At 45.5% G+C, this 57,671-nt stretch carries 51 protein-coding genes (1 of these 51 only partly in view); 24 read left to right on the top strand and 27 right to left on the bottom strand.

The window, feature by feature from the left end:
* Together D2V93_RS18805 and D2V93_RS03795 are read left to right on the top strand one after the other, a co-directional pair.
* Positions 1-388: the 3' portion of a ComF family protein gene (locus D2V93_RS18805; RefSeq protein WP_245978084.1), read on the top strand. Its footprint begins 59 nt before the window's first position; 388 of the gene's 447 nt are visible here — the last part of the coding sequence; its start codon lies beyond the left edge, outside the window; the stop codon is at positions 386-388.
* A 65-nt stretch (positions 389-453) separates the two neighbouring features.
* Entirely contained in the window at positions 454-2,073 is a 1,620-nt protein-coding gene (locus D2V93_RS03795; protein ID WP_119618458.1) for an Ig-like domain-containing domain, read from the top strand.
* Here the strand turns inward: D2V93_RS03795 and D2V93_RS03790 are convergent.
* The 3 genes from D2V93_RS03790 to katG form a co-directional block, all read right to left on the bottom strand.
* Positions 2,057-2,833 (bottom strand): amidohydrolase, encoded by a 777-nt coding sequence (locus D2V93_RS03790; protein ID WP_119618457.1) that lies wholly within the window; start codon positions 2,831-2,833, stop codon positions 2,057-2,059. The genes D2V93_RS03795 and D2V93_RS03790 overlap by 17 nt on opposite strands.
* Entirely contained in the window at positions 2,833-3,309 is a 477-nt protein-coding gene (locus D2V93_RS03785; protein ID WP_119618456.1) for an ankyrin repeat domain-containing protein, read from the bottom strand. The genes D2V93_RS03790 and D2V93_RS03785 overlap by 1 nt, the downstream gene beginning before the upstream one ends.
* A 102-nt stretch (positions 3,310-3,411) precedes the next feature.
* Positions 3,412-5,637, bottom strand: coding sequence for a catalase/peroxidase HPI (katG, locus tag D2V93_RS03780; protein ID WP_220473617.1), 2,226 nt, complete (start codon positions 5,635-5,637; stop codon positions 3,412-3,414).
* A 268-nt stretch (positions 5,638-5,905) separates the two neighbouring features.
* Between katG and D2V93_RS03775 the strand changes: the two genes are divergently transcribed.
* Both D2V93_RS03775 and D2V93_RS03770 read left to right on the top strand, forming a co-directional pair.
* Positions 5,906-6,511, top strand: a complete 606-nt coding sequence (locus D2V93_RS03775) for a DinB family protein (RefSeq protein WP_119618455.1) — start codon at positions 5,906-5,908, stop codon at positions 6,509-6,511.
* Positions 6,512-6,613: 102 nt separating this feature from the next.
* Positions 6,614-7,144 (top strand): lipid-binding SYLF domain-containing protein, encoded by a 531-nt coding sequence (locus D2V93_RS03770; protein WP_119618454.1) that lies wholly within the window; start codon positions 6,614-6,616, stop codon positions 7,142-7,144.
* 64 nt (positions 7,145-7,208) lie between these two features.
* On the opposite strand, the gene D2V93_RS03765 is transcribed toward D2V93_RS03770, so the two are convergent.
* Together D2V93_RS03765 and D2V93_RS03760 are read right to left on the bottom strand one after the other, a co-directional pair.
* Complete coding sequence (locus D2V93_RS03765; protein ID WP_119618453.1) at positions 7,209-8,570, bottom strand: DUF5689 domain-containing protein; 1,362 nt, start codon at positions 8,568-8,570, stop codon at positions 7,209-7,211.
* A 10-nt stretch (positions 8,571-8,580) separates the two neighbouring features.
* On the bottom strand, positions 8,581-11,316 hold the full coding sequence (locus tag D2V93_RS03760) for a peptidase associated domain and porin domain-containing protein (protein WP_119618452.1): 2,736 nt from the start codon (positions 11,314-11,316) through the stop codon (positions 8,581-8,583).
* A 97-nt stretch (positions 11,317-11,413) separates the two neighbouring features.
* Here D2V93_RS03760 and D2V93_RS03755 point away from each other — a divergent pair, with 97 nt between their 5' ends.
* The gene (locus D2V93_RS03755) at positions 11,414-12,454 is read left to right on the top strand and encodes an endonuclease/exonuclease/phosphatase family protein (RefSeq protein ID WP_119618451.1); all 1,041 of its coding nucleotides are present in this window, start codon (positions 11,414-11,416) and stop codon (positions 12,452-12,454) included.
* Positions 12,455-12,529: 75 nt separating this feature from the next.
* Here the strand turns inward: D2V93_RS03755 and D2V93_RS03750 are convergent, their stop codons facing one another.
* From D2V93_RS03750 to uvrC, 8 genes are all read right to left on the bottom strand, one after another.
* On the bottom strand, positions 12,530-12,967 hold the full coding sequence (locus D2V93_RS03750; protein WP_119618450.1) for a hypothetical protein: 438 nt from the start codon (positions 12,965-12,967) through the stop codon (positions 12,530-12,532).
* A 96-nt stretch (positions 12,968-13,063) separates the two neighbouring features.
* Entirely contained in the window at positions 13,064-15,745 is a 2,682-nt protein-coding gene (locus D2V93_RS03745; RefSeq protein WP_119618449.1) for a TonB-dependent receptor, read from the bottom strand.
* 172 nt (positions 15,746-15,917) lie between these two features.
* Positions 15,918-17,549 carry a glucose-6-phosphate isomerase gene (gene pgi, locus D2V93_RS03740; RefSeq protein ID WP_119618448.1) on the bottom strand — a complete coding sequence of 544 codons (1,632 nt, stop codon included), beginning with the start codon at positions 17,547-17,549 and terminating at the stop codon, positions 15,918-15,920.
* On the bottom strand, positions 17,549-18,826 hold the full coding sequence (locus tag D2V93_RS03735) for a M23 family metallopeptidase (RefSeq protein WP_119618447.1): 1,278 nt from the start codon (positions 18,824-18,826) through the stop codon (positions 17,549-17,551). Before D2V93_RS03735 ends, pgi begins: the two co-directional genes overlap by 1 nt.
* A 7-nt stretch (positions 18,827-18,833) precedes the next feature.
* Positions 18,834-19,811, bottom strand: coding sequence for a tryptophan 2,3-dioxygenase family protein (locus D2V93_RS03730; RefSeq protein ID WP_072876133.1), 978 nt, complete (start codon positions 19,809-19,811; stop codon positions 18,834-18,836).
* A gap of 13 nt (positions 19,812-19,824) precedes the next feature.
* Complete coding sequence (locus D2V93_RS03725) at positions 19,825-20,604, bottom strand: DUF3108 domain-containing protein (RefSeq protein ID WP_072876135.1); 780 nt, start codon at positions 20,602-20,604, stop codon at positions 19,825-19,827.
* 336 nt (positions 20,605-20,940) lie between these two features.
* Positions 20,941-23,184 (bottom strand): patatin-like phospholipase family protein, encoded by a 2,244-nt coding sequence (locus D2V93_RS03720; protein WP_119618446.1) that lies wholly within the window; start codon positions 23,182-23,184, stop codon positions 20,941-20,943.
* Positions 23,185-23,208: 24 nt separating this feature from the next.
* A complete protein-coding gene (gene uvrC, locus D2V93_RS03715) occupies positions 23,209-24,999 on the bottom strand; it encodes an excinuclease ABC subunit UvrC (RefSeq protein ID WP_119618445.1) in 1,791 nt (596 codons plus the stop codon).
* A gap of 472 nt (positions 25,000-25,471) precedes the next feature.
* On the opposite strand from uvrC, the gene D2V93_RS03705 reads away from it, so the two are divergent.
* Positions 25,472-26,035 carry a 5-formyltetrahydrofolate cyclo-ligase gene (locus D2V93_RS03705; RefSeq protein WP_119618443.1) on the top strand — a complete coding sequence of 188 codons (564 nt, stop codon included), beginning with the start codon at positions 25,472-25,474 and terminating at the stop codon, positions 26,033-26,035.
* Here the strand turns inward: D2V93_RS03705 and D2V93_RS03700 are convergent.
* The 4 genes from D2V93_RS03700 to ileS all read right to left on the bottom strand — a co-directional run bounded on the left by D2V93_RS03700 (position 26,023) and on the right by ileS (position 31,144).
* Complete coding sequence (locus tag D2V93_RS03700) at positions 26,023-26,673, bottom strand: lipoprotein signal peptidase (RefSeq protein ID WP_119618442.1); 651 nt, start codon at positions 26,671-26,673, stop codon at positions 26,023-26,025. The two genes, D2V93_RS03705 and D2V93_RS03700, sit on opposite strands and share 13 nt — an antisense overlap.
* Before the next feature lie 33 nt (positions 26,674-26,706).
* Positions 26,707-27,267 carry a hypothetical protein gene (locus D2V93_RS03695; RefSeq protein WP_245978083.1) on the bottom strand — a complete coding sequence of 187 codons (561 nt, stop codon included), beginning with the start codon at positions 27,265-27,267 and terminating at the stop codon, positions 26,707-26,709.
* Positions 27,268-27,355: 88 nt separating this feature from the next.
* The gene (locus tag D2V93_RS03690; RefSeq protein ID WP_072876149.1) at positions 27,356-27,739 is read right to left on the bottom strand and encodes a TraR/DksA family transcriptional regulator; all 384 of its coding nucleotides are present in this window, start codon (positions 27,737-27,739) and stop codon (positions 27,356-27,358) included.
* 3 nt (positions 27,740-27,742) lie between these two features.
* Positions 27,743-31,144 carry an isoleucine--tRNA ligase gene (gene ileS, locus D2V93_RS03685; protein ID WP_119618440.1) on the bottom strand — a complete coding sequence of 1,134 codons (3,402 nt, stop codon included), beginning with the start codon at positions 31,142-31,144 and terminating at the stop codon, positions 27,743-27,745.
* A 182-nt stretch (positions 31,145-31,326) separates the two neighbouring features.
* Here ileS and D2V93_RS03680 point away from each other — a divergent pair, with 182 nt between their 5' ends.
* Positions 31,327-31,608, top strand: coding sequence for a hypothetical protein (locus D2V93_RS03680; protein WP_072876151.1), 282 nt, complete (start codon positions 31,327-31,329; stop codon positions 31,606-31,608).
* 173 nt (positions 31,609-31,781) lie between these two features.
* Here D2V93_RS03680 and D2V93_RS03675 read toward each other — a convergent pair whose 3' ends face one another.
* The 4 genes from D2V93_RS03675 to D2V93_RS03660 form a co-directional block, all read right to left on the bottom strand.
* Positions 31,782-34,220, bottom strand: a complete 2,439-nt coding sequence (locus tag D2V93_RS03675; protein ID WP_245978082.1) for a TonB-dependent receptor — start codon at positions 34,218-34,220, stop codon at positions 31,782-31,784.
* Positions 34,204-34,923: a DNA repair protein RecO gene (recO, locus tag D2V93_RS03670; protein WP_119618438.1), complete on the bottom strand. Its 720-nt coding sequence runs from the start codon at positions 34,921-34,923 to the stop codon at positions 34,204-34,206. Before recO ends, D2V93_RS03675 begins: the two co-directional genes overlap by 17 nt.
* Positions 34,924-35,011: 88 nt before the next feature.
* Positions 35,012-36,355, bottom strand: coding sequence for an NADP-specific glutamate dehydrogenase (gene gdhA, locus D2V93_RS03665; protein WP_072876157.1), 1,344 nt, complete (start codon positions 36,353-36,355; stop codon positions 35,012-35,014).
* A 128-nt stretch (positions 36,356-36,483) separates the two neighbouring features.
* Entirely contained in the window at positions 36,484-37,632 is a 1,149-nt protein-coding gene (locus D2V93_RS03660) for a cystathionine gamma-synthase (RefSeq protein WP_119618437.1), read from the bottom strand.
* A gap of 85 nt (positions 37,633-37,717) precedes the next feature.
* Between D2V93_RS03660 and D2V93_RS03655 the strand changes: the two genes are divergently transcribed.
* Positions 37,718-38,461 carry a DUF3298 and DUF4163 domain-containing protein gene (locus D2V93_RS03655; protein WP_119618436.1) on the top strand — a complete coding sequence of 248 codons (744 nt, stop codon included), beginning with the start codon at positions 37,718-37,720 and terminating at the stop codon, positions 38,459-38,461.
* Here the strand turns inward: D2V93_RS03655 and D2V93_RS03650 are convergent.
* Positions 38,458-38,925, bottom strand: a complete 468-nt coding sequence (locus D2V93_RS03650; RefSeq protein WP_119618435.1) for a DinB family protein — start codon at positions 38,923-38,925, stop codon at positions 38,458-38,460. The two genes, D2V93_RS03655 and D2V93_RS03650, sit on opposite strands and share 4 nt — an antisense overlap.
* Positions 38,926-39,119: 194 nt before the next feature.
* On the opposite strand from D2V93_RS03650, the gene D2V93_RS03645 reads away from it, so the two are divergent.
* Together D2V93_RS03645 and D2V93_RS03640 are read left to right on the top strand one after the other, a co-directional pair.
* Entirely contained in the window at positions 39,120-39,473 is a 354-nt protein-coding gene (locus D2V93_RS03645; RefSeq protein WP_072876163.1) for an arsenate reductase family protein, read from the top strand.
* A complete protein-coding gene (locus D2V93_RS03640) occupies positions 39,470-40,372 on the top strand; it encodes a DMT family transporter (RefSeq protein WP_072876165.1) in 903 nt (300 codons plus the stop codon). The genes D2V93_RS03645 and D2V93_RS03640 overlap by 4 nt, the downstream gene beginning before the upstream one ends.
* On the opposite strand, the gene D2V93_RS03635 is transcribed toward D2V93_RS03640, so the two are convergent.
* The gene (locus D2V93_RS03635) at positions 40,369-40,848 is read right to left on the bottom strand and encodes an acyl-CoA thioesterase (RefSeq protein WP_072876167.1); all 480 of its coding nucleotides are present in this window, start codon (positions 40,846-40,848) and stop codon (positions 40,369-40,371) included. The genes D2V93_RS03640 and D2V93_RS03635 overlap by 4 nt on opposite strands.
* A gap of 117 nt (positions 40,849-40,965) precedes the next feature.
* Here D2V93_RS03635 and D2V93_RS03630 point away from each other — a divergent pair, with 117 nt between their 5' ends.
* From D2V93_RS03630 to D2V93_RS03570, 13 genes are all read left to right on the top strand, one after another.
* Positions 40,966-41,943, top strand: a complete 978-nt coding sequence (locus D2V93_RS03630; protein ID WP_119618434.1) for an NAD(P)H-dependent flavin oxidoreductase — start codon at positions 40,966-40,968, stop codon at positions 41,941-41,943.
* Positions 41,944-41,961: 18 nt separating this feature from the next.
* The gene (locus D2V93_RS03625) at positions 41,962-42,936 is read left to right on the top strand and encodes a YheT family hydrolase (RefSeq protein ID WP_119618433.1); all 975 of its coding nucleotides are present in this window, start codon (positions 41,962-41,964) and stop codon (positions 42,934-42,936) included.
* A gap of 105 nt (positions 42,937-43,041) precedes the next feature.
* Positions 43,042-43,521 carry a c-type cytochrome gene (locus D2V93_RS03620; RefSeq protein WP_072876173.1) on the top strand — a complete coding sequence of 160 codons (480 nt, stop codon included), beginning with the start codon at positions 43,042-43,044 and terminating at the stop codon, positions 43,519-43,521.
* 83 nt (positions 43,522-43,604) lie between these two features.
* On the top strand, positions 43,605-44,312 hold the full coding sequence (locus tag D2V93_RS03615; protein WP_119618432.1) for a membrane or secreted protein: 708 nt from the start codon (positions 43,605-43,607) through the stop codon (positions 44,310-44,312).
* Positions 44,313-44,396: 84 nt separating this feature from the next.
* Positions 44,397-44,819 (top strand): META domain-containing protein, encoded by a 423-nt coding sequence (locus tag D2V93_RS03610; RefSeq protein WP_072876177.1) that lies wholly within the window; start codon positions 44,397-44,399, stop codon positions 44,817-44,819.
* Positions 44,816-45,631 carry an META domain-containing protein gene (locus tag D2V93_RS03605; protein WP_119618431.1) on the top strand — a complete coding sequence of 272 codons (816 nt, stop codon included), beginning with the start codon at positions 44,816-44,818 and terminating at the stop codon, positions 45,629-45,631. Before D2V93_RS03610 ends, D2V93_RS03605 begins: the two co-directional genes overlap by 4 nt.
* Before the next feature lie 2 nt (positions 45,632-45,633).
* Complete coding sequence (locus D2V93_RS03600; protein ID WP_119618430.1) at positions 45,634-46,107, top strand: hypothetical protein; 474 nt, start codon at positions 45,634-45,636, stop codon at positions 46,105-46,107.
* Positions 46,108-46,296: 189 nt separating this feature from the next.
* Positions 46,297-47,010: a hypothetical protein gene (locus D2V93_RS03595; protein ID WP_119618429.1), complete on the top strand. Its 714-nt coding sequence runs from the start codon at positions 46,297-46,299 to the stop codon at positions 47,008-47,010.
* Positions 47,011-47,170: 160 nt separating this feature from the next.
* Positions 47,171-47,677 carry a hypothetical protein gene (locus D2V93_RS03590; RefSeq protein ID WP_119618428.1) on the top strand — a complete coding sequence of 169 codons (507 nt, stop codon included), beginning with the start codon at positions 47,171-47,173 and terminating at the stop codon, positions 47,675-47,677.
* 162 nt (positions 47,678-47,839) lie between these two features.
* Positions 47,840-49,021, top strand: a complete 1,182-nt coding sequence (locus D2V93_RS03585) for an alpha/beta hydrolase-fold protein (RefSeq protein ID WP_245978081.1) — start codon at positions 47,840-47,842, stop codon at positions 49,019-49,021.
* A gap of 29 nt (positions 49,022-49,050) precedes the next feature.
* On the top strand, positions 49,051-49,761 hold the full coding sequence (locus tag D2V93_RS03580; RefSeq protein WP_119618427.1) for a hypothetical protein: 711 nt from the start codon (positions 49,051-49,053) through the stop codon (positions 49,759-49,761).
* A gap of 141 nt (positions 49,762-49,902) precedes the next feature.
* On the top strand, positions 49,903-50,868 hold the full coding sequence (locus tag D2V93_RS03575) for an SRPBCC family protein (RefSeq protein ID WP_119618426.1): 966 nt from the start codon (positions 49,903-49,905) through the stop codon (positions 50,866-50,868).
* Positions 50,869-50,998: 130 nt separating this feature from the next.
* Positions 50,999-51,604, top strand: coding sequence for a DinB family protein (locus D2V93_RS03570; protein WP_119618425.1), 606 nt, complete (start codon positions 50,999-51,001; stop codon positions 51,602-51,604).
* Positions 51,605-51,947: 343 nt separating this feature from the next.
* On the opposite strand, the gene D2V93_RS03560 is transcribed toward D2V93_RS03570, so the two are convergent.
* Together D2V93_RS03560 and D2V93_RS03555 are read right to left on the bottom strand one after the other, a co-directional pair.
* On the bottom strand, positions 51,948-53,480 hold the full coding sequence (locus D2V93_RS03560; protein WP_119618423.1) for a SulP family inorganic anion transporter: 1,533 nt from the start codon (positions 53,478-53,480) through the stop codon (positions 51,948-51,950).
* A gap of 248 nt (positions 53,481-53,728) precedes the next feature.
* On the bottom strand, positions 53,729-54,646 hold the full coding sequence (locus tag D2V93_RS03555) for a nicotinic acid mononucleotide adenyltransferase (protein WP_119618422.1): 918 nt from the start codon (positions 54,644-54,646) through the stop codon (positions 53,729-53,731).
* Between the two features lie 125 nt (positions 54,647-54,771).
* On the opposite strand from D2V93_RS03555, the gene D2V93_RS03550 reads away from it, so the two are divergent.
* Positions 54,772-55,773: an NAD(P)H-dependent glycerol-3-phosphate dehydrogenase gene (locus D2V93_RS03550; protein WP_119618421.1), complete on the top strand. Its 1,002-nt coding sequence runs from the start codon at positions 54,772-54,774 to the stop codon at positions 55,771-55,773.
* 53 nt (positions 55,774-55,826) lie between these two features.
* Here D2V93_RS03550 and D2V93_RS03545 read toward each other — a convergent pair whose 3' ends face one another.
* Both D2V93_RS03545 and D2V93_RS03540 read right to left on the bottom strand, forming a co-directional pair.
* Entirely contained in the window at positions 55,827-56,471 is a 645-nt protein-coding gene (locus D2V93_RS03545) for a hypothetical protein (protein WP_143070649.1), read from the bottom strand.
* 5 nt (positions 56,472-56,476) lie between these two features.
* Positions 56,477-57,670 (bottom strand): hypothetical protein, encoded by a 1,194-nt coding sequence (locus D2V93_RS03540; protein WP_147377355.1) that lies wholly within the window; start codon positions 57,668-57,670, stop codon positions 56,477-56,479.
* Position 57,671 lies beyond the last annotated feature (1 nt).

The raw sequence follows: 57,671 nt of genomic DNA, 5'->3' as shown, positions 1-57,671 counted from the left end.
TCTTCAAAATGATGCCGGCCTTGGAAAGATAGATGTGGTGGTCCCGGTCCCGCTACACCCCAAAAAACAGAAAAAGAGGGGATATAACCAAGTAGCACTCTTTGCTCAAAAAATAGCGGAGAGCCTCCATGCCGAGTACAGGGATGACATCCTCGTAAAGGGCGTGAACATAAAATCACAGACCAAAAAGGATCGGCATCTGCGTTGGGAGAGCTCCAAAGAAGCTTTTTGGGTAAACCCTGACTGCAATCTCAATTTCAGGCATGTGCTCTTGGTGGACGATGTAATCACCACAGGCTCCACCATGGAATCCTGTACAAGAGCCCTATTACAGCTTGAAAAGGTGGAGGTCTCCTTGCTGAGCATGGCCGTGGTGCAGCAGGGTTAAAATTTGTGAATCCCTTGCCCCAGTTTTCAAATTAGTTGTTTCTTTGTCCCACATTGGTTTTAGGCATGGTGTACTTAAAAAAAGTGTTGGGGTTTCTATTCCTCGCCTTCATGGTTCTGGCGCTTTGGCAATGTGCCAAAAGAGGGTCTCCGAGCGGTGGCCCCAAGGATGTAACGCCCCCAAAATTGGTGCGCACGGAGCCTGAAAACTTCAGCATCAACTTCAAGGCCCAGAAAATACGCCTCTATTTTGACGAGCTCATCAAGTTGCAGGACGTGCAGAACCAATTGGTGGTCTCCCCTCCTTTCAAGAACCCTGCTGTGATCTCTCCACAAGGCACCCCAAGCAAGTACATTGAACTGACCATAAAGGACACCCTTCGGGAAAACACCACCTATACCATCAATTTTGGGCAAAGCATTGTGGACAACAATGAGGGCAACCCCAACAGATTTTTGACCTATGTTTTTTCCACCGGCGATTATATCGATTCCCTTTCCGTTTCAGGTGCCGTAAAGGATGCCTTTGACCGTAAAGCGGAAGAATTCATCAGTGTGATGCTCTACGAAATGGACAGTACCTATACCGATTCCACTATCTACAAAAGCCCTCCACTGTATATTTCCAATACCGGGGACAGCCTTCCTTTGTTCGAGCTCAAAAACCTGAAAGCGGGCAGATATGCCCTCATCGCGCTAAAAGATGTGAACAAGAACAATATGTTCGACCAAAAACAGGACAAAATCGGTTTTATCCAAGATACGGTCATTGTCCCCACGGACTCTACCTATGTGTTGAGCCTTTTTAAGGAAGTCTCTGATTATGCCGCTTCCGTGCCCAGTTATGTGGCCAAGAACAAAATCATCTTTGGTTTTCAGGGCAACCATAGGAACATGAAAATCGAGCCATTGACCGTATTGCCCGACTCTGTGAGGACCACCATCCAAAAGGAGCGGGGCAAGGACACCTTGAACTATTGGCTGACCCCCACCGATCTGGATTCCATCATCTTTACTGTGACCAACGATAGGATGAAAATGATCGATACCTTTACCGTAAAGACCCGAAAATTGCCCATGGATTCCCTAAGAGTGTCCACCAGTGCCAGTGGAAAGTTCAATCTGGAAGACACTTTTAGCCTACTTGCCAATACACCCATCACCGAAGTCGATACCAGCAAGGTAGGGCTGATGGTCAGTGATTCCATTCCGTTACCCTATACCCATGCCTTGGACACATTGGAGAACAAAGTAGATTTTGATTTTGATGTGGAACCCAACCAAAAGTACCGTTTCTCTTTTCTTCCAGGTGCCATTACCGATTTTTTTGGGATGCAGAACGACACACTGGACTATAGTTTCTCTACCAGTAGCCTAGCGGATTATGGCATCCTTCGCATGAACCTCGGCGGCGATGTGACCTATCCTGTCATCGTACAGTTGACCAACGAAAAAGGGGAAGTGCTGCGCGAGATCATTGCCACCAAACCCCAAGTTTTTGAATTCAACAGCCTTGAACCGTCCAACTATGTGGCACGCGTTATTTTTGACGAGAACGGAAATGGGAAATGGGACACGGGAAGCTACCTCAACAAAGTTCAGCCCGAGCGCATCAGTTACTACCCAGGGTTGATTGAGATACGGGCGAATTGGGAAAAAGAGGAAAATTTTATCCTTTCCAATTAAAATCGTCCCTGTCCTCCAAAAAGCGTAGTTTTTTTCGGGTAGATTCCACGTGCCCTTTGTCCAATATAGCATAGAGGATTTCCTCTTCATCAGAGTAGGCGATTTGTTTCCCCAGCACATCATAGACAGCCGAATGCCCTGGATATTCATGCTGTAAGCTGTCTTGGCCGATTCGGTTTGCCCCTACGCAGTAGGCCATATTCTCAATGGCCCGTGCCTTGAGCAGCGTATCCCACGCCTCGATCCTGGGTTTTGGCCAGTTGGCCACATAGATCAGCACATCATAATCTTCCACATTTCTGGCCCAGACCGGAAAACGAAGGTCGTAACAGATCAACGGACATAATTTAAAACCCCTAAACTCTACGATCAGTTTGTGTTTCCCAGCTTCATATACCTTATCCTCTCCCGCCAAGGTAAATGTGTGCTTTTTGTCGTAGGTACTGTATTTTCCATTGGGTTCCACAAAGAACAGTCGATTGAAATAGTTTCCATTTTCCGGAAAGAGGATACTTCCGGTCAAGGCCATGTTCTTTTGTTGGGCCAATCGCTGCATCCATTCCACCGTTTTCCTTCCTTCGGATGGGTCAATGTGCGCTGGTTCCATGGTAAACCCGCTGGTGAACATTTCAGGAAGCACGACCAAATCGACATCCTCTGAAATGGTATCGATCTTCTCCTCGAACATTTTTCTGTTCTGTTCCGGATTCTCCCAGTGAAGATGGGACTGTACGATTGCTATACGGAGGGTTTGGGCCATCACTTGTTTGCCAATAGTTTTACCAATGACTGTATGCCCTGTTCCCTGGCATGGTCCAGAGCGGATTTTCCTTTGGTATCCTTCATAGAGACATCGGCCCCATGTGCCAAAAGCAGTTCCGCCATATCTTCCCTGTTGAAGGTCACCGCATAGATCAAACAGGTAGCTCCCATGGCATTTTTATGGTTCACATTTGCCCCGGCATGGATCAATTGCTTTGCAATGTCCACATAACCCTTAAAACAGACGCCCATCAGTGCCGTGTTGCCGGACCCGTCCTTGGCATCGACCTTGGCCCCTTTTTCCAAGAAGTGTTTTACCAAATCTCCATGGCCATAATATGCGGCGAGCAAGAGTGGGGTCGACCCTCTTTGGTCTTGGGTCTCCAAGAGTTTGGGAACGGCATCCAGCAAGGATTTGACAGCATCCAATTGGCCATTCCGAATATGGTTGAAAAAATCTTCGTTACTGCTCATACTATGTTGAAAGTTATAAAAAAACTGCCACAACCTTAGTTGGTCATGGCAGTCTTTTGCAGTTTCTTTTCTTTTTCTATAGACTTATGTCAATTGTCAAAATCAGGCTAGATCGAAACGATCCAGATTCATCACTTTGGTCCATGCGGCCACAAAGTCCTTCACAAATTTAGCTTTGCCATCTTCTGAAGCATATACTTCGGCCAAGGCCCGCAAAATGGAGTTGGAACCAAACACCAAATCCACTCGGGTACCGGTCCACTTAAAATCGCCTGTTTTACGGTCACGGCCTTCATAAAGTGATTTTTCGTCACTGGTAGCCTTCCATTCGGTTGCCATATCGAGCAAGTTGACAAAGAAATCATTGCTCAACACACCCACATTATCTGTCAATACACCATGTCTTGAACCATCAAAGTTGGCACCCAACACACGTAGGCCTCCTACTAGAGCGGTCATTTCAGGTGTGGTAAGGGTCAACAATTGGGCCTTGTCCACCAACAAATGCTCAGCAGGTACTTTCACGCCTTCTTTCACATAGTTTCGGAATCCGTCGTATGGCAAGTTCAAGTAGTTGATGGCCTCCGTATCGGTTTGGTCCTGACGGGCATCGTTACGCCCAGGGGCAAATGGCACTTCAGTGGAAAAACCAGCATCTTTGGCTGCTTTTTCAACAGCGGCACTACCGGCTAGGACAATCATATCGGCCAAGGAGATTTTTTTGCCTCCACTGGCTTTGCTGTTGAAATCATCCTTGATTCCCTCAAGAACCTTGATGGTTTTATCGGTGCCTTTGTTCACTTCCCAGCTTTTCATGGGCTCCAAATTGATGCGTGCCCCATTGGCACCGCCTCGCTTGTCACCACCACGGAACGTGGCTGCAGATGACCATGCAGTATACACCAAATCGGAAACTGAAAGACCTGAATCCAACACTTTGGCTTTGAGTGCCTTTACATCAGAAACATCTACCAAGGTATAATCCACGGCTGGAATGGGATCTTGCCAGATGAGTTCTTCCTTGGGCACTTCTGGTCCAAGGTAACGGGAGCGTGGTCCCATATCACGGTGGGTCAACTTGAACCAAGCACGGGCATAAGCTTCGGCAAAGGCCTGGGGATCATTCAAGAATTTGCGGGAGATTTTTTCGTAAATAGGGTCAAAGCGCAAAGACAAGTCGGTCGTCAACATCGTTGGCTTCCTATTTGGTCCACCAAAAGGATCGGGAATGATGGCTTCGGCATCTTTGGCCACCCATTGGTGCGCTCCTGCCGGACTTTTGGTCAATTCCCATTCGTACCCGAACAAAAACTTGAAGAAATCATTGCTCCATTGCACCGGGGTGGAGGTCCAGACCACTTCCAATCCAGAGGTAAAGGCATCGGGGCCTTTTCCTGAGCCATTCTTATTGACCCAGCCCAGACCTTGCAGTTCCAACTCTTCCGTTTCTGGATCGGCACCTACTTTGGTGGCATCTCCATTACCATGTGTTTTGCCAATGGTATGGCCCCCGGCAATAAGGGCCACGGTCTCTTCATCGTTCATGGCCATGCGCTCAAAAGTTTCGCGGATATCGTGTGCAGCGGCCACAGGGTCGGGATTGGCGTCCGGTCCTTCAGGGTTGACGTAGATCAATCCCATTTGAACGGCAGCCAATGGATTCTCCAAATCGCGTTCTTCCTTATTGTGTGAATAACGGCTATTGGGCGTGTCACTTAGGGCCAACCATTCGGTTTCATTGCCCCAATATACATCCTGGTCTGGTTCCCAAACGTCCTCGCGTCCTCCGGCAAAACCAAAAGTGCGGAACCCGGTCGATTCCAAGGCTACGTTCCCGGCCAAGATCATAAGGTCTGCCCAAGATATTTTCTGACCATATTTTTGTTTGATGGGCCACAACAGACGTCGGGCTTTGTCCAAGCTCACGTTGTCCGGCCATGAGTTGAGCGGTGCGAAGCGCTGCTGTCCACGTCCACCTCCACCACGGCCGTCACCGGAACGATAGGTACCTGCACTGTGCCAGGCCATACGGATAAACAGGCCAGCATAACTGCCATAGTCGGCAGGCCACCAATCCTGCGAATCGGTCATGACGTCCAAAAGATCTTTTTTAAGCGCTGCGTAGTCCAATTTCTTGAACTCTTCGGCATAGTTGAATTTCTCCCCTAGCGGGTTTGATTTTTCCGAATGTTGGCTCAGAAGTTCCAACTTAAGTTGGTTGGGCCACCAATCTTTGTTGGTCGTACCTCCACCAGCTACCTGGTTCAGTTCACCGTTTAAAAAAGGGCACATTCCTTCGTCGGCCCCGTTCGCCAATTCTTTGCTCATGATTGTATGTTGTTTTAATTAGATTTTTCGCCTCCATAAAATTACAAAAATGCCGTTCTTCAGCATAGACAATTCATATTAAAATATTATAAAATCATAGATTAAACCTATTTAAACAAATGGTTTCATAGATTTTTCCATTTTGATAGACTAACCCCTCAATTTGGCGCATTTGACCCTCTTAGGGGTATATATTTACCATATCTTTATATTGGATTACATTGAGTAATCCAAAAACACAATCACAACAATCTAAAACACTGTAGAAATGAAAAAAATGATGCTACCCATGTTGGCGTTGGTCCTCTTCGGCTTTAGTAGAGATACGGGAAAGCTTACAGAGGAAGAGCGCAAGATGGCAAACCAACATTTGGCCGAAACCCGGGACCACATGTTGAACGTTTTGAACGGCCTTACCGATGAACAACTGAACTTTAAACCAGGTGATGGCTCCTGGTCCATTGCAGAAGGAGTGGAACACCTTGCCATTCTGGAAACCACCTTTGGGGATTTGGTGCACAAGTCCGTGGCCGATGGCCCCAACCCGGAGCTAAAAGATTCCTTGGTATTCAAGGACGAACAGATCATGCCCATGATAACGGACAGGAGCAGCAAAGTGAAAACCTCCGAAGCTTTTGAGCCCAGTGGTAAATTTGGTTCCCACGAGGAAACATTGCAAGCTTTTTTGGATAAGCGGAGCGAACTCATGGATTATGTAAAAACCACTGATGACGACCTGAGAAACCGCTTCAACAGCGATTTCCCATTTGGTACAGTGGATGCATTGCAACTCATTATATTCACTGCTGCCCACACCGAGCGCCATGTGCTGCAAATGGAGGAGGTCATGGCCCATGCCGATTTTCCCAAATAGACGGCCAAACAATACCATTTCATTAACATTAATTGGCAAACCCTTTCCAAAATGGAAGGGGTTCGTTTTTTACCTTTGGTGAAACACTAAAACACACGTATTATGAAAATCGCAAAATCAATTGCACTGGCTATGACGCTGCTGTTTGGAGTTAGTGTCTTGGCCCAGAGCAAAAAAGATCACAAAATAATGGACGATGCCCAAAAGGCAAAGCAAACCCTTTTGAATGCCCAACCAGGGCTGGAAGATTTTTTTGAGGATTCGGCAGGTTATGCCCTCTTCCCCAACGTGGGCAAGGGAGGCTTTATCATTGGCGGGGCCTCTGGGAACGGGGTCGTTTATGAGGATGGGAGTGCCGTGGGCATGGCCGACCTTAAAAAATTGAACGTGGGGCTACAGGCCGGTGGACAGGCCATCATCGAGGTCATCTTTTTTGAGACCGATGTGGACCTGGAGCGCTTTAAGGGCGGCGAGTTCCAATTTGCCGCGGAAACCTCTGCCGTGGCCCTAAAATCAGGGGTGGCCTTCAATGCCAAATACAAGGATGGCGTGGCCGTGTTTGCCCTGCCCAAGGCCGGTTTGATGGCCGATGCCTCCGTGGGCGGACAGAAGTTTGGGTATAAGGCTTTTTAAGGTAGCTCCATCGGTAAAGAATAAAGCCCCATTTTATGGGGCTTTTCTTTTTTAGGTTTACCGTTCATTCCCGTATCCCAGGGGTAAAATCCTGTGGGGCATTTTGGGGCTGGTTGATGGTCCCCGCATCACCGGTATCATTAAATATGGTCCATTCCGAGAAGGTATAGACCACATTTCCTTCGATAATGTTGCTGTTCCGCACTGCACGGCCATCCTCAAACTCGTGGTCGGTGCCGGAACCGTCCTCGCCGATTCTTCCAAAGACATCGATTACGGTGCCAAAAGGGTCCACCAGTTCCAAATTGTCATCCCCGTTGGAGTCTGCCGGGCTGTTGGTGGAGACGCCAAGATCTGGAGGAAAGCCATAGACCAGTTCAAACTCTGGGGCATTTGGGGAAATCACGAGTGTACTATTGGCACCAATGATGAAACCCGAGAGATCAATGGTGGAACTGATCTCCGTATTCTCGTTGGTATATCTTCGAAGTGTCCACAGGTTCAGGTCCAAAGGCTCTGGGGCCGAATTGTAGAGTTCCACAAAACGCGCCCCTGCATTATTATCAGGATCGGCGAGTTCTGAAATGAAAATTTGGGTGGAGGTAAATTCGGTGATGATTTCGGGGCAACGTTCATTTATCAACTCAAGATCGACCACGTCCCTTATGACCAATTGAGGTGTTTTGCCATCCTTGATCAGCACTCCGGTGACAGTCCCGTTTCCAAAAGGAAGCAAATTGGCCTGGAAATCGGAATACCCACTATTGAGCAGGACCAGTTCATTTTCCCCACAATCCTGAAGATTCCTTTCGGTTTCCTCTGCTGAAATCGCATAGGTTTCCCCAAGCTCCCTTTCCACCACCTCCAATCCTTCAAAACGCACCAAGGTGTTGACGGGTATGCTATCCAATTCTGAAATGGTGAAGAGGGTGGGTTCTGCATTCACCTCCTCACATGAGCGGAACACGTGTTCCATGACCTTCAGGCTGGGCAATCTGCCCACGGACACATTGCCAAAAGAGGTGAAGGCACTTCCCAACTTCATCGTTTCTCCCGTTTTCCCCAAGTAAAGTCCCTTCAACTTTACCAAAACCTTACTGTTCGCTGGAAAAAACAGATGGGAATCCCTAAGATCTATTTGGAGCAACACCCCTTGGGACGGATTTGTTGGAGCGTCCTGCAGGTAAATTTCCCCGAAAAAGTTCCCTGCCCTGTCCGAAGAAATGACAATACCTTCCAACACAAGGTCCTCGTGGATCTGGATTACTTCATCCCTCAAAAGCGTGTCCAACCCAGCAAAGCTGATGTTGGCCTTCAGGTCGGGGTTGCAATTTTCCTTCAGTGATCCAAAATCGGTAGGGTCCACACAACATACAATAGAGATTGCAGCAAAAGCCAGTATCGATTTAAACATTATATTTTTCATGGTCAATGGATTAAAAGCTTATCGCCAAATTCAAAAAATAGGTTCTTCCATAGCTGTACCAGTACTTTGGGCCAAAGGATGGCAAACCGCTCTGGTTGTCCTTCTGCCATTGCCCAAAATTTCCGTTCCTACTCTGTTCGTAGCCGCCCGTCCTGAATATGGAATCAAAGAGGTTGCCCACACTTGCAAAGGCACTGATGTACTTTTTGCCCACAATCCAAGATTTCCCGCCCACCAGATTGAGGAGGTAGATGTCGTCCAGGTTCCGTTGTTTCAACAATTTTTCCAAATTTTCAGGAGTAGCTTCCGGAAACGGCTCCCCGGTTTCCGGATCCAACAAAAAACTTTGGGTCCTGGTAATGGTCGAAATGCCGATGTAGTTGTTGGTAAGATAGTTGGCCGTGGCCCCGGCCCACCAATATTTTGGCGATCGGTACTCCACTCCCAAGGCAAAGGCCTTCTGTGGGCCCTGGGCCAATTTCAACCCTTTTAGGGAAGCAATGCCTAAATCGATGGTGCCATCGGGATCGATCAGGTCTTCCTCGGGCCCAGCGGTGTCAAAATTGATCTGTACGTTGGGGTCACTGGCATACACATACTGCCCCACATTGCCCACAGCAGTCAATTTTACGTTGGAAGAAGGTTCGTATTGCAAACCAAATTCAATCCCTTTGTGCAGTTTGTCCAGATCTGTGATGACCTCTTGCACGAAATCAGACCCCAGTCCTGAGTCCACAAAGAAGAAATTGATGTCCGTTGTGTTCTGGAATCGGGTGTAGAAGGCACTTATCCGCCCGGTCAATTGGGGCAACCGGACAAAATAATTGAGGTCAACGGAGGTGATGGTCTCCTTTTGAAGTGCTGAGACCACTTCGTTGTTTTCCCTGGGGTTGATAAAACTGTTCTGCAGGGTCGGTGGCCTTTCCATTTTTGCCCCATTTGCCGTGAACCAATGCCTTCCCGTCAGAAAATAACTGACACCACCCTTAAGTCCCAAACTTGAAAACGACAATTTCTCGCCCGAACCGAAGGAGTTTTCCAAAAAGCGTTCATTTTTGAACAGTCCGGTTCGCTGTGCATTGAAACTGGCGTACGAAACAGCGGCAAAACCGATCCATTTATTGCTGGTGTATGATCCTTGCACAAAGGTTTCCATTTGGGAGGCATCCAATTGGTAGTGGTAACTGGAAAAATCCCCGGCCATCTTTTCCAGACTTCCATCCACATCGTTCAAGGTCTGGGAAAAGGCATCCATATCCTCATAAAATTCCGCTCCCAACAAATCGGTGATCTGTGCATAGTTCTCCGATACCGTGGACTTGAAATTCCCGCCAAAACTGAGTTGAAAACGGTCGTTTGGGCTATAATTCAAGTTGCTGGATGCTGTAATTGTTTTATCATCCGACACATCATCATAAAGGATATAGGCCGCCTTTCCATCATTTTCACCATTGGCGATATACAGTTGCTGCCAGACCGTTTGCGGGTTATTCAAAAATGCCGCTGCCGCCAAATTTGCGTTGAGAAAATCAGCTCCAATGGAGCTGTTGATGTGGTAACTGGGCAGATAACGGTAGTAAGTAGGGTCTGGGTTGGGGGCATTGAAATAGCCCAATCGGCTCCTCGTATGGGTCCCGAATTGGTAGGCAATTCCGGTGTTCCATTGCAATCTTTCCTGTTGTAAGGCATAATTCACTAGGAAAAGGGGTTCAAAGAGGTCTCTTTCCCTTGAATTTCGAATCTTGCCATCCTGCTCTCCCCAATAGGGATTGTACTGATTCCCCACCAGTTCAAAAACCTCTTCGGTGAGTGCTGCGGAGCGTCCCCGTCTGTTCCTCGCCAAAATAGAGGTGAACGTGATGCTGTTGTGCGGATTGAATTGGTATTCCAAGGCCCCGAAAAAGGAGTAAGCATCGTATAGAGTGCCATCCACATATCCTTCCTTTGCCCATCTGCGTGAGCTCGAAACGGTATAGGCCAGTCCATTCTTGCCCAATCCAGAGCTGTAAGTGCCCATCAACCTGCCCCGATAGGTGCGGTTGGAGGCAGAACTGGACAGACGGATTCCGGGTCTCATCCCTGAAGGCCGGGTATCAATATGGGTATTGCCCAAAATGCCCCCGAAGGTATAGGGGTTGAGGGAGAGGGTATTGGTATATTCTTGGTTTCGCAACACATCGTTGAGCCCACCCCAATTGTTCCATTGGGGCCTCCCGTCAAAAAACTTGTTCATCGGGATGCCATTGATGAGCACATTCCCGTTTTGTGAATCGTAGCCCCGGACCTTAAAAAAGGCCTGACCAAAATCGAAGGCGGCGCGGTTCAGAAAAACATCCCTTGTGGATTGCAGAAGCCCCAATGCGCCCGAGATGGTTTCTTCATCATCCAACAATTCGCCATCTGTCAAGGTAATCAGGTTGTCCGTTTTTTCCTGGACAATGTCTCTTTCCAGATAAAGGATGCCCAAATCAATAGGGTTTCCTTCCAGATAGAGGGAAAACCGTTTCTCGACAAAATCTTGGGCAAACATCCGTAGGATATATTCCCCATGCTGCACCACTTCAATCTTGAAATAGCCGTTCTCATCTAAATTAAATTCATTTGAAGTGCCCTCCAACAAAAGGGAGGCGTTCTGAACGGGCAAACCTGTCCACTTTTCTTGCAGATGCCCTGTAATGACAGTACGTTCTTGTCCATATTGGGAGATGGAACAACAGAGTACGGCCACGAGTATAGCTGTTCTCATAGCGTATAAGTAGGTTAACAAAAAAGAGGCTGTAATTGCTTTACGAGGTATAAAAAGCAAACAATCTTACTTATTTTAGACAAAAAAACAAAACATAATGCGATCATTAATATGCCTACTTGTATTAATATCGACCTCACTCCATGGACAAAAGTCCAAAACATACACCTTAAGGACCATTGCGTTCTATAATCTTGAAAACCTTTTTGATACACGGAACGACACGCTGACCTTTGATGAGGACCATACACCGGAGGGTCGCTATCATTGGACACCTGAGCTGTACCAAAAAAAGATTGGAAACATGACCCGGGTGCTTTCCCAGATTTGCCTGGACGTTTCCAAGACCTCACCGGATGTCATCGGTCTGTGCGAAGTGGAGAACCGAAGGGTTTTGGAAGATTTGATAGCCCATCCTTCCCTTCGGGACAAGGATTATGGCATCGTGCATTTTGATTCCCCCGATATGCGGGGCATCGATGTGGCGCTGCTGTACAAGAAGGCGTCCTTTTTGCCCTCTTCCTTTAAAAGCCATAGGCTTTTGCTTTTCGATGATTTGGGGGAGCGGATCTACACCCGTGACCAACTGGTCGTGGGAGGCAGCATGGACCAAGAGGAAGTACATTTTATTGTGAACCACTGGCCTTCCAGAAGGGGCGGGGCCTCTAAAAGTCAACCCAACAGGATCAAAGCGGCCCTTTTGAACAAGCGCATCATCGATTCCATCCAAGAACTGGACCCTGATGCCAAGATCATTGCCATGGGCGACCTGAACGACGACCCTATCGATGACAGCTTGAAATCCATATTGAGGACCAAAGGCGAGGTCCAGCAATTGGACAGCCTAAGTCTTTACAATCCCATGGAAAAAATGTTCCGAAAAGGGGTGGGTTCCTTGGCGTATCAGGACAAGTGGAGCCTATTTGACCAATTTTTCATGACCCCAAACCTTGTGAACGAGAACAAGAAAGGGCTTTCCTTTTGGAAAGCGGGCATCTATTCCCCGTCCTTTCTGAAAACCAGCAAAGGAAAATTCAAGGGGTATCCACTACGTACGCATTCCGGAGGAAGTTACACAGGAGGCTATAGTGATCATTTCCCTGCCTATATTTTTTTGGTCAAGGCGATTGTTGAATGACGAATTCCTGCTTCAAAACAGGTAATATAAAAAATCGTTCTGTTTACCTTTCGACTGCGCTCAAGGTGACAGACCTCAATTGAACCACTGGCTCCAAGGGATACGGCTGAGGATCAACAAGAGGCCGAGTCCGTAAAAAATGGAAATGGTCTTGAACTTTTTGTCACTCTCCATAAATTTTTTGTGCCTGGACCACCCAATGGTGATCAAAGCCAGGGCAATGATGTTGATAAAAGGGTGTTCCAAGGCCAAGAGACGCGCAGGGGCATTCAGTCCGCCCATACCCAAGGTTTGGATGGCCTTTAGGCCATTGGCCGAAACAAAATAGAGCAACAATCCCACCAACAGCTGGATGTGGCTCAAGATCAATGCAAAGAGACTGATGCGCAAATCCTTGTGCATGGTAAAGTCCTTTTTGCCCAACCAGCCCAGCAGGGCATTGACGACTGCAAAAACGAGTACGGCCAGTACAACATAGGCCATGTAAGAGTGTAGGTTCTTGATAACTTCCATCGGTGTAGTTTGTGTGGCCTAAAAATACGGAATTTATGTATAAAAAAACCCTGCCGATGGGCAGGGTTTTAATTTATTATGGGTTGGGTTCAACTATTAGAAATCGTAACGCAAAGTAACGTTCCAAGTTCTTCCCAAACCAAAATATCCTTGGTTGGTCACATTTATGCCGTCATACGTTTCGTCACCAGGCTCCACAAAGTTGGCTGTGGTAAGCTCAGAAAGGTACTCCTTGTCAAGAACGTTGTTCATATTGGCCCTGATCTTCAATGCTTTTGATTTGTCGATTCCCAAAGGCATGGTGAAGGTCACACCGGCATCCAACAAGCTGAACGATGGCAATTCCAAGTTTTCCTTGATGGCACCCACATCAGCATATAATTTGTCGTAGTATCTCCAATCTGAATCCACAGAGAACATACTGTTGATCCTATAGGCCACTCCCAAACCTCCTGAAAGCTGGGCAGCTCCACCTACTTTACCGCCATCGTAGTCAATTCTTTCCGTGCTGATCACATTTCGGTCCTCATCGGTTATCTGGGTAACGGCATCACCCTTATACTCCCAGTTTCCAACAGAGGCAAAACCATTGAAGGTAAGTCCTTGCGTTGGTTTTACCTTAAAGTCAACCTCTACTCCAGAGTGCAATTGCTCTGTTCCAAAGTTGGAGGTATAGGTCAACACATCATCAACAACATTTGAGCTGGTACTTACCCTGTCCTTCCATGACGTTCTATACAAGTTCACATTGGCAGAGAACATGGTACTTGAGAAACCATAACCGGCTTCCAATCCAAGAATTTTCTCATTCTCGGTCAATGGATTGATGGCGTTGGTAAAGTTCAAGTAAATATTGTCATGATAAGGCTGACGGTTATAGTAACCCGCATTGGCATAGAAGCTATGCTGGCTGGTTGGGTTATAGCTAAGACCTCCCTTTACGTTATAACCGACATTGTTTACTTTTTCAGAATCCACTCCTGGAGTTATACCTGCAGGTAAATCTGTTCCAGTGCTTTGCTCAGAAGTTCCATTAATAAGGGATTGATCAGCATACTGATAGTGATCAAACCTTTGGTGATATTGATTGGACAATGCTCCTTGGAAGAAAGCAGAGAAATCATCGGTAGCATACTCTAACTGAGTGAAGATTCCTCCATAGGAGATACGCTCGTCGTTGCTGTAATCTGTCTTTTGAAGCTCAGAGAAACTTCTAAAGGTATTTCCCCAAGCACTGGGCTTATAGCTTTCTGTTGCCAAAGAGTACTTGTAGGTTCCAAAAGAGCCATATGGTTGGTGGTCATTGTTTTGATCCAACAAACGAATATTCTCTCTCCAGCCATCCAAGCCATGGAAATCAGCAACCACCCTGAAGTGCTCACCATAATAGGTCCTTAGATCCACACCTACGTTCCAAGTAAGGTTCTCGGAAAATTTCTTCTCAAAATTTGAAACCAACCCATACCAGCTATGCAGGTTCATGGAAGAACGGGTAATGTATGCTGGTTCAGATCCAAAGTTCACACCAATACCATCTGTTACCTGCGCATTTTGGGCATAAATGGCATCATAATCGATATAACCATCTGCAGTCCTTATTCGGTTACCTAAGTTCCCAGTTCCTCCACCACGACCCCAAGAGGCATACAATACGGTAGAAAGTTGGGAAGTTTCACTAATGTTCCAGTCCCAGTTCAAGTTGGCAACCGGTTTGTGGTAGAAGTTTCTTCTTTCAGTCATGTACTGACCATTATAAAGACCCCAGTTGTTGTTGTAACGTAGGCCATTCTCCAAGTAGCTTGATATAGACTTGGTAAAGTTTTGATCGTGAAACTGTGGGGCACCCGTAATCAAAAAGTTGAATCCATGGGTATCGTTGGGCCTATATCCTACAGAAATGAAGTAGGTCTGTCCCTCACCAAAGTTTCCTTCGTTGTACCCATCTCCTTGCCAGTGGGAAAGCATAACGCTCATACCCCAACCTTTGTCAGAGATCCCAGTGTTGTAACCCGCAGATGTTTTGATATAATTGTTGTTGGCCACAGTGGCATAACCAAAACCTCCCTCGCTCATTTCAGTGGCCTTGGTTACGAAGTTCACCGTACCACCCACAGAAGAAATGGCTAATTTGGAAGACCCCAAACCACGCTGGATCTGGATACCGTTAGCGATATCGTTCATACCGGACCAGTTTGACCAATACATCAAACCGTCTTCCATACCATTGATGGGCTGACCGTTCAATAGGAATGCAGTGTTGTCTTGTTCAAAACCCCTGACCCTCATATTGGTGTCACCAAAACCTCCTGCTTGTCCAGAAACATATACAGATGGGGTGTTGACCAAGGTCATGGTAACATCCTGCGTACCAATTTTTTCTTGAATCACTTTGATTGGAACTGAAGAAGCCGCGATTGGAGTCCTTCTGTCGGTTGCAAGGTCAATGATACCAGACCCTACCACAACAACACCTTCCAATTCCTCGGCATCTGGCTGTAGGGCAATGGTGCCAAGGCTTCCTGTAGTAGCAAAAGGAACGCTCTTGCTCACAAATCCGATGTAGGAAATAAGCAGGGTTCCGGAACTTTGGCTTACTTCCAAAGTAAAGTTTCCATCAAAATCAGTTGATGTACCTGTGCTGGTTCCCCTCACCATCACAGTTGCCCCTGGAAGCGGACCACCCAGTTCCCCGTCTGTGACCGTACCAGTAAGAGTTCCTTGTGAAAATGCCATTGCGGACATCAAAACAGCCGCAAAAGCCAAGTAGATTCTTTTCATTTAATTCAGTGTTTTAAGTATTTAATTAGCCCTGCAAATGTGATTTATTTTTGACACACTGCGATTAAGCCAAGGTTAAAAAAGAACGTTTTGATTAACACAAAATTAACAAACAAAGTTAGCTGACAAACAATTGTTTAGGGTTTTTATTCACAAATAGAAACCTCGCAGCCTACTCCTTAAAAAATTGCAGAAGATGTAGCGTTGAGCTATCGTGCTTGCCAATTTCTGAATTTCCCATCTCAGAAAGGATGGTAGTGGCCAATTGTTTCCCCAATTCCACGCCCCACTGATCATAACTGAAGATGTTCCACACGATTCCCTGAACGAATATTTTATGCTCGTAAAGGGCAATCAGTGCACCCAAACTCTTAGGGGTCAGTTTTTGGATCAAGATGGTATTGGTGGGCTTGTTACCCTCAAACACTTTAAAGGGAAAAAGTGCCTGAAGTTGGTCTTCTGGCAGGTTTTTCAATTCTGCCTTGGCCTCTTCCGCCGTCTTTCCGTTCATTAAGGCCTCGGTCTGGGCAAAGAAGTTGGCCATCAGTTTGTCGTGGTGGTCCTTATCGCCATAAAGGGATTCCTTGAAACCGATAAAATCTGTGGGAATCAGTTTGGTCCCTTGGTGGATCAGTTGGAAGAAGGCATGTTGTGAATTGGTTCCTGGCTCTCCCCAAATAATGGTCCCGGTCTGGTGGGAAACCCTGTTCCCGTTCCGGTCCACGCTCTTGCCATTGCTCTCCATGATGCCCTGTTGCAAATAGGCCGAAAAGCGGTGGAGGTATTGTGTGTAGGGAATTATGGCCTCCGTTTCGGCACCAAAAAAGTTATTGTACCAAACGCTGATGAGCGCCAAAACAACGGGTATGTTCTTTTGAAATGGGGTTTCCCTGAAATGAAGGTCCATTTCGTGTGCCCCTTCCAACAGTTCCTCGAAATTTTTGTGCCCTACTGAAAGTGCAATGGAAAGTCCAACGGCACTCCAAAGAGAAAAACGCCCTCCTACCCAATCCCACATGGGAAACACATTTTCATCGGCTATGCCAAATTCCCCGATTTTTTCCAAATTGGTGGACACGGCCGCAAAATGAAGGGCCACATCTTTCTCGGCGGCACTCTTCAAAAACCATTTCTTAATGGTAAGTGCATTGCTGAGGGTCTCCTGTGTGGTGAATGTTTTGGAAACGATCACAAAAAGTGTGGTCTCTGGGTCAAGTTCCTTCAACACTTCATGTACGTGGTCTCCGTCCACATTGCTCACGAAGTGCATCTTCAAATGGTTCTTGTAGAATTTTAGGGCCTCGGTGACCATTACAGGTCCAAGGTCAGACCCCCCGATGCCAATATTGACCACATCGGTAAAGGTCTTGCCCGTAAAGCCTTTTCTTTTTCCGGAAATGACCTCTTCAGAAAAGGATTTGATCTTTTCCCTCACCTCGAAGACCTCATCCACGATGTTCTCCCCGTCCACAAAAATTTTATCTCCCTTTTTTGCCCTGAGCGCCGTATGCAGAACGGCCCTACCTTCGGTCTGGTTGATAAGGTCCCCTTCAAAATAGCTTTTGATGGCCCCTTTCAGTCCAACCTCTTCGGCAAGTGCAAAAAGCAATGACAGGGTATCCTCGGTGATCCTATTCTTTGAATAGTCCACCAAAAAATCGTTCCAAGAAAGCATGAGGTTTTTGCCGCGGCCCTTGTCCGAGGCAAACAACTCTTTTATCTGGGTGTTTTTCTGTTGTTCGTAATGTGCTAAAAGTTGGTTCCAGGCCTTGGTCGTGGTGGGGTCTATTGTGGGGAGTGCCATTACTGGTTATAGGTTATTAGGGTTTCTTCGGGTTCTGGAGCGGGCTCCATAAATTCTATACAGTCCAATTGCGCCCTTAAGGGTTCTATATGCTCCATATATTGTATGCGGAGCGAATCGACAATGGGTTCTGCTGATGGGAGCTCTTCCCTCAGGGGGTCCACTTGCCTGCCATTCTTCCAAAAACGATAGCAGACATGGGGGCCTCCTGTGTTCCCCGTCATCCCTATCCAACCAATCACATCACCTTGGCGCACAAAATCACCTCTTTTCACGTTCTGGGCCTTCATGTGAAGGTATTGGGTACTATAGATGCTGTTGTGTTTGATCTTGACGTATTTTCCATTTCCGCCCCTTCGGGTAGATTCCTCAACGGTTCCATCCGCAGTGGCAATGATGGGTGTGCCGATTGGGGCCGCATAGTCCGTTCCCTTGTGGGGGCGCACCTTGTATCCGTAATAGGCTATCCTTCGGTTGAGGTTGTATCTGGAGGACAGCCTGTACCCAAACTTGATGGGCGCCCTCAGGAAAGTACTCCTCAGGTTATTGGCCTCTTGATCATAGTAGTCCAAAATATTGTTCACGGAATCGGTCACGTATGGAAAAGCGTAGATGGGCCGTCCCTTGTGCTCAAAATAGGCCGCCTTTATACGGCCACGACCTGCGTAGATACTGTCGTTGATGTATCGTTCATCAAAAATGACCTTGAACTTGTCGCCCTTCTCCAGTTTGAAAAAGTCGATGGTCCAGGCATAGATTTCGGAAAGGCCGATGGTAACGCTGTAATCCACACCCAAATTGTCCATGGTCACGGAAAGATTGTTGTCGATGATACCACCTACTTCCCTTTCCACCAGTTTCACCTTGCGTTTACTCTTATAGGCCACTGCACTGTCCCGAAGGTCCACAACGGTATAGTTGATCCTGTCGTCTTGGTAGATGAACACTTTTGCAGCTTCGGAAGTGTCCTTGGATTTAAGAATAAGGTAGGGGTTGCCTATCTTGATCTTCCGCACATCGAAAGTGTCCCTATAGTTTTCGGAAATAGCGGCAATCTTGGGATAGTCCACTTTGTTTCGGAGCATAAGCTCACCAAAGCTGTCGCCCGACCGTACGGTATCGTGGACCACGTTGAACTCCTCCAGATTGAACCCATAATGAAGGACGGGAGGTTTTTCTATCGTTTCCACAATTGCCACTTCATCGACCGGTTCCTTGGCCTGTTTGCACGACACCAATACCATCAGTGTCAAGATTGCCCCAATACATTTTTGCATCACTATCCTAATATTCCTTGTATTCTTTATTTGCTGGGTTAAAAATATGATCCACCCATTGTTTTCCCCATGTCTCCAGTTCCTCTTCGGAATACAAATTTGGGAAAAATATTACTTTCTGAAAACTGGGCGGTAAAAACTCCTTCCAATTGGTGCCTCCAGTGGCCTCCACATCCTTGCCCTCCCTCGCCAAATATCGGTATGCCGAGCCCATGTGCATCAGCGGCCAGTTCACATTGGCGTTCAGGTCCAATTCTTTTAACGCCTTAATCAGCTCTTCATTGTTCTTGGACGCGTCGGGAAGCTGAAGGTATTTGTGGTATATGGTACTGTCCTTTACTTGGTTGGCTATGCGCAGAAGTCTTGGGGTGTATCGGATCTCGAACTGTTTTAGGGTCAGTGTTTTTTGTCCTGTGACCAAATCTGTCGCCCCTTTTTTCCAATAGATCTGCTCAAAAAGTTCCTCGATGCCGTGCTCGGAGGAAAAGGAATCCCTTACCGAGTGGTGCACCAAGTTTTCCAGTGGGGTCGCGTAAATCTCAATCATCCTATATTGGGCGGATTGGAAACCACTGGCCGGGAGCAGCGCCATGCGGTAACGCAGGAACTGTTCGCGTTCCATGCCCTTGATCATGATACTGAACGAGGAAATCAACGCCTTGAAATAGTTGTTGGTCCTGTTCACTTTTTCTATAAAAAATCGGACGTCCTGTGACCTGTCCTCAACAATCTGCTTTTGTTCGTGGAGGATGAGCTTAAAATAGAGCTCCGTGATCTGGTGGTACATGATGAAGATTTCCTCATCGGGAAAATGGGTACGTGGCACCTGTATGCTCAAAAGAGTATCCAGATGGATATAGTCCCAATAGGTAAGGTATCTTTGGTAGAGGAGTCCGTCGAGATAGGAGCTCAGGTCCTGGCCCGAATTTTTGTATTTTTCTTCAAGTTTGTTGATCTGGGACTGGATTTTTTCACCATTCTTCATCAATGCCGATCTACTAATTCATTATAATTTTAAACTGGTTCCTCAGTCCGTTATATGCTTCCAAGTCCGCCTTCAGCGACCCAACGGCCAAATCTGCCTTGATGCGGATGGGAATCTTGTTCAAATCATTGGATACCCAAAGGGTAAGACTCTCCTTTTCCTTGAAAACACGACCTGATTGAACATAAGGCCTAAATTTAAGACATTCCACTTTTCCAAACTTGGTTCTGATGACTTCTTTTCCCAAATATTTCAACTTGAACTGAAATACCCCATCATCATCAAAGAGCATATCCAAGTTTATGGACTGCCCTTCCTCGAACTCCTCAAGATTGTAGTTGTTTCTCAAATAGTAGGAGGCAGAAATGAGGTCTTGGATCTGGTCGTGTACGGGAATATCCATTTGAGTACTATTCTTGTAGTCCTTTAACACGGCCTTTTTCTCATCATAGTCAAAGTTGATCTCTATGTCCTTGGTGTATCCGCCCTCATCGATCTTGCGGATGAACTTATAGGGCTTACCGTTCCTACGGCCAAAATAGCTCTCGTAAGTATCGTCCACCTTGAAGAATATACTGGCAAACCCCGTTGTCTTCCCTGTGCCCACTACATGGTACACCGGAATGCTGTCGAGGGTCTCGGAGCTCAGGTGCAATGTCGCATAACTGGCATTGAGCAAGCCATAATGTATCCTGAACTTCAGCCATTCCCCCGACTTATATGCAGGCTGGAACTTTTGCCCCATTAAAGGGACGGCCATGAGCAGGAAAAGTAGGGGCAGTATTTTTTTCATATCTGTTCTTTACTGGTATAAAATTAACAAAATCGATGTTCGGGGCATTTGGTTTACATATACTTAAACAAAACTTGTTCCAAAATAGTATATACAAAAAAAGCCCAGTCTTAAAACTGGGCTTTTCCTAAATAACCAACCAAACTTTAAATTATGAAAAACCAATACTTAAAGTTATAAGGGAACCACCCCTTATGAGCAACAAATATACACCAAGCTTTTGTAGGAAAATAAGTTTTTAACGGACTTTAACTATAGTTCCTTTTTTTTGATGGCCAAACACTCTTTTTTTAGCAAATTATTAAGAATATTGGGGGTTTTCATAAACTCTTGACATTAGAACCAATAGCCAACACTAAAGAAAATACTGTCATTTTTTATCTCCGGCGACCACGAATAATAAATTTGTACCGGACCTAAAAAAGACTCAAACCCATATCCTAGTCCGTAACCCGAAAAATTGGGCTGGGTAAACCAATCCCCGGTTCTAAAAAGGTCATCATCCACATTGGCAAAGTTTGCCGAGAAAAGGATATGGTTCTTGGGTGCAATCTTATAGTCCAACCTGCCAAATACCTTCACATAGCTGTTCCCGGGTATGCTCAGAAAGTCATATCCGAAAAAGGGTACAAAGTTGTTTATAAAGTCATTCCCGAAACCTCCCAGTACAAAATCAAAGGAGGTCACATCCGAGGTGCCCAGCTTTACCCCACCGGAAGCTTCCATATTAAGGCTGAGATTATGGAACAAGGGGACCACAGTCCCCAAACGGCCTTTGGCAATGGAAAATTCCCTGAAATTATCGTTAAAATCCGACGAGAATAGGTAAACATGGTAATCACTGTCGAAGAGCAGACCCTTGGTGGGAAAGTACTTGTCGTCATAGGTGTCCAAGGTTATCTTTCCAAAACCACTGAAATAATTGGACTTTTCAAAAAAGGTCCTCTCCGAAGTGGGTGTCGCCTCTAGGTCCTCCCCTAGTTGATTGAGCGTTCGTGTGCTGTACTTCAACAATTTATGTTCGGCCCCCACGGTAAAGGCAAACTCTTCCCTAAGCACCGTCTGCAAATAAATCTGGTTGGTGAGATCGGTCACATCCAAGCTGATACTTCGGATGTTGGGATCAACGGGTGTATTGAAATTTCCTTGGATCAAGGAAAAATCAACTTCCGAATCGAAATCCGTGAACTTGGAATTGACCCCAAGGCTCCAGTAGTACCCTTTGTCCAGGTAGTACTGCATGTTGTACCTGATGTGGTCGCCCAGGATAAAATCAAAAGAGGCCACATCGTCCTTCATCAGGAAGTTCTTTTTGGTAAGGTTGATGAGTGCCGCACTTTTGTACAGGTCATCATAATGGGCAGACATTTTGATGAACATCTTGGTGGGGTTCTCCTTTAGTTTCAAGATCAGGTCCGTTCCCAGTCCATTGGATATCAGTTCATACCTGATGGCCCTGAAGTTTCCGGTTGCTGACAAGTTGTTGATCCCTTGTTTCAGGTCGTCAAATGCAATTTTTTCAGCCAAGTTGAACCTCAACTTTCCCTTGATGTATCCCCTAGTGTACCGATCGTTTCCTCTTATGATCATTCTATTGACCACCAAACTGTCCATCCCCTGTATTCTTTTTCTGGGACCTGGGGTATATTTCTGGGCCTCCGCAACTTTCTTTAGCTCCTCTATTTTGGTCTTTGCCGCTTCCTCACCACTTTTGACGATCTCCTTGCTCCGTCCAAAATCAATCACTGAGAATTCATCAATGGCGGGCCTGATGTAGATGTCCGTCTGTTCCGATTTCTTCTTCATGTCGTTCACCGTGCGATAGTTGTTGATCTGCAGTAATATCTCCGTGGCCGAGGAGAGGGATTCCCTTGTGGCCAGATCGTGCTGCACGTCCACCCCAATGATAAAGTCTGCGCCCATGGCCCTGACCCTTTCTATGGGATAATTGTTCACCACCCCACCATCGATCAATATTTCTTCCTCTATTTCCGAGGGTTCAAATAGGGATGGAAATGTCCCACTTGCCACAATGGCCTCAGGAAGGTAGCCGTGGTCCAGCAATACTTGCTCACCGGTTTCCACATTGGTGGCCATACAGAGAAAGGGGATGGGCAGTTTATTGAAGTCGTGCACATCCTTGACATGGAAGAGCAGTCGCACCAATTCATTATAGATGTTCTGTCCCCCGGAAATGGCTTGGGGAAAACTCACCTTAAAATTGGTGAATGGTAATGTAAGTGCGTATTTCTCAGAATTTTCCTTTTCGTAGAAGGTCTTGGCACCCCTTGGCACGTTGTCCTGGATAAGCTCCGTGAAGTCCGTGACCCTAAAAATGGAATCCAGTTCTTTGGCAGAATATCCGGATGCATAAAGTGCCCCTACGATAGCCCCCATACTGGTCCCACCGATGTAATCCACTTTCACCCCGGCTTCCTCAATGACCTTCAGCGCCCCGATGTGGGCCAGACCCTTTGCTCCGCCCCCACTTAGCACAAGCCCCACTTTGGGAGGCGGGTCGCCGTTCTGGTCTTGGGCCATTCCAAGAACGCCAAACAAAACTAACACCATTGTGGTCATTATACTTCTACTGTGCATGGTTCACTAATGAAAGGATTTATAAATTTTTTTGGCCTTTGCCATCCCCACAGCCTCTGCAAGGCTCTCCATCGAAGCTTCCTTTATGCGTTTTACGGATTTGAAGCTCTTCAACAGTTGCTCCGCCGTTTTTTCCCCGATTCCCTCAATGCCCACCAGTTCAGTGCCAATGGCTCCCTTGCTCCGCTTGTTCCTGTGGTGCGTGATGCCAAACCTGTGGGCCTCGTTCCGCAATTGCTGGATGATCTTCAATGTTTCCGATCTCTTGTCCAGATATAAAGGTACGGGGTCTTCCGGGAAATAAATCTCCTCCAATCTTTTGGCGATACCAATGATGGCTATCTTTCCCCGAAGATCCAAGGCTTCCAAACTATTCAGGGCCGATGACAATTGTCCCTTTCCCCCATCAATCACAATCAGCTGGGGCAAGGATTCATCTTCGTTGAGCAATCTTTTGTACCTTCTGAAAACCACTTCTTCCATACTAGCGAAATCGTCAGGACCCTCCACAGTCTTGATGTTGAAGTGCCTATAGTCCTTTTTGGATGGCTTGCCATCCTTAAAGACAACACAGGCGGCCACAGGGTTGCTTCCCTGGATGTTTGAATTGTCAAAACATTCGATATGGGTGGGCTCCACAGAAAGCCGAAGATCGGCTTTCATCTGGGCCATGATCCTTTTGGTATGCCTGTCCGGGTCGGTGATCTTGATCTGCTTCATCTTGTCCTGCCTGTAAAAACGGGCATTGCGTTCGGATAATTCCAATATCCTCCGCTTGTCGCCCAATTTGGGCAAGGTGACCTTTACATCTTCCTCCACCGTTACTGGGAACGGCAAATAGATTTCCTTGGTCCGGGAATGGAATCGTTGGCGGATCTCCGTGATGGCCAATTGCAGTAGCTCCTCATCGGTCTCTTCCAATTTCTTTTTGATCTCCATGGTGTGCGACCTTATGATGGCCCCATGTGACAACTGCAAGAAGTTCACATAGGCATGGGTCTCATCCGAAATAATGGAAAAGACGTCCACATTGTTGATCTTGGGGTTGACCACCGTAGACTTCGCCTGGTAATTTTCCAGAATATCTATTTTGTCCTTTACCCGCTGTGCCTTTTCAAATTCCATTTTATCGGCCAGTTCCTTCATTTGTTGCCGGAACGATTGCAGGGAGCTTTTGAGATTGCCCTTTATGATCTGCCGGATGTCCTCTATCTGTCCGCTGTATTCTTTCTCCTGCTGAAGTCCTTCGCAAGGGCCCAAGCAATTGCCCAGATGGTATTCCAGACATACCTTGTACTTTCCCGAGGAAATCTTTTCCTCAGCAAGGTCATAGTTGCAGGTCCGGAGGGGATAAAGGCTCTTCACGAGCTCCAAAAGGGTCCGCACCGTTTTCATGCTGGTGTATGGACCATAATATTCGGAGCCGTCCTTGATGAGTTTACGTGTTGGGAAAATCCTCGGAAAACGCTCATTTTTTATACAGATCCATGGGTAGGACTTGTCATCCTTGAGCAGCACATTGTAGCGGGGCAACAACTTTTTGATCAAATTGTTCTCCAACAGCAGTGCGTCCGACTCCGTAGAGACCACGATATGTTTTATGGTATGGATCTTTTTTACCAACACCCGGGTCTTTCCATATTCCTGTTTTTTGTTGAAATAGGACGACACCCTTTTTTTGAGGTTCTTGGCCTTGCCCACATATAGAATTTTTCCCGCAGCATCATAAAATTGGTACACCCCGGGGTTATCGGGCAAGGTGCTTATCTGTACATTGATGGATGGTGGGTTGGACATACGGCTTTTGGAAAAATTACCCTGTTCGACTTTATAACAAAGTTATATTTTAATTATAGTGTTTTCTGTTAAACTTGATTCTTTCCCCTTTTGCATTGATATCTGCCCAGTTTGGATCTATGGAAATAGCAACCGTATCAATTTCAATCCTTCCCTTTTTTGAGGCGAGACGGAAACACTGGGGTTTTTCCACAAAAAAACTGGGGAAAATCCATAATGGGAAACCAAAAAATGTTAAACTGTTGTAAAAAATGGTGCATTTCACCGATAAAAAGTGCATTTCGTGGTGGGTTTTAAAATTCTTTTACCTACATTTAACAGTATAAATACAATCCTATGGAAAACTATGTCATCGTTTTGGGAATGTACTTGATCTTGATGCTTTTCTTCAAGATATTCTTCTCCGTTTCAGCAAGTAAGGGAGAATAAGACCATTGTACCCCAGAACAACCCCAAAATCTTCAACACCTAGATGTTGAAACATGAGCTTAGAAAAAAATACAAGAATCTGAGAACGGGAATCAGCCCATCACAAGCCTCAGATTATAGTTTGGTTTTGGCAAACCATGTACTCCAAATCCCTATCTGGGATTTTTTTTATTACCATATCTTTTTAAGCATCGAAGAGCAGAACGAAGTGGATACCCTCCCCATCATCACACTGCTACAAGGAAAAGACAAACACGTTGTCGTGCCCAAGGTAAGCGGTGAAAATTCCATGGACCATTATTTATTGACCGACGGTACTGCCTTCAGAAAAAACAAATGGGGCATTCCAGAGCCCGTGGATGGTATAGTGGTCCCCGAAGAAAAAATAGATGTGGTCTTCATTCCTCTCTTGGCCTTTGATGCCCTGGGCAACCGTGTGGGTTATGGAAAAGGGTTTTATGATACCTTTCTGGACAAATGCAGAAAAGATACCCTCAAAATTGGGTTGTCCTTTTTTGGGACCGAAGAAGAACCCATAACCGATGTGCATGAAAACGATATGAAACTGGATTACTGCATTACCCCAGAAAAGGTCTATGCGTTCTGATCAGTGGTTTCCCCTTCTTTTTCCACTTGCTTGGGAAAGGCCTTCTTATTGAAAACGATCAAAATACCCACTCCTGTACTGATAGCCGTATCGGCGATATTGAACACAGGTTCAAAGAAGCGGAAGCGCTTACCCCCCAATGAAGGAACCCAATCGGGCCATGTAGTGTCTACCAACGGGAAATAGAGCATATCCACCACCTTGCCATGGAACAGGCTACCGTAAGGATTATCTGAAAACAGGGTGGCTACCTGGCCATTGCTGTGATCAAAGATCAACCCGTAAAAAACCGAGTCGATGATATTGCCCACAGCACCTGCAAAAATGAGCGAAACAGCCAAAATCAGAGTCCTTGGGGATTCCTTTTTCACAATGTCCCAAAGCCAATAGCCAATCCCCAGCACGGCAAAGATCCTAAAAATGGTCAGCACCAGTTTTCCTGTCGGTTCCGAAATGGGCAAAAAATCGCTCAACTTGGTACCCCAAGCAGCTCCAGAATTCTCAATAAAATAAATTCTGAACCAAGAAAAGATTATTTCTGTTTGTTCGTAAACAAAATTAGTCTTGATATAAATTTTGCTTGCTTGATCTGCAATCAGAATCAAAATAACGACCAACAATGATTTTTTTAGACTCATCTCTTTAGTAAAGCGGTTGCAAAAATATGGATATTATTTTGTTTTCTTGAGATGGATTTGCCCTTCCACCGTCTTCAGTATAAATTGGTTGTCCCCGAAGGGTATGGTTTCCTGGTCTACCTTCCCGTACGTACTTTCGGCAAGGATGTCACCACTGGGTGCAGTGAGCCATATATCCCCTTTTTGGGTGGCCACCTCCACCGTTTCGGAAACATTCTCCAGAGTGCATATCCCATCGGATAGGGTGATATGCAGATTTTCATACTTTCCCATGGCGTTGACATTGCTGTTAGTTCCATAAACAGAGACCTTCTTGTACTCTGGCACACTGATCTGCAATGCTATGGACACAACCTTATGGGCACTGAGCTTGTCGTTGGGGTTGATGAAAATAGGCTGGAACCCTGCGCTGACCAACACCGTTGTCCCTTCTTCCTCAATGGACACCAACAAATCTTTGGCATACTCCCCCTCGATGCTCGCGGATACCTGCACCTCATCGGTCGGCGAAGTGGCAAGGTCTATCCGATAGCAATATTGGGCATCTATCTGGATGGATTCGGTCCTGGGTCCGATGAATGCTTTTTTTACCAATTTTTGTCCGTGTAGGTGTACAAGAAAAAAGAGGGCCGGTAAAAACAACAGGGTCTTCATAAACAAAAAACGCCCTAGGGCGCTTTTATTATTTTTGCATGTTCTTCGCCTCAATGCTCAAAGTGGCATGGGGAACCAGCTTCAATCGCTCCTTGTTGATGAGTTTTCCGGTCACACGGCAAATGCCATAGGTCTTGTTCTCGATCCTCATAAGGGCGTTCTTCAGGTCACGGATAAATTTCTCCTGACGGATGGCCAGCTGCGTGTTGGCCTCCTTGCTCATCGTCTCCGAACCTTCCTCAAAAGCCTTGAAGGTGGGTGAAGTATCATCCGTGCCGTTATTACCGTCGTTCATGTAGGAACTCTTCAAAAGTTCCAGATGACTTTTTGCCTTTTCCATTTTTTCCTCGATCAAAATCCTGAATTCCTCCAAGTCCTTGTCAGAGTATCTTACTTTTAAATCTTCTGCCATGTTCTAATGCTTTTGAATAAACAATTTTGTATTGACTTCGTCGAAGGCTATTGCTATGCCTTCGTCCAATTCTTCCTCAAAGTTGAGTACTGCGGTCAAGGTCTCTGCCTTGATGTATTCCTCATTACTGGAAACCGCATTTTCCACAAGTCCGTCTTTCAGTATCTTGATGTCGATCTTGTCGGTCACCTCAAACCCTGAATCCTTTCGGATGTTCTGGATCCTGTTTACCAATTCCCTGGCGATCCCCTCCTTTCTGAGGGTTTCGTCAATCGTCACGTCCAATGCCACCGTAAGCGGTCCGGAACTGGCCACCAGCCACCCTTCTATATCCTGGGAACTGATCTCTACATCGGCTAACTGTAAATTAACGGTTTTATTTTCCAATTGGAGTGTTAATTCTCCTTCTTGCTCTATTTTTTGGATATCGTCCTGCCCCAATTGGTTCACCTTGGCCGCGATGGCTTTCATATCCTTACCAAATTTCGGGCCCAAGACCTTAAAGTTGGGTTTTATTTGCTTTACCAAAATTCCTGAAGCATCGTCCAACAACTGGATTTCCTTCACGTTCACCTCGGATTTGATTAACCCGGACACTGCTTCGATATCCTTTTTCTGTTCTGCATTCAAGATCGGGATCATGATTTTTTGCAGGGGTTGGCGCACTTTTATCTTTTCCTTCTGGCGGATGGAAAGTACCAAAGAGGCTATTTTTTGTGCCAGCTGCATCTTGCGCTCCAGTTTTTCATTCACCATGGAAACATCATATGCTGGAAACCCGGCCAAATGCACACTTTCAAAACCTTCCTTTCCGGTGACCGCATCGAGATCCTTGTACAATCGATCCATAAAGAAAGGGGCCACTGGTGCGGAAAGCTTGGCCACGGTCACCAAACACGTATAGAGGGTCTGGTATGCGGAAATCTTGTCCTGTCCGTAGTCGCCTTTCCAGAACCTTCTCCTGCACAGGCGCACATACCAGTTGCTCAGGTTTTCCTGTACAAAATCCGAGATCATCCGCGAAGCCCTGGTCGCTTCATAATCGGCATAGGCCTCATCCACGTTTTTGATCAAGGTGTGGAGTTCGGACAAAATCCATTGGTCTATCTCTGGCCTTTCCGCCAAAGGAATCTCTGCCTCGGCATAGCTGAATTCGTCAATATTGGCATACAGCGCCATGAAGGAATAGGTATTGTAGAGCGTTCCGAAGAACTTTCGCTTTACCTCGACCACACCGTCAATATCAAATTTAAGGTTGTCCCAAGGGTTGGCATTGGAGATCATGTACCAACGGGTGGCATCGGGTCCGTGCTCCGGCAACACCTCAAATGGATCTACAGCGTTGCCCAATCGTTTCGACATTTTTTTACCTTCCTTATCGAGTACCAATCCGTTGGAGACCACATTGCGGTAGGCAATGCTATCGAACACCATGGTGGCTATGGCATGTAGGGTATAGAACCATCCGCGGGTCTGGTCCACTCCCTCAGCGATAAAATTGGCCGGAAAGGCAATGCCATCATCGATCAACTCTTTGTTTTCAAAAGGGTAGTGCCATTGGGCATAGGGCATGGAGCCACTATCGAACCAAACGTCGATCAGATCGGCCTCCCGCTTCATGGGTTGCCCAGAAGGGGACACCAAGGTGATGCCGTCCACGATATTCTTGTGCAGGTCGATCTTGTCGTAATTGTCCTCGCTCATGTCGCCCACCACAAATTCGGCAAACACATCTTTTTCCAAAACCCCCGCTTCAACGGCCTTGGCCATTTCGGCCTTCAGCTCTTCCACAGAACCAATGATCAGTTCTTCCTTGCCATCGTCCGTTCTCCAGATAGGCAATGGAATGCCCCAATACCTGGATCGGGAAAGGTTCCAATCGTTGGCATTGGCCAACCAGTTGCCAAATCTGCCCTCTCCAGTTGCCTTCGGCTTCCAGTTGATGGTCTGGTTGAGTTCGAACATTCGGTCCTTCACATCGGTCACCTTGATGAACCAAGAGTTCAACGGATAGTATAAAATGGGTTTATCGGTTCGCCAGCAGTTTGGGTAACTGTGGACATATTTCTCGACCTTGAAGGCCTTGTTCTCTTCCTTTAGTTTGATGGCAATCTCGACATCCACCGATTTTTCGGGGGCCTGGCCATCGTCATAATATTCGTTTTTGACATATTTCCCTGCCAATTCGCCCATTTCAGGACGGAATCGGCCCTGTAGGTCCACCAAGGGCACCAAGTTGCCATTCTCATCTTTTACGAGCATGGGCGGAACCTCAGGATCGGCCTGCTTGGCCACGAGGGCATCGTCTGCACCAAAGGTGGGTGCCGTGTGTACGATTCCTGTACCATCTTCTGTGGTCACGAAATCCCCAGAAATAACCCTAAAGGCATTTTCGGGGTTGTCGTTGGGCAACACGTATGGAAGAAGCTGTTCGTACTGAATGCCCACCAAATCTTTTCCTAAACAGCTCTGGCCTACCCAATACGGGATTTTTTTGTCCCCTTCTTTAAAATTGGACAATTCTTCGGTGGTCTCGACCTTGGCAAATTTCCCTGAGAAATTATAGCTGACCAGATTCTTGGCCAGTACCACATGAATCGGTTCGAAGGTATATTGGTTGAAGGTTTTCACCAATACGTATTCGATTTTGGGCCCAACCGTCAATGCCGTGTTGGAAGGAAGGGTCCAAGGGGTCGTCGTCCACGCCAAGAAGTGGATATCGCCCTCAACATTTTTCAGAAAATCGGGAAGCGAGTCTTTTTTGGCTTTGAACTGTGCCGTTACCGTGGTATCCGTCACATCTTGATAGGTGCCGGGTTGGTTCAACTCGTGCGAGCTCAATCCGGTACCCGCCTTTGGCGAATACGGCTGAATGGTGTATCCTTTGTATAAAAGTCCTTTGTCGTAGATCTGCTTCAGCAACCACCAAACAGACTCCATGTACTTGGGCTTGTAGGTGATGTAGGGATCGTCCATATCCACCCAGTACCCTATCTTCTCGGTCATGTCGTTCCAGACATCGGTGTAGCGCATCACCGCTTTTTTACAGGCGGCGTTGTACTCCTCCACCGATATTTTCTTGCCGATATCTTCCTTGGTGATGCCAAGTTCCTTCTCCACACCTATCTCTATGGGCAGTCCGTGAGTGTCCCAACCGGCCTTTCGTTTCACCTGAAAGCCCTTCATGGTCTTGTACCTTGGGAAAATATCCTTGATGGTACGGGCCATCACGTGGTGGATGCCTGGCATGCCATTTGCAGATGGGGGACCTTCATAGAAGACGTAGCTTTCCTTGCCCTCCCTAGTGGAAACACTCTTTTCAAATATCTGTTTATCCTTCCAAAAGTTCAGAACTTCTTCTGACACTTTGGGCAAATCCAATCCCTTATATTCTGCAAACTTCATAAACTGCTACTTCTTCTAGAATTCAAGTTTGCAAAATTATAAATTTAGATGGAATTATGGCCTACCCATTGCCTATTAGAATTTCCTTAATGTCCTTAATCTAAATATGATATGGAGATAATCCCTATTTCAGGTAAATTTTTGTTATATTGATTTTCCATTAACACTAATCCATTGTTGAAATGAAAAAAGTATTTATTGCCGTAATGGCCCTATCTCTATCGGTATCCGTACTGACCTCTTGCAAGGATACTACCGACAAGGCAAAAGAGGCTTCCGAAGAGGCTGGTGAGGCCCTTGAGGAAGCTGGCAAAGACCTGAAAGAGGCCGCCAACGATGCCATAGACACTGCAAAGGAAGTGGGCAAAGACGCCAAGGAAATAGGAGAAAAAGCTTTGGACAGTCTTGAAAAAGCCGGCAAGGAGATGGAAGAGGCCGCCAAAAAGGCCCTTGATAGCATCTAGAAGCCATTGTTATCAAACCAAGGCTGTCTAAAAAGTGTCATTCAGAATGAAATGAAGAATCTTTTAAAATTCAACTATCTGATAATAGAGATTTTTCGCCTCTCCCTTCGACTACGCTCAGGGTGACAGCTCAAAATGACAATTTAATCACTTTTTAGACAGTCTTTTTTCTTCTAAAACACGTACCCTACTCCCAAAATTAAATTGGTTCCCGGTGCCACTATCCCAGACGAATAGGTCCTGTAACGCTGGTTGGTCATATTTTCCAAAGTCATGGTCGCCTTGAGCGCATTGGAAATTTGATATTGCGATCTCAAATTCAAGGTGTACCAAGAAGGCGAATACGGGTTTCCGTCTCGGTCGCTGGCATACATGTAATCCTTGCTTTGTTCGGAAAGGGACAGCCCCTTGTTGCTGATCTCCCCATTGTAATTGACAAATACATCTGCCTTTAGCTTTTGGTTCTGCCAGATCAGGTGTGCGTCGCCAAACGTCGGGGCCGCGTGTCGGGCAGGCGTGTCCATGCCGCTGTCATCTTCTTCCGTGCCTTCCGTGAGGGTAAGGTTGGACAACAGCGACCAATGTTCATCAAAGTAGGCTTCCAGCCCGAATTCAAATCCATAAACGTAGGCCTTGGCCGCATTTTGAATGGCCTGCACATTGCTCAGCTCGCCATTGTATTCAATCTCTCGCTGCCCATTGAAGGTAAAGTCCCTTCGGACCAAAGCGTCCACTAAATAGGTATAATATGCGGCCCCCTTGAACACCACCTTATCATCAAAATTCTTCTTGATGCCCAGTTCTCCATTATAGGCATATTCGGGTTCCAGATCTGGGTTGGGCACCACCACGGAACCAGGTTCCGAGTCGAAAATCTTCCCGATATCGTCAATATTCGGGGCCCTAAACCCCGTAGAACCGTTCAAGGTGACCTGAAAATCGGACCATGGGAACCAACTGACCCCCAAACTGCCCGTAAGTGCCCCGGTCACAATATCGGCTTCTTCAAACGGAAAAGGATAAAAGGTGTTTTCAAACCGTGCATCCACCCAAACCTGGCTGTACCGTATTCCCGACAGTACTGTAAGGTTGGGTTTCACTTGATATTCACCATTAATGTACCCGGCAAAAGTCTGCCACGTGGCCCCATCGGGATATCGGGAAGCAGTCAATTCCTCTTCATCCGTCACAATGTCTTTCACACTCCCTTCCGAGTGGACTTTGTTGAAAATGTACTCCGCACCATAAAAGAGATTCAGATTGCCCATTTTCTTGTTCTCAAAATCCAAATTCACGGAAATGGCATCCACTTTTTCCCTTGTGGAATACAGCTCCACATCGTCAAACCCACGGTCATGGCGGCTCTCTTCAAAAAATTGATAGGCCGTGGTCAATTTGACCCCATCATAAAATTTGTTCTTCCCCTTTTGCGTGACCTGAAAATTGCCCATGAACCATTTTTGGGGACCATAATACCATTCCGCAGAACGGAGTCCCAATCCATCGCTGGTGGGACGGATCAACCTATCGTATCTGGAATAATCGGCAGTCTCCGAGTAGTATAGGCCCCAATCATAGTTCCACGAAGTACTGGGCCTGTATGCGAATTTTTGGAGAAAGTTGAACTGGTCATAACCGGAGGTCACTTGCTTTCTTGGGTCATCATTTTCCACCAAAACATCGGTGCCGTTCCGCCTCACGACATAATTGTTCCGCAGATAGGAGTCGGGACCATGCTTTCCCATCATCAGATCATCAAAATTGTTGTAGGTGAAACTGGTGTAGGATGCCCATTTTCGTTGCCCAAAGTTAAAATCCACATGGGCCGTGTTCTCCTTATTTGCCGAGGCATACCGATAGTCCATATGGCCTGAAAAAGCAAGACTATCAGTATATGAAAAGTGTGGACTTTGTGTATAAAAGTTCATGACCCCTCCAATGGCATCACTACCGTAGATCACGGAACCTGGCCCAAAGGTAATCTCGGTCTTTGCTATGGTAAAAGGGTCTATGGATATTACATTTTGGAGGTTACCGCCCCTGAAAATGGCATTGTTCATCCGAACTCCATCGACTGAAAGCAAGAGCCTGTTGGTCGCAAAACCCCGTATCATGGGGCTCCCCCCGCCCAATTGGCTTTTCTGTACAAACACCTTACCGCTGTTCTGCAAAAGATCGGCAGAGGTCTGGGGCGAGGTAAAATAAATGTCCCGTGCGCCCAAGGTCTCCACTTTCTGGGGAATCCGTTTTTTCTGCTGCTCCCATTTGGAAACGGACATGACCACTTCCTGAAGTTCTTCGGCCCTTGTGAGGAGATATACCCGGTTGCCCCTCCTGCCAATCTGCGATTTCGTAGCCGTGTAGGTCTCATACCCGATATGACGAAAGGTAATTTTCTCGTCTTCCGCAAAAATGCCCAGATCGGTGTTCCCGCGGGCGTCCGTGATGGTCGTCTTGGTCTGTTCCTTGTTGAACAGGGCCACATTGTCCACAGGTGTTCCGCTATCAGCATCCAAAACGGTTATTTGTTGGGCATAAAACGTGACGGAAAAAAGCAAAAAGATTAGGGTCGAGGCTGATTTTAGGTTCTGCATTTCAATTAAATACTTCATTTAGTACGGCAAGCGATTTTGGTTCCCTGAATCCGTGCACATGCAACCGAAAATACAAGATCACTGTTTTCAAGAGTTCCCGCCTGTTGGACTTCGTTAATTGTACAGTCTGAAGTGCATCAAAATCCATGCCCAAAAAATTCTTAAAATTCATCAGATTTTCACTCTGTATCAACGGATTAAGTGATGGCGTTTCACAAAATCCCCCTTCCTGAAGATCAAAAAAAGGAGCTTCCTCCATTGAAGTATCCGGATAAAAGCCTAGGTATTTGGTGAGGTTCAATAAAAAGAGGATATGGAAATTGGGTGGAAGTTCATGGTCGTCCAACCATAATAGGGCATGTTCCAAATAGTTGAACAGTCCTTGGTCCTGTTCTTGTTCATGAATGCTGCTCCCCAACATTTCCGCAAGAAAAAGCACCACACTGTTCTTTAGGATGTCCGTGTGGAGGGTACGGTAGGGTGCCGCCACCTTAACTTCCCTAATGCTTTCCAAAGTGCCCTTGTTCCTGTGGTTGGCCACCACCTCCAATTGCATCAAGGGAAGAAAATAGGCAGGTTTCAGTTTTCCCTTTCCCGTGGAAAATACCCCTTTCAACAAATAGGATTTCAAACCATCGGATTCGGTAAATGCCCTAACGATGAGACTGGTGTCTCCATATTTTAGTGAGGAAAGAACGATTGCCTTTGTGGTGATTTGCATGGGCCAAAAAAGAAGCAGTTACCAGAAGTGTAAAAATAAGCACTCCTTCCGGTAACTGCCAATCAAAAACTATTTTCGGTCAAAGGACCTAAATGACCCCTTGGGCCAACATGGCATCCGCAACCTTTACGAAACCGGCAATATTGGCTCCTTTTACATAGTTGCAGTACCCGCCTTCTTCTTTTCCGTATTCGATACAGGCATCGTGGATATCGGACATGATCCCCTTCAATCGCTGATCCACCTCTTCCCGTGTCCAACTGATCCTAAGTGAGTTTTGGGACATTTCCAGACCTGAAGTGGCCACACCCCCAGCATTGGAAGCCTTGCCTGGTGCAAACAAGATCTTGGCATCGTGGAACGCATGGATGGCTTCCGGAGTGGAAGGCATATTGGCTCCTTCGGCCACGGCGATACAGCCATTTTTGATCAATAGGGCGGCATCATCCCCGTTCAGCTCGTTCTGGGTGGCACAGGGCAATGCAATGTCGCATGCCACTTTCCATGGGGTTTCCCCTTTGTGGAATTCTGCCGAGGGATACTTGGCAACATAATCCGAAATCCTCCCCCTACGGTTGTTCTTCAAGTCCATCACATAGGCGAGTTTTTCCTCGTTTATTCCGTCCTTGTCATAGATATAACCGCCCGAATCTGAAAGGGTCAATACTTTTCCTCCCATCTGAAGGACTTTTTCGGCAGCATATTGCGCCACGTTCCCTGACCCAGATATCACTACTTTCTTACCGTCAAAAGATTTTCCTTGGGTCTTGAGCATACTGTCGGCAAAGTAAACGGTACCGTAACCGGTCGCTTCGGGACGGATCAGCGATCCTCCCCATGAAAGTCCCTTCCCGGTCAACACACCCGTGAACTCGTTGCGAATTTTTTTGTACATCCCAAAAAGGAACCCTATCTCTCGGGCACCCACCCCGATGTCCCCAGCGGGAACGTCGGTGTTCGGGCCAATGTGTCGGCAAAGCTCTGTCATGAAGGCATGGCAAAAGCGCATCACCTCATCGTCCGACTTGCCTTTTGGATCAAAATCGGAACCTCCCTTTCCTCCGCCCATGGGCAAAGTGGTGAGACTGTTTTTGAATACTTGTTCAAATGCCAAGAATTTCAGTACGCTGGCATTTACTGTGGGGTGAAATCGGAGCCCTCCTTTGTAGGGGCCTATGGCCGAGTTCATTTGAATGCGGTATCCGCGGTTCACATGGATTTCTCCTTCGTCATCGACCCAAGCCACACGGAACGAGATCAATCGTTCCGGCTCGACCATTCTCAGGAGGATGTTCTTTCCATTATAGATGTCGTGCTTGGCAATGTAAGGTATTACCGTTTCCGCCACCTCTTGTACCGCTTGTATGAATTCAGGTTCATGGCCGTTCCTGGCCTTGACCTCATCCATAAATGCTTTGATTTTTGCTTCCATAAACGGATTAAAATTAGATGTCCCTTCGCGTTGGCTCAGGGGTGATTTTTATTGAATTATGAATTTGAGGGCAAAATTATACTATTTCAATATTTCAAATACTGGTTTTTTGAAAATTTTTCAAAACATTATGTCAAGGCCTGCTCCAAATCGCCTATCAGATCTTCCACATCCTCAATGCCCACACTGAGCCTGATCAGGGCATCGACCACCCCGCTTTTCTCACGCTCTTCTTTAGGGATACTGGCATGGGTCATACTGGCAGGATGTCCCGCCAGGCTTTCCACTCCTCCCAACGATTCGGCAAGGGTGAATATCTTCAGTTTTTCCACAATCTTTATGGCATCGTCATAATTCCCTTTGGGCACGAAGGATATCATCCCACCAAAACCCTTCATCTGCGCCTTGGCCACCTTGTGGTTGGGATGTGTCTCAAAACCCGGCCAATAGACCTTTTCAATCTTCGGATGGGCCATCAGATATTTGGCTATGGCCTCCCCATTTTCACAATGTCGTTGCATCCGCACATGCAGTGTCTTTATCCCCCGGAGGGTCAAAAAACTGTCCATTGGGCCACACACTGCACCGCTGGCATTTTGGATAAAATACAGCCGATCGGCAAGTGGTTTGTCCTTGACCACCAATCCACCGACCACTACATCGCTGTGTCCTCCCAAGTATTTTGTGGCCGAATGCATCACAATGTCCGCGCCTAGGTCCAACGGTTGTTGTAGATAGGGTGTGGCAAAGGTATTATCGACAGCCAAGAGAAGTCCATGTTTTTTGGTAAGTACAGACACTGCCTTGATGTCGATAATGTTCATCATGGGATTGGTGGGGGTTTCCACCCAAACCAGTTTGGTGTTCTGGTTGATGCAGGACTCTATGGCTTCTACATTGTCCATTTCCACAAACCGAAAGCGTATCCCATAGTTTTCATACACTTTTTTGAAAAGCCGATAACTGCCCCCATACAGGTCAATGGTGGAGATGACCTCATCCCCTGGGCCCAATAGCTTGAGAACGGCATCGATGGCAGCCAGCCCACTGGCAAACGCCATACCATAGTTCCCATTCTCTATGCTGGCCAAGGCTTGCTCCAGTGCCGTCCTTGTCGGGTTGGCACTTCTGGAATATTCATACCCTTTGTGTCCACCGGGGGTGGATTGGGCATAAGTGGAGGTTTGGTATATGGGGGGCATCACGGCACCATAGGCCTTATCGGGGTGCTGACCTCCATGGATGGTCTTGCTGTTGAACTTTAGGTCTTTTTTCATCCTGTTCCAATCTGCATACAAATGTATCGCTATCTTTCGGAGTAATCAATGAAGTCTTATTTTTGAAGACCCAAAAACCTCTTTTATGAAAAAAATCCTTGCCCCCGTCTTATTCCTATGGTTCATTGTGGGCTGTGAGAGCGAATCGCAATTGACTTTTGAGCCACTATTGCTCAACGGGGAGACTTGCGCAACCTGCCCTAGCATCGAGATCAATGTACCCAACGCAATCGATGGGTCATCGGTGGCAACGGCCATCAACCGGTCATTGAGCGAAGAAATCATCAGTCTTCTTTCCTTTAGTGAGGGACAGGGCGATATCGATACGGCCGAAAAGGCCATCGCCTCTTTTACCAATAGCTATAAGGAACTGAAGTCCAAATTTCCCGATGAAATGGCATGGGAAGCAAAAATAAACGGAGATGTGATCTATGAAGATGCCAACATGGTGACCGTGTCCGTCAATTCCTATTCCTATACCGGTGGTGCCCATGGCTATGCCTCCACTTCCTTTTTGAACTTTGACAAGAAAAGAGGGGTAGAACTGGACACTCCTGACCTTTTTGATGACATCGAAGGGTTTGAAAAATTGGCGGAGGCCCAATTCCGTACCCAGGAAAAGGTCCCGGAAGACAAGAACATCAACGCTACGGGCTTTATGTTCGAGGGGGATGCTTTTCATTTGCCCTATAATATGGGCTATACCCCGGACGGTATCCAGCTGATCTATAACCAATACGAAGTGGCGTCGTATGCCGATGGACCCATTGTACTGACCCTGCCTTATGTCGAGGCCAACAAATACCTCAAACTGAAAGTAGAACCCTAACGATCCAACTCGAGGGCCTTTTTCAATGCCCCGATGGCCCCCAGGTGGAGCCCTTCATGAAAGACGTTGAACGCAATGGCATCCTCTGGGCTCGCCAAGGCTATTTTAGGGCTTGTCATGTACTCCTTGAAGTTCTTGAACTTTCCATGTGAGTAATCCAATTGGATGAGCTTTACCGTGCTGAACAGGTAGGCCGATATTTTTTCCATCTCCAGCTTGGACGGCTCCCCATCTGGAAAGGTCCCCTTTCGGTACTTGTCGATCAATTCCTTTTCAATGGTAAAGTCCAGGCCACTAAGACCGTACAGCAACAATTGCGGGGTTACCACCACATGGGCTATGTTCCACCAAATATTGTTGTTGAATCCCTTTGGGATCCTGAACAGGTCCTCTTTTGGGGTATTCTGCAAATGGTCGTGCAGTATTTTCCTGTTCTTTAGGAGTATGTCAAACAGCTTTTCCATAACCTTATTTTTCAAAAAGCAATCTTTTTCTGACGTAAATCTAGTTTTAAAATATGAGACAGATCTATGAAAAATACATAAAATCACTCCTTTCTTACAATTTGAACAACCTTTCATAAAGCTGTTGAATTTACAGTTTCTTCATGCGTTTTGATTGATTTTTGCCTTCCTTTGTCGACACAGCAGCATTTATCATGAAAAAAATATACCATTTGGGCACCTGTTCCACTTGCCAGCGGATCCTCAAAGAATTGGCTCCATTGGACGGGGTCCAACTACAAGAGATCAAATCGGAACCCATTACCCCCAAACAATTGGAAGAAATGGCTGCCCTTTCCGGCGATTATGAGTCGCTCTTCAGCAAGAGGGCCATGCTGTTCCGCCAAAGAGGATTGCACGAAAAGGAACTCTCCGAGACCGACTATAAAAATTTGATCTTGGAACAGTATACCTTTTTAAAAAGACCTGTGATCCTTGTGGATGGACAGGTGTTTGTTGGAAACTCCAAAAAAGTGGTCCAGGCCGCAAAAGAGGCCTTGCACAAATGAGCAAAAGAACCTTGGCGATATTGGCTGCCATTGGTGCCACCACCATTTATGGCATCAACCATACCGTTGCAAAAGGCGTTATGCCTACCTATGTGAAGCCTTTTGGGTTCATTATGTTGCGCGTAACGGGAGCAGCGTTGCTATTTTGGATCATTTCCCTATTCGGTCCCAAGGAAAAAATTGAGAAGAGGGACTGGTTGCGAGTTTTGGCTTGTTCCATTTTGGGCATGGTCATCAACATGCTTTCCTTTTTCAAGGGACTGCAACTTTCCACCCCGATAAACAGTGCGGTATTGGTAACCATTACCCCGATCTTTGTGGTGATCCTATCCGCTCTCTTTTTGAGCGAACGGATTACCCTTAACAAGGGTCTTGGTGTTTTTTTGGGTTTTGCCGGGGCATTGGGACTTATCCTTTTTGGAGCAGAAATTAGACAAGATGCCCCCAACATTCCCTTGGGCAATTTTTTGTTTGTTGTCAATGCCACATCTTATGGGGCATACCTCATTGTGGTCAAAACACTGATTGAGAAGTACCATCCCTTTACATTGATGAAATGGCTATTCACCATTGCCGTAATCATCAACCTGCCCATTACCTTGCCCGAGGTCCTGGAAATTGAGTGGTCCACTATGCCGCTCTGGGCTTATGGTTCTGTGGTCTTTGTGGTTATCGGCACTACCTTTTTGACCTACTTGTTCAATGTATTTGCCCTTACGGAGCTCAAGGCATCCACCATTAGCGCCTTTATGTATATGCAGCCCTTGGTAGGGATTATATATGCCCTTTTGTCGGGGAAGGACCATCTTACCTTGGTGAAGATCGTGGCCACGGCCTTTGTGTTGGTGGGCGTGTACCTGGCAAGTAAAAGGCAGAAGGCAGGACCAAGCAATCGTTAACCCTCCAAGTCCTTCGGAACCTGCACAAACTTTCGGGTGTCTTCCTTGGTCAACGTCTTGAAATCCTTGGATTGCTCCATGGCTTGGAACGCTTCCAAAAATTCAGTGGGGAGACCGATCAATTTTCGTTCCTTCAAATCGATCCAAGCACCCATCATCTCGCAACGGGCAAAATTCTTGCCCTTGATATCATAAAAATTGTGGCGGAACTCAAAGAACATTCCGTCCTCGCTCATCCCCACAAACTCTAGGGAAACTTTCACCGGTCTGCCAGGAAAGGCCTCTTTGAAATAATAGACGTGCTCATAAAATACCACTGGGCCAATATTGTGGATGGCCATGCTCGTCTGGTTGAACCCCAACTGTCCCAAATAGGCCATTCGGGTATGGCTCATAAAATTGATATAGGCCGAGTTGGCCATGTGCCTATTGGCATCCAGATCGCTCCAACGAATCTCAAATTCCTTAAAAAACATAGCGGGTTATTTTGTTATGCATGCATAATAGTTGTAAAAATACCATAGTTTTGAAAACTGGGCCCAATGGGGCAACAGAATTAATCCTATTTTTAAACATAGTTTAACACCGATCTCATGAGCCAAAAAGCCGAATTCACCAAAAACCTTTCCCTGCCTGTCATCGCCGCTCCCATGTTCTTGATCTCCGGACCCAAATTGGTCATTGAATGCTGCAAGAACGGTATTGTCGGAACGTTTCCCGCATTGAACCAACGCACCAGTGAAGGTTTTGAGGAATGGCTCGTCCAAATAAAGTCGGAACTGGAACAATTTGAAAAGGAAACGGGGAAAAAACCGGCACCTTTCGGGGTCAACCTTGTGGTGCACCCCACCAATCCGAGGTTGGAGGCGGATGTGAAGCTTTGCATGAAGCACAAAGTGCCCTTGGTGATCACCTCCCTTGGTGCCGTGAGCATGGTAGTCGATGCCATTCACAACTATGGCGGTTTGGTGTTCCACGATATCATCAAAAAACGCCATGCGGAAAAAGCTGCAGAGGCAGGCGTGGATGGGCTCATCCTGGTATCGGCAGGAGCTGGTGGGCACGGTGGCACCATCAACCCCATGAGCCTCATCACCGAGATCAAAAAATTCTTTGACAAGACCATTATCCTTTCGGGCTGTATCAGCACCGGAAGGGATATTGCAGCCGCCATGCAGATGGGGGCCGACCTTGCCTATATGGGCACCCGTTTCATCAATACGGAAGAAAGCCAGGCCACTGACGAATATCGAAAAATGATCGTTGACGCCGGGGCCAGTGATGTGGTCTATACGGCTGCCATTTCCGGGGTGCATGCCAATTTCTTGGCTGCCAGCCTCAAGGCTGCCGGAATCACCGAAGAAGACCTGAAAAAGGACACGAAGATCGATTTTGGCAAAGAGCTCAACACCGAGGCCAAGGCCTGGAAGACCATTTGGTCGGCGGGTCAGGGAGTGACTTCCATTGACAATGTACTTTCGGTTTCCGAATTGGTACAGACCTTAAAAAGTGAATTTAAATCTGCCGTTGAGGAACAGGCCAAACTTTTGGCGATTTTCCCAAAGGATTGATCATCAACTTCAAGACCCATGCCCCAAGTTGCATCCAATTATAGCCCCCCACTGTTCTTCAAAAGCGGTCATTTGTCCACCATTTACTCAGGTATTATCCGTTCGGTAAATGGGGTGGTACAAAAAAGGGAGCGCATTACACTTTTGGATGGTGATTTTTTGGACTTGGACTGGAGTGAGGCCAATTCCCCGACCCAAAAACTGGTCGTACTACTCCATGGCCTGGAGGGAGATGCCCAACGCCCCTATATTACCGGCAGTGCCAAGATCCTGAACCAAAATGGCTATGATGCCTGCGCCATAAACTTTAGAAGTTGCAGTGGAGAACCCAATAAACTCTATCGCTCCTATCATTCCGGGGCCACGGAGGACCTCATTGAACTCATCGACCATATTCTCAACACAAGGGACTATGCGGAAATCTATCTTAAAGGATTCAGTCTAGGAGGCAACCTCTTGCTGAAGTACCTCGGGGAAGGAAATGTGGTCCCAAAGGAAATCAAAGGCGCGGTGGCCGTATCGGTGCCCTGCGACCTTCATAGCTCGTGCAGACAACTGCTCAGCACGAAGAACATCCTGTATGCCCAACGTTTTAAAAAGAACTTGTTGGACAAACTGCGGCAGAAACAACTCCTTTTTCCCGACCTCATCTCGGACGCCGACATCAAGCGGATCAAAACATTGAAGGATTTTGATGATATCTATACAAGCCGTGCACACCATTTTACGGATGCCGAGGACTATTATGCCAAATGCAGTTCCCTTCAGTTCTTGCCGAACATCAATGTACCCAGTCTCATCATCAATGCCAAAAATGACTCGTTCCTGAGTCCCGAATGCTATCCTTTTGTGGAAACCGAGAAAAACCCCCATCTTTTTCTGGAAACTCCAGATCATGGCGGGCATGTCGGCTTTTGGGGCAAAAACAACATCACCTACACGGAAAATAGGGCCTTGCATTTTTTTGATTCGTTCCAAAAGAAAACGTTGTAGTGGTATTTCCTGGGATGGAAAACAAAAAACCACTGAATTATTAGCCCCTAATTGCCTATCTTAGTAGCTCTATTTGCACAAACAAACTTCAATAGAACGTAAACAATGAAAAAAGCAATCCTGTTCTTGGCCTTGGGAGCCTTTATGGCAAGTTGTGGCGGAAAGAAAGAAGAGAAAAAGGACGGTTTTGAAGTAAGCCGTACGAAAACAGAAGAGAAAAAAGCCGAAACTGGCGGGGGAGTTCCCGTGGATTTGGACAACAAAGGCGTAGGGCCCATCAAAAATGTGGATTTCCCCGATGAGATAGACCAAGAAATGGCCGCTCGCGGACAAGCCAAGTTCGATGCCGTATGTGTGGCTTGCCACATGGTGGACCAACGTATGATAGGACCTGCGATGAAAGGAGTCTATGAAAGAAGAAGTCCGGAATGGGTCATGAACATGATCCTGAACCCTGATGGGATGCTCAAGGAAGACCCCATCGCCAAAGCTCTGTTGAAAGAATACAACAATGCCATTATGCTGAACCAGAACCTGACCGAGGAAGAGGCCAGGGACCTGGCGGAATATCTGAGGACACTATAAAAATCAGTCCATAAATTTCTTTGAAATGCTGTTGTTTTTTAAGTAAAGCAACAGCATTTTGCATTTTATAAACTAAAACAAACATGAAACACCTTCTTTTTGCATTGCTCGGTTGCCTATCTGTGACCGCAGTGCCCTCGCAAGACCTGCAAGGTGCCTGGGAAATGACCCAGACCAATGAGCAAGGGACCGAGGTACAATACATTGCCATCATAGCCGGGGATTACATCTCCAAGGCCTTTTTTGAAAAGGGCACTGGAAAATTTATCGGCACAAAAGGTGGAAGCTACAAGGCCGATGGCCAAAATTTCACCTATCTGTTCGAGTATGCCTCAGTGGATCCCGAACTGGTGGGGACACAAAAAAGCGTCCCGTACGAGTTTGTGGACGGCAAACTCCATTTGGGCGATGTGGCCTGGACCAAGATCGATGATGGGACTCCCGGCAATTTGTCCGGTGCTTGGCTCATATCCGGCAGAAAGCAGGATGGCGAGGTCGTAAAGCGAGATACGTCGGGCCCTCGCAAGACCATGAAAATCATGTCCGGCACCCGTTTCCAATGGATCGCCTACAATACCGAGACCAAGGGGTTCATGGGCACAGGTGGGGGGACCTACACCACCGCGGATGGAAAATACACGGAGAACATCGGCTTCTTTTCCCGGGACGACTCCAGGGTGGGCGCCAGTTTGCAATTTGATTATAGCTTGGAAGACGGGGATTGGCACCATTCAGGGTTGAGCAGCAAAGGACAGCCCATATATGAGGTCTGGAGCAAACGAACGGAGTAAAAGTCGTTTCAGGTTACAGGGGGCAATGTTTGATTTATTTTTTTAGTATTTTTCCTAAACATTAACCATTAATTTCTGTACAAAATGAAAACCTCTATCCTATTGTTTTTCTTTGCCATAGTCCTGGCAGATTCCTGTAGCAATTCCAAATCCAGTGCCGAGGCGCTCTATGGCCCCACTTGGGAACTGGATTACATCACTGGCCCAAGGATTGCCTTTGAAGGGCTCTTCCCTGACAAAAAACCACAGATCACCTTTGACAAGGAATCCTCAAAAGTTTCAGGCACGGATAGCTGCAATGGCTATTCCGCCGAATACGTTTTGGAAGGAAGCTCCATTTCCTTTGGCGAACCTGGCCCCACTACCATGATGTTCTGTGGTGGCAGTGAGCGCCAATTTTTGGAAATGATGAAGAAAATCGACGGCTTTTCCTTCGATGAGGATGGAAAACTCAATCTGTTGATGGGCGAGGTCCCCATGATGCGCTTCAAAAAGATAGGGTCATGAAAAAATCCATAATGGCCGTCTGTTTTCTAGTGTTCCTTACCCATTGCGTGGAAATGAAAAAACAAAATAGCGAACAGACAGAAGCCACTGAAGAAACGACAGACACCATCAAAGCCGAAGAAAATACCGGAGACCTACCGATAGAATACGCTGAGAACTATTTCAAGGCCACGGGAACAGAACCTTTCTGGGGGCTCAAGATCTATGGGGACAAGGTGGAACTCAGCACGATTGAAGGGGACACCATCATTGTGCCCCATACCGAACCTATCAGGGTGCAGGATGCCAACATAAAGATGTACCGCGCACAGACCGAGGCCACGTCCATGGACGTCATCATCTCCCAAAAAGAATGCACCAATGCCATGTCCGGCGAAGTATCGCCCTACTCCGTGACGATTTCCTATAAAAAAACAGGGGAGGAAGAAACCCATGCCCTCGAAGGCTGCGGCTCCTATGTGACCGATTACAGGCTCAATGATATCTGGGTGCTGGAGGAAATGATGTCCCAAAAAGTATCCAAAGAGGAATTCAACGGGAAGGATGTGCCCTATATGGAAATCTATACCAACGACAACCGATTTTCAGGTTTTTCGGGCTGCAACCGGATGACCGGAAGCCTGTTCTACGAAAAAGACCTGCTGCGTTTTGCCCAGATTGCCTCCACCCAAATGGCCTGCTCTAAAATGGACAGGGAATCCGAGTTTTTGAAGGCCCTGCAAAGCGGCACCACCTACAAAGTGGAAAACAACAGATTGTACCTTTCCAATGGAAGCCAAGAAAACCTACTCATATTCAAAAAAATAGACTGATCATGAAAAAACTACTTTTTGCCTGCTTTGCCCTCTCCGTAGTGGCCAGTTGCAAGACCAAGGAGACCAAAGAAGTGGACAGCGTTCCCGAAGCATCCGAAATCGTGGCCCCGCCCCAATCTATGCCTACTTTGGAAGAAGGTTGCTATACCTATGACGCCAACGGTAACCGCATTGTATTGGAGATCACCGAGATCAACAGTGCCGTATTGGGCAATCTGGACTATGCGCTTAAGGAAAAAGATGCCAACAAGGGAACCTTTGCCGGCGTCTTGATGGACAGTGTGCTCCTCGGGAGTTACACCTTTATGTCCGAAGGTATGGAAAGCACCCGCCAAGTGGCCTTTTTAGTGAAGGGGGTCCAGTTGATTGAAGGATTTGGCGCACTGGACGAGACCGGAACCGAATTCCAGGACCCAACTTCCCTTAGTTTTAGCTCGTCCATGCCGTTGACCAAAACGGATTGTGAACCGTGATTAAACTGTAATACAACTTAGAGAAGGCCCAAATACACCGATGATATCTCGATTTTGGGATATATGGATGTGAAATGCATCTAGATAGACAAGTTAGCTTTAATAATTGACCAAGAAAAAAATAGATTAAAATATATCCTTCAAAAGGGTTCGGAAATTGGAGGAAATGTCTCAGCCGCACTAATTGGTTTGGCTGTTGCAGGGCCTGCTGGTGCAATTGGTGGAGCCATTGTAGGTCCAGTATTATCAGAAATATTTAAAAAAGTTGGGAATGAAATTTCAACTCGTTACTTAAGCGATAGGGAACAAATTCGTCTAGGGGCAACCTTATCAATTGCCTTCAAAAAAATTGAAAAACGTTTAAGTTTAGGAGGCGTTATGCGGAATGATGATTTCTTTGAGCCGCAATTGAACGATAGACCTGCTGCTGAATCCATATTGGAAGGAACACTCTTAAAGGCAAGAAATGAATATGAAGAAAAGAAAATTGAGTTTTATGCAAATTTTTTAGCCAACATCAATTTTGATTCTTCAATAAGTTTTGAAAAAGGAAATACTCTTTTAAGAATAATTGAGCAATTGAGTTTCCGTCAACTTACAATTTTAGCGTATGTCAAGAAAGTAAATGTTTTAAAAGCAAGTAGATGGATGGAATCATTCCATGATGAAAACGCAAAAGAATTATTTGAATATCAAGACTTTTACTCAGAATTATTGAATTTATACAACCACCAACTTTTAAAGCAAGCAGGAGCGGCAATTGGAATGTCAATATCAACATTTAAAATAAGCCCATTGGGTAATGAGCTCTATACTCTTCTTGAATTGACAAACATTAAAGAAGAGGATTTGGACAAAATTCAAATAGTTGTAAACAAAATAGAGGATTTAAGAATTAAATAATCAAACAAAAATTGCTAAAGCTAACAATGTATAACCACAATTACGGCAGATTCGACTACGTCCGAATCCACTCATAATTGCTAACGCCTGTGCCAAACCGAATATTAACCCGTGACTGGTTATACGAGACCGTTAGCTACAATTTTAATGTGAGTATTTATTGAGAGAAAAAATATTTAAATACAAACTTTACCACCCTGCCAGCAAACTGAATCAAATTATTGCGGAAAGAATAAGGGAAAATACGCTTGTAAATCACCATAATTTATCGGGCAAAGTTTCCTATGATAATGGAATAGAAGTATTCAAAGAAGCTTCATTATTTACTTTTTGGCCTTATCTAGGCCCTATGGTAAAATTGAATGTAAAATGCCATAACTCTAATACAAATGGAACTGAAAGCAAACTAATATTGGAACGAAAAAATGGACTTACGTTCCTTTTGCATTATTGGTTTTCTCTAATTTTTGCGCTTCTAACTTTTGGATTAGGGGTCTATTTATTGATAGAAAATGGGGTTGAAAAAATTGAAGTTTTATTCTTGCCTATATTCGGATTCGGCTATTACTATCTTATAAAAATATTAGCCAATGGAACCACTAAAAATTTGATTTCGAAAGTGGAAAAAATGTTGCGCAAAGAAAAATTAAAATATGAAAAACTGTAGCTAACACTGTCTATAATTCATTGCACTCCCTTCCCTTTAACTAAATTCCCTATTTTTAATAAAAGTAAACAATCAAAAGAATGATTTCGTACTGCGGCCCATGTTGCCGACTGCCAACCCCCCAGCCACCACGAAACCATAACCGAAACTGTTACCAATCCTATGAAAATCAACTTTATCCACACACCTTTTATGGCCATCCTATTTTTGGTGATAGGGGTCCGTCCGATGCAATCACAAGTTGAGGAACAAATTGTCCTCGGCACAAAACACACCCTTAGGTCCACCGTTTTGGAGGAAGACAGGGACTATTGGATCAGCCTTCCCGAGTCCTATCACGATAAAGGATCGTCCTATAAGCGGTATCCGGTGCTCATCGTACTCGATGGAAATGTGCACTTCAAGCCCATAGCGGGGATGGTAAACTACATGAGCGCCGACGCTTACAGAAACCAAAAAATCCCGGAGATGATCGTGGTCGCCATCCAGAATGTGGACCGAAGAAGGGACTACACCCCGGACAAAATCATTACCACAAGGGCGAACACTTCCGGCGGAGGGGACCGCTTTCTTCAATTTTTGGAGGATGAACTTTTGCCAGACTTGGACCAGAAGTATAGAACAGTGCCCTATCGAATCCTTTTTGGACATTCGTTAGGGGGTCTCTTGGCCGCCCATGCCTATCTGAAAGAAAAAACACTTTTCAATGCATTCATTGCGGTCGACCCGAGTTTTGGAACTTGGGATTCAGAAACCATGGACCATAAACTGGATGCATTGACCGATGGTTCCTTTAAAAGGTTCCTTTACATGGCCACGGCAAATTGGGGCAAAAGAAATATCCGGAACCGGGATCGCCATGTAAGGTTCTATGAGTCATTGAACAGCAAATACAGCGGTACGCTGCCCGCCAAATTGGAATACTTCGAGCATGAAAACCATAGCTCGGTCCCCATCATTGCCTTTCACAACGGAATCTCGGCAATTTTTGAAGGCTACGGGATTTCCTATCGGGACATCGCTGCCAAAGAGCAGCTCACCGAGCATTTTCAGGAACTTTCGGAACGGCTCTCCTGGGATTTTGCACCCCCCGAACACCTTGTGAACCAACTGGGTTATGCCCTACTACAAAGCAGAAATGCGGAGGACAGACCCAAAGCATTGGAGTTTTTCCTGTTGAATGTGGAAAACTTCCCCAAGTCGCCCAATGCATACGATAGCTTGGCAGAGGCCTATGAGACGCTGGGAAACACCCAAAAAGCAATCGAAAACTATAAAAAAGTTCTTGGGCTGGACCCGGACAATACCAACGCTTCACTAAAAATAAAGGAGTTGAACCGGTAAAATGATGACCCTAAAAATCAGTTTATTCGATGGACAATAATTTTTCATTCAATTATGACGAATATGATTTTTGGCCCTTATACCATTCCATCATAAAGTATTACCCCATCGGGATCAAAAAACACCAGGACTTTGATATTTACCGACAGTACCCAGGCATACAGGAACTGGAAAAATTACTTGATGAAAAAATTGCCGACAAGAAGACGTATGAAAAAAATTGGGTGGCATTTTTAAAGAAAATCAGTGCTGCATTGGGGAAAAATACCCAAGGAACAACTTTTGGTTTCGTGCCCAGTTATAGCGGCTATTTGACATTGGACTCCTATGGCTCTGGAAATAGATGGAATTACAAGGAGCTCCATTTTGCGGTCAGCCATTTGGGAAAGTATTTTCAGGTGTATGGCCTCGAAAAATCGGTTTTGAGTTATGAAAATGACTTGATCCCCTATCAAGTCCAAAATCTTAAAGAAATCATTGTTTCTCCCTTAGGAGTGTACAAAGATTATTTTGAGAAAATGGAAAACTATATCACCGAAGAATTCAAGGAGTATTGTCTGGTGCCTTTCAGTATGGGACAAACCATCATAAACGGACTTGAAATACTTCATTTGGACAAGGAAAATTGCTCGATAAACATGGCATTGTTCAATGACTTTTTGGGATTGGGAGAACAGGTGAACGAAATGGAGGCCCAAGGAGACTTGACCTATGGGATGGAACATTGGAAAAAACAATAGATCTAACAACTTGCTAAGTCAAATGAAAGTGATTTTCCTGTCGGAAAACCCATAATCGATTATCTTTAAACCAAGAGGACATTTTTTCGCCCAAAGGTCCATGACTAATCATGCATAAATCTATTGCCATCAAGAAGAAAAATGAACGAAAAACTTAAAAACATTCTAATAGTAATTGGGATCCCCGTTGTTTATGCTATTCTCGTCCGAATTATATTTGGAATGAAATTGAAAACTTGGGATGATTTTTTTCAAGTCATGTCAGTAACATTTTTGTTTTTGCTTCCAACAATAATTGGATCTTTGACAGTCTATTTATCAAGTGAAGAAAAAGCAAAAAGAATTACATATAGAATATTTACCCCTTGGATTCCAGTTTTCCTGTTCTTAATTCTGACTTTAGCTTGGGGAATTGAAGGTTGGGCTTGCTGGATTATGATTTTACCTGTTTTTCTGTTAACTGCATCAATTGGTGGACTATTTGGGGGATACTTAAAAGCTCGCAAAAAAAACGACCGTCTAAAAATTTCGATTTTGATTCTATTGCCATTTTTAATTGGACCTATAGAAAGTATGGTTGAGACAATTCCTGGAACTTATAAAGCCTATACTTATATTGACATCAATGCACCAGCCGAAAAAATTTGGGACAATGTGACTCGTGTAAAAGAAATTCCCATTGAACAAGATAAAGGATATTTAACAAGAATGCTTGGTTTTCCACGACCTGTAAAAGCAGAACTAAATTTTGAAGGAGTAGGAGCATATAGAGAAGCTATTTTCACAAAAGGTCTTGTGTTTCACGAAACTGTAACGGAATATAAAGACAATGAGAAAATGGTTTTCACAATAAAAGCATATCCGCACGAAATCCCTTCAACCACCTTAGATGAACACGTAGTAATTGGAGGTGATTATTTTGATGTTTTGAATGGAACTTATGAGCTTGAGGAGTTACCAAATGGTCTGAATCGTTTACATTTATATAGTAGTTTTAAAATGAGCACGACTTTTAACTTTTATGCAGGTTGGTGGGGAAAATGGATAATGAAAGATATACAAAATAATATTTTGCGGGTCGAAAAAAAAAGGTCTGAAAATGAGTAAACGCTGGTTGTAACAATCTCTGCATAAAATTGTTTATTCTTGCCACCCTCCAACTGTTCCTAGGACAGACCTCTGAAAATCCTCGCGAATTTTCAGTTTAAAAACCCATTCTGCCATACCTTTACGACCTATGAAAAAGACTTTTCTACATCCCATTTCCTTATTTTTTCTTTTGCTATCCGTAGTAACCCTTCAAGCACAAAACATGGAACTTCCCTATAAAGAGATACCCGCCCATCCCGAAGCATATACCTCTGGAAATTTAGTGGCCCGAATGATTGACGGTCTTGGCTACCGGTTCTATTGGGCCACCGAAGGCCTTACCGAAAAAGACCTCGCCTACAAGCCTTCCGAGGACGGCAGAACCATTTTGGAAACCATAGCGCATATCAATACCATGTCCAACAACATTTTGTTGGCCCCGGATGCCCTCCCTTTTGAAAAATCCCAATATCCAACCCCTGCTTCGTATGAGGAGCTACGGGCCAATACCCTTCAAAATTTGAAAGCGGCCAGTGGCAAAGTGTTGGGGAAAAGTGCCGAGGATCTGGAAAAATTCAAAGTGATTTTTAAAAGAGGGGAGCAAGAATCGGAATTTGCGTTTTGGAACCTCATCAACGGGATGATTTCCGACTGCATCTACCACACCGGGCAGATCACCTTGATGCGAAGGGCCAGCGGCAACCCGCAAAACCCCAACGTCAACCCATTTTTGGGACAGACCAAGGGCGATTAAACCCCATCGCTGTAACATTTCTTGAAAATCCATTACCAATAAATAAAGATGATGGTCTATGGGTTTCGCAAGTCACGCAGTAAAAGTAGTCAAGGCCAATCGTGCTTTGTTGCATAAGCGGCGTAGTTTCAAAGAAATTCGAGAAGCTTACGAAGGCTATGTTAGCAATACCGAATTGAAGTTCAAGGACCTAACTCCCTTTGAGCAAAAGAAAATCCGCGACAAGATCATTCAACAAGCAAAAAGGGATAGATTGGAAGAAATCCAAAACTATTGTATTGCGCTCGTTATCCTAATTGTTCTGGGGGTTGGTCTTTATTCTCTTTTTTCGAGTTAGCAGCACTTACTCAATCTTATCGACCACAACCTTATAGGTTGGGTCTTCCAAAACGTTCACTTCGATAATATCATCGGCATTGGCCAACAGGCGCTGACAGTCCTTGCTCAAATGCTTCAGGTGGAGTTTTTTGCCCACTTTTCGGTAGCGCTCCGTGATCTTGTTCACGGCTTCAATGGCGGACATATCCACCAAACGGCTTTCCTTAAAGTCGATGATAACCTCTTCGGGGTCGTTCAGCACATCAAACTTTTCAGCAAAAAGGGTGGTGCTCCCAAAGAAGAGCGGGCCATAGATTTCATAATGCTTTACGCCTTCTTCATCCACATACTTTCTGGCTCTGATCCGTTTTGCATTGTCCCAAGCGAACACCAAGGCAGAAATGATCACCCCTACCAAAACGGCCAAGGCCAGATTGTGGAGGAACACGGTCACCAAGGTAACGAGTACCATCACCAACACATCCGATTTGGGCATCCGGCGGAAGGTTTTTAAACTGGCCCACTCAAAGGTGCCCAAAGCCACCATGATCATCAACCCGGTGAGAGCTGCCATGGGTACTTTTTCAATCAAGCTGGAACCGAACATGATGAACACCAAGAGCATCAAGGCTGCAAAAATCCCTGAAAGTCTGGCCCTTGCCCCGTTGGAGGTATTGATCAGACTTTGCCCGATCATGGCACAACCACCCATCCCCGAGAAAAATCCGGATAAGATATTGGCCGTTCCCTGGGCCACAGCTTCCTTGTTGCCCCTACCTCGGGTTTCGGTAATTTCATCCACAATGTTGAGCGTCAGCAAACTCTCTATCAAACCAACTCCGGCCACAATCGCCGCAAAGGGAAAAATGATCTGCAACGTCTCCCAAGTCAAAGGAAGATCGGGAATATGAAATGGAGGAAACGTTCCCTGAATGGAAGCAATATCGCCAATGGTACGGGTGTCCAATCCCAAGAAAAACACAATCCCGAAGACCACCAAAATAGCGGCCAAGGATGCGGGGACCACTTTGGTCAATTTGGGCAATCCCCAAATCATCAACATCGTCAACAACACCAATCCCAAGAAAATGAACAGTGTGCTGCCACTCAACCATTCCCCATCCTGGGTTTTGAACTGTGTCAATTGCGACATAAAAATGATGATGGCTAAGCCGTTCACAAATCCGAAAATCACCGGATGGGGTACCAAGCGCATCAATTTACCCAACCGAAGAATGCCCGCCAATAGCTGCAAAATACCTGCCAAGACCACCGTGGCAAACACGTACTCCACTCCATATTGCTGGGCAAGGCTCACGATCACCACCGCAACAGCCCCTGTAGCACCAGAGATCATTCCCGGTCTTCCTCCCAAAATGGAAGTGACCAATCCCATCACAAAGGCGGCGTACAATCCGGTCAATGGGGACAGGCCCGCAATGAACGCAAATGCAATGGCTTCGGGCACGAGAGCCAGGGCCACGGTAAGGCCCGATAAGATCTCGGTTCGGTAGTTTACCTTTTGGGAAAAATCAAAAAGGTTGAGGTATTTCTTCATCTTTCGATTTTTAAGGGGGCAAAAGTACCACTAATTATGGGTTTGTCCCCATCCTGAAAAAGAATTGGGAATATGGCAATCACATGCTATATCATTGAAAATCTGTCACCGTTTCCCCTAATGGGCCTGATAGATGACAACGGATAGCCATCAAAAAAACCGCCCTGGACTTTGCTGCCCAAGGCGGTTCTTAACTAAATAACCAACCAAAAAAACTTGTCTGTATAGTCGAACGTTAAGGTTCTTCCTTACATATCTCGTTGTCGGGTCACGTTCATTTGTGGGTTGGTCACCTTTGAACGTTTTTTGCCCGTATCTCCAGACTTCAAAAACTGCTTGTATCCTCTTCCTGTAAACTCATAGACCGTTCCGCTGGACACATGGTACAACTCTATTGTACTGTCATTGATAACGTACAATTCAAAATAATCATTGCCCAAGAAGTCATAATCCAGTGTTAAAGTTTTCAGGGAAGCATCATTGGCCACATCATACACCTCATAATCACCCTGATAGTCCCATTGGATGTTGGAAAGCGGTATGCCCTGTCCATCAATGGAAGATCTAAAATATCCACCGCCATCAGAAAAGAACTGAAGGTAATTTTCCTCATCAAACTCATTCAGGGCACCATATTCACTGGTATAGGTCTTTTCCCAAACTTGATATTCCTGCAGGAAATAGTGGATGTTGTCATAAAAGACCATATCATAATCGAAAGAGCTCCTGTAATATCCCCTCAACACATAGGACGTGTTGGAGTTGGGGTCGTAGAGTTCCAAAGTATTGTTGTTGACGGCATACACATCCAAAAGCCAAAGACCGTCCACATCATGGTCCACTTCCACCGCATCGTTATAGGTGCCATACGTGCCCACATCCACTCCCAATCCGTTGCCCGTTTTGCCGATTCCCACCAAATTATTGTTGGCATACACGACGCCCCGGTCAAAAGATATGGTGAATGCACGTTGCAGAAACGGTACTTCGCCATTTCCCTTCGTTGCATTGATATCCACATACCAGATGTCGTAGTTTTCCAACACCAAGGCCGTATTGATGGGCGATTCCTCAATGAAATCATCTTCCACGATAACCTCGGTGTAGCAAGAGCTGGCCAAAAGACCTATCATCAAAATTCCCAAGAGTAGTTTTCTTTTTTTCATAATCGTGGATTTTAAGGTTCAATGATGACAGACCAATCTCTGTGCCAAATTTTTTAATCAATTGACAATCAGTATTTAACGAACGACCGATTTTATTATTCGGTTTTACGGCGTAATTTCGCTGCATGGAAGAAAAATTGAGATTTGGAGTTTTTGGAGGGGGAAGCTGGGGGACCGCCATTGTGAAGATGTTGTTGGAAAATTTGGACAGTGTGGGTTGGTACATGCGAAGTGATTCGGCCATACGATACATCAAAAAAGAGGGCCATAACCCTAACTATTTGAGCTCTGTTGAATTTGAGGTGGAACAATTGCACCTCAGCCATGATATCAATGAGATTGCACAATCTTCGGATGTGCTCATATTCGCCATTCCCTCTGCTTTTTTGGAGAGCGAACTCAGTAAACTCAACCTTTCCTTGAAGGACAAAATTGTTTTTTCGGCCATCAAGGGCATTGTCCCCGAGACCGGATTGATTGTCGGGGAGCATTTCCATGAACATTATGACATTCCATTCGAGAACATAGGTGTACTGACGGGACCCTGCCATGCGGAAGAGGTTGCCCTGGAGCGTCTGTCCTACCTTACCATTGCCTGTGCGGATGCCGAAAAGGCAAAAATGGTGGCCAAACATGTGAAAAGCGAATACATCCGCACCAAGATCTCGGACGATATCATCGGTACGGAATATGCGGCCATGCTGAAAAACATCTATGCCATTGCCGCAGGTATTGCTCATGGCCTTGGCTATGGTGACAATTTCCAGAGCGTTTTGATGAGCAATGCCATCCGTGAGATGAAACGGTTCATTGACCGGGTGTACAAAATGAAACGGAACATCAACGCCTCCGCCTATTTGGGCGATCTTCTGGTAACAGGATATTCGACCTTCAGTAGAAACCGGATGTTCGGTAACATGATCGGGAAGGGCTATACCGTAAAAAGTGCCATGATGGAGATGAATATGGTGGCCGAAGGGTATTATGCGACCAAAAGTGCCCATTTGCTGATGGAAAAACTGGAAAAAAAATCCAAAACACCCATCATCAATGCGGTGTACCAAATACTCTACAAGGAAAAAAATCCGAAGAAAGTCTTTGAGAAGCTTACGGAGAGGTTGGATTGATTTTGATTCCTGATTTTATGGATTTTTCCTTACTCTAAAATAATATGGGTGGGTTACAGGCTTGCAAGGCTGTAGCTAAAACCAATATGGGGTATTATAAAAGATGTTGTTTCCTCAAAATAGTCGGTTGTTCTTGACAAGTTCATGCCCAAGTAAACCCTACTTTTCGAAGATTGAAACCCAATGGAAATTCTATTGGAGAAGAAACTAAAATCGGAAATGTAAAACCCTTCACCATATTCATCAACCTTTTTGATTGAAAAATCTGTATTTGTATTAAGCAATGACACTCCAGCACTAACAAAAATATCTCCTTTAGAAAAGGCTTTAAAGTAATAGGTAAAATATAGGTGGTAATCAACAATAAGCTTATAATCTATCGCCCCCACATTTATCGCATTGTTGCTTTCAGGTCGCTGAGCTATTACCATGTCGTATCTAAAACTATTCAAGAAACCAACGGCTAAATTTTTTGTGATTCCATATTCTAGCCCAAGGTTCAAAGTGATTCCAGCATTTTGTTTGTCAATATTAGTTAAATTTGCGTTTTCATGGTAAATGGTTGAACCATAAACGGGTGTTATTCTATATTCCGTTCCAATAAGAAACTGCAAGCTGTTTTTAGCATCACCAATAGGCTCTTGAGCAGTCAAAAAGAAAGGAACAATCAACAACAATGTTAATTTGACTGTCTTCATTAAAATCATTTTAAGTTATATTCAATATCACTGTTGTTGCGCGATAAATTTCTTCCATTGATAAGGTTATATGGATTTTGGTTGTGAAAATTGGCTGTTAATTCATCGTATGGCGACTGATATGATCGATAACCAACCTTTAGTGTCTCTCCATTCAATATTTTTTCATAAACATGCGTTGGTGCAGGCCAAGAGTCATATTCGAAGATTACAAACGCTGCTATTTTAGCCAGTTCACCTGTTTGAAGAATTCCCATATCTCTGTTTATAAGCCTTTTGTCACCTACTTCACCGTTGTTGCAGTGAACCAAGAAACTTCCATCCCAATAACATCCCAATCCAGCATTCGGCCCACAATGTGTACTAAAATCTCCTGGAGTCAATGAGGAGGCGGTCACATCAACAACTTCAAATTTAACATCAGCTTTTTCGACCCATGATTCTTTTTTGTCTTTTATTTTGACATACTCCATTTTTACGTAATTATTACTAATCCCTCCGCCGCCTCCAAATCCTTCTTCTAATATGGGATCTGGTAATCTGTATTCTTGGTCTTCGGGAGAAATCCCAAGCACAAAAACATCATTTTCCAATGCTTCTGGTTTGGGATTAGTTCCGAAAATATCTTCTTCGGACAAATCCCTATATTTCAGTTTCAATTGTCCAGTAGCATCTAGTTTATAGCCCTGAACAATTTCATTCTCTGTATCTGGGTCATAACTATTGATCAAAAACAAGGACGCTGTACCTTTTCCCTCTTTAATCTTATGCATGTATGGATACCAAGACTCCCCATCCAAATCAATAAAAGCGTTTAAGGAAAATCGAATGTTATCATTAATTGTTGTTTGTCCTTTACCTACAATATCCCCACTCAAGAGATCATCAAAATAAAAAATGCCTGGATTTCTCTCTTTTCCAGATTTCTTCGATACTTGTTCATTAAAATCAGGACTTGCCTGAAGCGTTTTTTCCATTAAATAGGTAAGGTGATAATTCTTGTAGGTTAATTTTTCTTCCAATTCTGCTTTTTCAATACCTTTTTTGTCAAAAAACAATGAAATGGATTGGTTTTGTTCCAAAGGCAAACTATGTTCTTCTTCATTTTGACATGAAGCTAAAAACATGGTCAAAACAAATGCACAAAGTCGAAAAAATGCATTACATGTGATTGAAGATTTCATTATAGAAAATCGCATG

Origin of the sequence: Flagellimonas taeanensis, assembly GCF_003584105.1 — a bacterium.
Classification (GTDB): Bacteria; Bacteroidota; Bacteroidia; order Flavobacteriales; family Flavobacteriaceae; genus Flagellimonas; species Flagellimonas taeanensis.
This window is presented reverse-complemented; position numbering and strand designations above follow the sequence as displayed.

Bases quoted from the DNA above. Each gene is read 5' to 3' on its own strand.
- D2V93_RS03795 (WP_119618458.1), top strand. From the start codon at position 454: ATGGTGTACTTAAAAAAAGTGTTGGGGTTTCTATTCCTCGCCTTCATG.
- D2V93_RS03790 (WP_119618457.1), bottom strand. From the start codon at position 2,833: ATGGCCCAAACCCTCCGTATAGCAATCGTACAGTCCCATCTTCACTGG.
- D2V93_RS03785 (WP_119618456.1), bottom strand. From the start codon at position 3,309: ATGAGCAGTAACGAAGATTTTTTCAACCATATTCGGAATGGCCAATTG.
- katG (WP_220473617.1), bottom strand. From the start codon at position 5,637: ATGAGCAAAGAATTGGCGAACGGGGCCGACGAAGGAATGTGCCCTTTT.
- D2V93_RS03775 (WP_119618455.1), top strand. From the start codon at position 5,906: ATGAAAAAAATGATGCTACCCATGTTGGCGTTGGTCCTCTTCGGCTTT.
- D2V93_RS03770 (WP_119618454.1), top strand. From the start codon at position 6,614: ATGAAAATCGCAAAATCAATTGCACTGGCTATGACGCTGCTGTTTGGA.
- D2V93_RS03765 (WP_119618453.1), bottom strand. From the start codon at position 8,570: ATGAAAAATATAATGTTTAAATCGATACTGGCTTTTGCTGCAATCTCT.
- D2V93_RS03760 (WP_119618452.1), bottom strand. From the start codon at position 11,316: ATGAGAACAGCTATACTCGTGGCCGTACTCTGTTGTTCCATCTCCCAA.
- D2V93_RS03755 (WP_119618451.1), top strand. From the start codon at position 11,414: ATGCGATCATTAATATGCCTACTTGTATTAATATCGACCTCACTCCAT.
- D2V93_RS03750 (WP_119618450.1), bottom strand. From the start codon at position 12,967: ATGGAAGTTATCAAGAACCTACACTCTTACATGGCCTATGTTGTACTG.
- D2V93_RS03745 (WP_119618449.1), bottom strand. From the start codon at position 15,745: ATGAAAAGAATCTACTTGGCTTTTGCGGCTGTTTTGATGTCCGCAATG.
- pgi (WP_119618448.1), bottom strand. From the start codon at position 17,549: ATGGCACTCCCCACAATAGACCCCACCACGACCAAGGCCTGGAACCAA.
- D2V93_RS03735 (WP_119618447.1), bottom strand. From the start codon at position 18,826: ATGCAAAAATGTATTGGGGCAATCTTGACACTGATGGTATTGGTGTCG.
- D2V93_RS03730 (WP_072876133.1), bottom strand. From the start codon at position 19,811: ATGAAGAATGGTGAAAAAATCCAGTCCCAGATCAACAAACTTGAAGAA.
- D2V93_RS03725 (WP_072876135.1), bottom strand. From the start codon at position 20,604: ATGAAAAAAATACTGCCCCTACTTTTCCTGCTCATGGCCGTCCCTTTA.
- D2V93_RS03720 (WP_119618446.1), bottom strand. From the start codon at position 23,184: ATGACCACAATGGTGTTAGTTTTGTTTGGCGTTCTTGGAATGGCCCAA.
- uvrC (WP_119618445.1), bottom strand. From the start codon at position 24,999: ATGTCCAACCCACCATCCATCAATGTACAGATAAGCACCTTGCCCGAT.
- D2V93_RS03705 (WP_119618443.1), top strand. From the start codon at position 25,472: ATGTTGAAACATGAGCTTAGAAAAAAATACAAGAATCTGAGAACGGGA.
- D2V93_RS03700 (WP_119618442.1), bottom strand. From the start codon at position 26,673: ATGAGTCTAAAAAAATCATTGTTGGTCGTTATTTTGATTCTGATTGCA.
- D2V93_RS03690 (WP_072876149.1), bottom strand. From the start codon at position 27,739: ATGGCAGAAGATTTAAAAGTAAGATACTCTGACAAGGACTTGGAGGAA.
- ileS (WP_119618440.1), bottom strand. From the start codon at position 31,144: ATGAAGTTTGCAGAATATAAGGGATTGGATTTGCCCAAAGTGTCAGAA.
- D2V93_RS03680 (WP_072876151.1), top strand. From the start codon at position 31,327: ATGAAAAAAGTATTTATTGCCGTAATGGCCCTATCTCTATCGGTATCC.
- D2V93_RS03675 (WP_245978082.1), bottom strand. From the start codon at position 34,220: ATGAAGTATTTAATTGAAATGCAGAACCTAAAATCAGCCTCGACCCTA.
- recO (WP_119618438.1), bottom strand. From the start codon at position 34,923: ATGCAAATCACCACAAAGGCAATCGTTCTTTCCTCACTAAAATATGGA.
- gdhA (WP_072876157.1), bottom strand. From the start codon at position 36,355: ATGGAAGCAAAAATCAAAGCATTTATGGATGAGGTCAAGGCCAGGAAC.
- D2V93_RS03660 (WP_119618437.1), bottom strand. From the start codon at position 37,632: ATGAAAAAAGACCTAAAGTTCAACAGCAAGACCATCCATGGAGGTCAG.
- D2V93_RS03655 (WP_119618436.1), top strand. From the start codon at position 37,718: ATGAAAAAAATCCTTGCCCCCGTCTTATTCCTATGGTTCATTGTGGGC.
- D2V93_RS03650 (WP_119618435.1), bottom strand. From the start codon at position 38,925: ATGGAAAAGCTGTTTGACATACTCCTAAAGAACAGGAAAATACTGCAC.
- D2V93_RS03645 (WP_072876163.1), top strand. From the start codon at position 39,120: ATGAAAAAAATATACCATTTGGGCACCTGTTCCACTTGCCAGCGGATC.
- D2V93_RS03640 (WP_072876165.1), top strand. From the start codon at position 39,470: ATGAGCAAAAGAACCTTGGCGATATTGGCTGCCATTGGTGCCACCACC.
- D2V93_RS03635 (WP_072876167.1), bottom strand. From the start codon at position 40,848: ATGTTTTTTAAGGAATTTGAGATTCGTTGGAGCGATCTGGATGCCAAT.
- D2V93_RS03630 (WP_119618434.1), top strand. From the start codon at position 40,966: ATGAGCCAAAAAGCCGAATTCACCAAAAACCTTTCCCTGCCTGTCATC.
- D2V93_RS03625 (WP_119618433.1), top strand. From the start codon at position 41,962: ATGCCCCAAGTTGCATCCAATTATAGCCCCCCACTGTTCTTCAAAAGC.
- D2V93_RS03620 (WP_072876173.1), top strand. From the start codon at position 43,042: ATGAAAAAAGCAATCCTGTTCTTGGCCTTGGGAGCCTTTATGGCAAGT.
- D2V93_RS03615 (WP_119618432.1), top strand. From the start codon at position 43,605: ATGAAACACCTTCTTTTTGCATTGCTCGGTTGCCTATCTGTGACCGCA.
- D2V93_RS03610 (WP_072876177.1), top strand. From the start codon at position 44,397: ATGAAAACCTCTATCCTATTGTTTTTCTTTGCCATAGTCCTGGCAGAT.
- D2V93_RS03605 (WP_119618431.1), top strand. From the start codon at position 44,816: ATGAAAAAATCCATAATGGCCGTCTGTTTTCTAGTGTTCCTTACCCAT.
- D2V93_RS03600 (WP_119618430.1), top strand. From the start codon at position 45,634: ATGAAAAAACTACTTTTTGCCTGCTTTGCCCTCTCCGTAGTGGCCAGT.
- D2V93_RS03585 (WP_245978081.1), top strand. From the start codon at position 47,840: ATGAAAATCAACTTTATCCACACACCTTTTATGGCCATCCTATTTTTG.
- D2V93_RS03580 (WP_119618427.1), top strand. From the start codon at position 49,051: ATGGACAATAATTTTTCATTCAATTATGACGAATATGATTTTTGGCCC.
- D2V93_RS03575 (WP_119618426.1), top strand. From the start codon at position 49,903: ATGAACGAAAAACTTAAAAACATTCTAATAGTAATTGGGATCCCCGTT.
- D2V93_RS03570 (WP_119618425.1), top strand. From the start codon at position 50,999: ATGAAAAAGACTTTTCTACATCCCATTTCCTTATTTTTTCTTTTGCTA.
- D2V93_RS03560 (WP_119618423.1), bottom strand. From the start codon at position 53,480: ATGAAGAAATACCTCAACCTTTTTGATTTTTCCCAAAAGGTAAACTAC.
- D2V93_RS03555 (WP_119618422.1), bottom strand. From the start codon at position 54,646: ATGAAAAAAAGAAAACTACTCTTGGGAATTTTGATGATAGGTCTTTTG.
- D2V93_RS03550 (WP_119618421.1), top strand. From the start codon at position 54,772: ATGGAAGAAAAATTGAGATTTGGAGTTTTTGGAGGGGGAAGCTGGGGG.
- D2V93_RS03545 (WP_143070649.1), bottom strand. From the start codon at position 56,471: ATGAAGACAGTCAAATTAACATTGTTGTTGATTGTTCCTTTCTTTTTG.
- D2V93_RS03540 (WP_147377355.1), bottom strand. From the start codon at position 57,670: ATGCGATTTTCTATAATGAAATCTTCAATCACATGTAATGCATTTTTT.